Genomic DNA, 57,671 nt, shown 5'->3' with positions numbered 1-57,671 from the left:
TTTCTCCTTGGAACACATCAACACTAAACATGACCTTGTGCTTTTTTGCATCGTCTATAGATTTTTGAAGTCTCTTTGCTATGTTTTCGATAGCTTCATCATTAGGTAAGTGTTCAGGCAATGGCGTCAACTTAAGGAAAAATATCAGCGATAGTATATAAAATTTCTCTCTAAATTTTTTATCATTAAATTATCCAAAGAGTGCAAGGGACAGCACTTTTGTTTCTATTTTATTGCAACAAAAAAGTTTAAAATGTGTCTTTTTTAGGTGAGGCATGCAAAAAGGAAAAGATCTTATCTTACAAATTAAAAATGCAATATACTCGAAAACTTTTCAGAAAATCCATTGTGTTGAGTTTTACACGAACAAGAAAACTTCCTTTTTCGACAGTATTTTCTATGATTTTAAAGTTAGTTAAAAAAAGTTTGGGAATAGAATGTGAACTTATGGAGCCATTGACATGTACCCTCAAAGCAAGCTTTTTCTAAAGCAAGGTATAAGATTTGCCATACAGGCTTTCAAGAATCTAAGCATCCAAACAGCCTATCAGGATGAACCTGAGTTGGAGAGGCTATAGACTTATTGCAGCAGATGGTTCTGGTATGAGATTACCCAGCTCTGGGGAAATTGTATCCGAGTTTGAACCAAATGGAACAACAGGCACCATTGGCAATTTGTTTGTTGATTTGTGTACTTCATTGATTTGCAGTGCTCGTCTTGCAGCTTGGAATATAGGTGAACAAACGTTGGCGGCAGAGCAATTACCCGAAGTTATCACTCAAATGCGTTTATTAAATCAAGAGAAATTATTATTTATCTATGATCGTCTTCAGTAAAATTCATTCAGCAGCATTATAATTTGGAAGTAGATTTTATTTTTCGCTTGCAAAAAAGAAATTATAGTAAGCTATGGGAACGCTGGCGAATTAGATTTTGATTTTATATTAGAAAATGAAAAGCTAAAAAATAAAATGAAAGGACAGAAAGTAAGAGTTATAGTGCTGACATTAGCCAACTGAGAAACAGAGTTTTTGACCGAGACTTTGGAGCAAAGCTTATGTGTTAAGGTGGCACATAGAGGAGTGCTATAAACGACTCAAAGTAGGAGCAGAGTTAGAGAATTTTTCTGGAGAGGCTGTATTACAAGAATTTTGGGCAAACTTGGTCATGTGCAATATATTATCGCTTCATATGTGTGATGCACAAGGGCCTTGGAACCCAGATCAAATTACTGAGAGGTTGTCCGGAAACTAGTAAATTCAAGCATATTCCCTCTTTAACATAACCCTACTCATAGCTAGGTATATGAAATTCTCAGTGGATGTTGTGAGTAAATCATACTCCTTCGATAGCCTTCTATTCCTATTAACCCAAGCAAAAGTCCTTTCTACAACCCATCTTCTTGGCTGTACTTTAAACCCTTGTTCTCTTGTTGGTAGTAGCTCAGGTGGCGTATCTTTGTGCACCCAAAATCTACATGGAGGCCTTTTAACAATTTCAATATCTATGTCATATTCTTCCTTTATGTGATTCTTTAAATTTCTTCCTTGGTATCCCATGTCAGCCCACATTTTTTTAACTTTAGTATATTTTGTTCTCATATTGTTTAATGCTATTTTAATACCATCTCTATCATTTTCGTTAGCAGCGCCTACGTAACAACCTAGTATAAAACCCTGAGTGTCTGTAATTATATGCCTTTTTCTACCCTTTACTTTTTTACTTCCATCATAGCCTTTGATCCCCCCTTTTCTGTAGTCTTTACAGATTGACTATCTACTATACAGGCACTCGGCTGCTCATTCCTTCCTATTTTTCTTCTACTATATTTTGTAATTTCATAATTCATTTTCTCAAAAATTCCCTGCTTCTTCCATTGCCTGAACTGCTCATACACAGTCTTCCATAGCGGAAAATCATTTGGTAAATACCGCCATTGACACCCTGTACGCAATACATAGAAAATTGCTTCTAATATTTCTCTTTTGCTATACTTTGGCGGCCTTCCTCCTTTCTTGTATGATACTCTGAAGTGTTTTTCTATTCTTGCCCATTCCCTTTCGCTTAGATCTGTTGGATACTTTTTTCTCATCTTTACCCCGTACTAAAATTTCAGATATTATAGCCTTTTACTTGTTTCCGGACAACCTCTGATACCAATTCCCACTGCACAATAAACGGATAGATAACAATGGAAAAAAAGCCATACTATTGCCTTTCTTTCTCACTCCACAATTAAATAACTCTACAATATCGCTTATTTGATTCACTAATAATGAGAATTGGTATGAGTATCGTTTAAATTTTTCAGTTTTATTTGGTGTAATGAGGCAGAAACTCTATCAGGTACTTATTGCGCCAAAAAACTTTCAAGCCCTTTTTAAGTATACGCGCTAAAGTTAAAATCCGACCGGGACAGCCGCAATAAAGTAGATAAGCCTAAACGCCATCATGTCTTTAGGAGAGTTTGCTAATGAAAGTTCTTAAGTTGACGCCATTGGCTGAACGGATACGGAATGACACCATCCTTTTTTCTGGATTCCAGACTGGAATGACACCTCTGGACACTTCCGTCGTAAAGGAACCAGTGTCAGCTACTCGGATGACACCTTTTTTCTACTTAGTTTGGGTTATGCAAGAAGTCTAATGAAGTGAAAATAAATTTATTTACCAAAATAGAGTTGCCTTGGTCTACAGATCTTAGTTTCTTTATCATTTATCATTTCATACCACTGAGTAACCCAACCAGTGGTTCTTGCAAGTGCAAAAATAGGCGTGAACATATTTGAGGGGATATCAATAGCATTCATTATTATACCTGAGTAAAAATCAACATTTGGATATAACTTACGCACGATAAAATATTCATCCTTTAAAGCTATTTCTTCAAGTTTTTTTGCAATTTTAAGCAGTTCATTATTTTGTTCTAGTTTACTTAGAACCTCATGGCAAGCGCCTTCCAATATACGCGCGCGCGGATCATAATTTTTATAAACACGATGTCCAAATCCCATCAATTTAAATGGATCTTTATCATCTTTAGCTTTTTCGATGAATTTATCTATATCTCCACTTTGCTCTATCTCTTTTAGCATATTTATAACTGCCTCATTAGCTCCACCATGTGCTGGTCCCCAAAGTGTAGCAACTCCTGCAGAGAGGCTTGCAAACAGATTAGAACCAGCCGATCCCACCAATCTGACAGCCGCCGTAGAAGCATTCTGTTCATGATCAGCATGGAGAGTAAATATTTTATCCAGAGCTTTTGCAAAAAGGGCGCTTTTATCATTATCAACAGCATCGCCAAATATCATCTTTAAGAAATTTTCACTGTAACTTAATTCATTGTTAGCATTTATGAATTCCTGATTGTTGATATGCCTATAAATCATTGCAATAATTGTGGAAACTTGCGCTATTGCAGAAATTCCAAAATCTAGGTCTTCACCATTGACATTGTTGCCATGCTTTTCATGATAAGATGCTGACAAACTTGCAAAACATGCAACTAAGATTGACATAGGGTGAGCAGTTTTTGGAAATGCTTTAATTACATTTGTAACTTGCTCTGATACTTTGGATGATTCTTGTATTTTGAGAAGAAATTTTTTGTGTTGCTCTGAACTGGGTAATTCACCATAGAGCAATAAATAAATCACAGCAGTAAAATTATTATTCTCTGCCAAATCAGCTATATTATGTCCCCTATATTTAAGAACTCCTTCATCTCCATCAATGAATGTAATTGTAGAAGAGCATGAAGCTGTAGAAACAAACCCTGGATCGTAAGTGAATAATCCTGTCATCTTATATAAATCCTTGATATTTAACACATCAGGACCTGTTGTTCCGCTTAATACAGGTAGCTCGATTTTTAATCCATTACTTAGTTCTAATAGCACTTTTTTATCCATCACTTAAGCTACTTAAATTTTATACAGAATATACAAACTGAGGAGTATATATTAATACAGTTAACTTTACATTAACCGTATTAAGCGGTCATCAATGCTTTTACTTTTGCATTTAAGCGACTTATTTTACGCGCAGCGGTATTCCTATGAATAACACCTTTATTCACACACTTGTGTAAATTAGATTCAGCATTCCGAAATGCCAGAACAACATTTTCTTTGTCGCCAGACTTGATTATATCAACCAAATTTCTAATAGCAGTGCGAGTTTTACTTTTCCGCATCTTATTTATTAAAGTGCGCTTTGCTATTACCTTTATCATTTTTTTAGCACTCTTATGATTTGCCATATATTAATACCTAAAATACTGTACTTTTCTTTTAATTATAAAGTTTTTTTGTTAATTTGCAATATCAGTTTTTCCTATGGTTAATCTACTGCTTCTCTCTTCAATAATTTTTTCTAAACTTTGCAAGAATTCATTTTTGTTTAACCCAGGATATATTGGGGGCAATATTTCTATTACTGCCTTTCCGGGATTCTTTCTCAGAGAAAGTATGCTTTTTGGCCAAAACAAACCAGTGTTTAAAGCAACCGGTAACACAGGAACAGATAATACGCTATATAAAGCAGCAATACCTGGTTGATATTTTATATTTTGGTTTATAGTTGTTCTTGTACCTTCAGGAAATATTATTATGCTTCTATTTTCTTTTATACGCATTTTTGCTAGTTTGATTATATGGCGTATAGAACTGATACCATCTGAACGGTTAATAAAAATCATTTTCAGCGCTATAAGATGCAAACCAATGAATGGAATCCATTTCAATTCACGTTTTAAAATAAAAACCGCTTTTCTAAATAGTAGTATAAAAATAAATGTTTCAAATGGAGATTGGTGTTTAGATGCAATGATAAAAGGTTGCTTAGGGATGTTTTCCATTCCCCTCACTTCATATTTAATGCCACATAATAAACGCAGCATGAATAATACAACTCTCACCGAACAGACGAGGAAAATGGTTATTACACACTCAGAAAAGAAAATTACAGGGAGAGTAATGAAAGTATAGAATACCTCCCATAATATAAGAAAGAAATTAAACAATAAACTTGAAATCACAAACTCACATAAATTTATTTAAATTTAACTTTATTACAAATTAAAAACAATAAATTTAATTATTGATCATCTGAGTAATAGGATGCGAATCAGCTAATTTGTCCTTTAACTTTTCGTTAGCAATATGAGTATATATTTGTGTTGTAGAAAGGTTAGTATGGCCAAGAACTTTCTGTATCAACACAATATTTGCTCCGCTATTTAGTAGATGGGTAGCAAAAGAATGCCTAACCACGTGTGGAGAGATCTTATTTTCATCAATATTGCATTTTCTTGCCAACTCCTTCATTAATTGACCGACCCTCTGCCTTGTAATTGGTTTATTAGGTTTATCACCTGGGAATAGCCAATCGGATTCCTTTTCTTTAGAGATCAGATTATCACGAACTGATAAATAATTTCTAAGGCTCTGCAATGCTTGTTCATTAAAAAGAATTTGCCTCTCTCTACCACTTTTTCCTTTTATTATTATATAGCATTCTTTGTTATTACTGTTTATTAAATGTGACACTTCACATAATTTCATACTAATTAGTTCAGAAACACGCATTCCAGAAGAGTAAAGGATATCTAAAATCGCACATAGCCTTTTACTGCTTATCTCTTTATTCGATTCGCTTGCTGATTTTCTCACTGTGTCCATTAGCAAAAATATTTCTTCGACACTTAAATACTTAGGCAAAGGACGAGAAACTTTTGGATTCTTTAATTCAGCATCATTAGCCGGCGCTGGATTAAAATCTATTATTCCGTCATTAAATAGACACTTGTAAAAATTTTTCATAGCGGATATTTTTCTTGATATAGAGCTACTTTTATATTTTTTTTGTGTACATAAAGATTTCACATAATCTTTAATATTGGTTTTGTTTACACCAACCAAGGTAGTGCCGCTTTCCAATAAAAATTCTTCAAACTGGTGTAAATCCGAACGATAACTTTCCAGAGTATTTTGTGCAGCGGACCTCTCTGAAGCTAAAGCATCTATGTAATATGTTATGTAAAGATTTTCTTTTTTATTTTGCGACTGTTTATTTTTCATTATCAGTTCCTATATTTATTTCTTTGGCTATAATTTGATTAGAAGTGTTCCCTGTGTTTCTTATGAGAAAATATGAGACAAATAAAGCATTTATCAATAGAGTGAACATCACAAACTTTTGCTTTAACCTTTTTCTTAAATTTAATCTTACTCTTATCATAGTTAAATTATAACGTTAAATCTATAAAAAACACCTTATAAAGTGAGCTCTACTATAAATATAGAATACTTCTTAGCTGTATCTATCTATATTTATTATAACATAACATTGATTATAATTCTAACATGGACAGGTAGAGATTCCAATTACGTTAGTGTTATGGGTGTTAATAAATTTTTAATATACACCTTTACAAAAGAAGAAATCAAATGGCATCTTTTTTTAATAAAGTGCTAATAAAAGGAACGGTCACATTTGACCCTATAGATTCATTATCTATCTTTTCTATAATTTTATCAATGCTATAGAAAGAACGTTCTATTCTTGCTAAAATATAATTAATCACTTTTAAATCAATTTTTAACTGTTTATCTGAAAATCGTTTTATTAGCATAATTCTTAATAATTCCTCGCTTGCAGGCAAAATTTTTACGCTGATAGTTGATAATATTCGAGAACTTAAATCTCTTAGTTTGAAGTTAAGCTTTTTTGGTGAAATTGAAGAAGTGATTAGCAGCCTCTTGTCGTTTTCTTTCATGTAATTGTAACAATGTAATAACATGGCTTCATCTTTAATGTTTTGTACGTCTTCTAAAATAAAAGCATCGCTATACCTAATCTCGCTTACGAAGTTATTCACATTGATAAAGATTGCATCGTTTATTGATTGCCAAATATGAGCAAGATGAGTTTTACCGGAGCTTTTAGGTCCAAAAAGAATCAGACATTTCCAAGATAAATCATTAACTACCGAATTATATACGTGCTTATTTTCATCTAAGATGATGTAATTTTGCCGGCTATAATCAGCTTGATTGTTGTTAAATAAATTTAATTGCACGTTGAACCTCTTACGTAACCTCTTTCTGGTAGTAATTTTTGCGCAGAAATTTACTTACGCTCCTCAAATGTGTCAGGTATTCTGGGCTCATTTCTCCTCTTACCATAAATTGATTATGCAAAAGGTCTGTTAGCCGTTTTTATAAAGCTCACTTTTAAAATATTTATTGATTGCATATTCTACTGATACATTGAACATTGCTATTATTGGAATAAAAAGTAATATACCTGTAAATCCAAAATATGAAGCGCATATAGTAATTCCCAGAATAATTACAGTTGGATGTATATGAACTTTTTTTCCTATTAATAAAGGAACTAATATATTTGAATCTATTAATTGTCCAACACCAAATAATAGCAAAACAGCAGCACTTTCAAACCATCCACTAAATTGAGTGATAGCGCTCAAAAACCCAATAATGGTATATAATAATGGCCCTACGTAAGGTATGAACGTTAACATTCCTGATAAAATTCCAATAACAATAGAGTGTTCCAATCCAATTATGCTCAGACTCACAGAGTAAAAGACCATCATGACAATACATACATTTACCTGCCCCTTTAGATAATTAGATATAATGAAATCCACTTTGGAAAAATAATCTGCAATTTTTCCTCTGTAAGGAATAGGGATTAATTTACTAGCTTTTTCTATAATTAAAGGCCAATCACGTAATATATAGAAAAACACTACAGGAGTAATCACCATTAATGATACCGTGTTAAAGCTTGAACTTAACACTTGGATTATAAAGTTACTAGCAATATCAAGAGCATTCATGAAATAAGATACATAGTTGCTGTAATTTTCTGCTAGATTTTTAGATAAATGATCAAATAAGCTATCCTCGATTTTCATATTAAGAAATTCTAATACAGAGGGGATTACTTTAAACTTTAATGAAGGCACTTTACTCACTAAGAAATTTAATATTGAAGTAATTTGAACATATATAATAGGTAAAACAAATGTTATGACTAGTATAAAAGCTATTAATAAAATAAGTATTATAAAAATTACAGAACATGAACGTGGTATTCTATACTTTTCAAACTTGACTACTAGCGGATTAAACAAATATGCAATAATAATAGATATTAAACATGGAAAAATCATAGGACGCATCAGGAATAACATCCCTATTATAAAAAGCAGTATGAAACAAATAGTTATATGACGTTTTTGCATGTGTTTAGCATAGCTAATTTACTGAAAAATATGCAATTTATTTTTCCTATGTTGAAAGTATTTTACGATTTGTAATACTATCATTTTTTACTAAAATTTAGTTGTTTAATCCGCAGGCAAAGATAGATTTTGAGCTCTCTAAATATCTCTTTTGCTATTATAATTATGCTAGTTAATAGGGGAAGTAACTTTTATATGATGTCAGAAATTTTATTTTTCGGAAAGAATCTTGGATAGAGAGGAAAGCTTCTACAAAAAGAAATATGTGCGCTAAGAAATACAAAATAGCAGCATTAATAGTTGCAGCGGGAGTAGGCAGTAGATGCAATTCTACGATTCCTAAGCAATATATAAAACTGGCAGGTAAATCTGTTTTATTTCATACAATTAAAAGATTTCTGGCTAACCAATATATAGATTACATAAGAATAGCAATTAATAGAGACCATGAAAGTTTCTATGAGAAAGCTATATCACTAATTACAGACACTAAATTACTAAGCCCTGTATACGGAGGAGAAAACAGGCAAAGTTCAGTTAAACTAGGGCTTGAAAGCTTACAAAAAATTAACCCAGATTTTGTAGTTATACACGATGCTTGTAGGCCTTTTGTGTCAGATGTTCTGATAGATAACTTGGTTGAATCTATGATTAATGATCAATATACAGGAGTAGTTCCAGCAATAGAAGTTGAAGACACTATGTCATTGGTGAGTAATAGTTTTATTGAATCTACGATTTCAAGAGGAAAGCTCAGAGCCATACAAACCCCTCAAATTTTTAATTTCAAAGAATTATTATCATGCCATCAATCAGTCAAAGAATTTACTGACGATTCATCACTAATGGTAGAGCACAAAAAACATGTTGCGATTATTAAAGGTGAGAAAAGCAATTTTAAGTTAACCACAAAAGAGGATATCAATATGGCAAAGCTTCTTTTTGAAGAGCCAAAATTTCGTGTCGGAGCCGGTTATGATATACATAAGTTCATTAAAGTTCAAAATGGTGCTGAAAGCTTTATAAAAATTTGCGGTGTGAAAATTGAACACAACATGGCAATAGAAGCGCACTCTGATGGTGATGTTGCAATACATGCAATCGTTGATGCAATACTCGGAGCACTGGGATGTGGCGACATAGGAGAGCACTTTCCTCCTAGTTCCTCTGAATGGAAAGATTGCAATTCATCTCACTTTCTTGACTTTGCTGCTAAAAAAGCAAAAGAAAAAGGGTACAGCGTGTCTAATTTAGATATTACTATAGTTTGTGAAGAGCCTAAAATATCGCCTTACAAAGTAGAAATGAAGAAATTCATATCAAAAGCATTAGAAATTGATGATGAATTTGTAAATATCAAAGCAACCACTGCAGAGAAATTAGGTTATATTGGAAGAAATGAAGGAATAGCAGTGCATGCTTCTGTGTTATTGCATACAAACTTTTATTGGAAATAGAAACGAAAAAACTTACTTGACACCCTTCGCCAGCCCCCTTATCATGAAACTGAAGCTATTTATTTATCTTCTCTGTACAGATTAAATGACAAAAAAACTCAACGTATTTGGCGTCTCATGTTTAATTTTTTGCACTATGTGCACCTTATGTCTTTATCAAATTTCTAGCTATACAAGCTAAAATGCGCTTATAAAGCATTTAAAACATCAAAAAACGCCAACTTAAAAAATGGATAGTGAGTAATTAGCTACCCTAGGTTTTCTTTGCCTTTTTTTCTGTTTAGTAAATTTCTTAATGTTTATAATTTAGATTAGTTGCGGCTTAAAAGCAGATGAATCGCGGTTATTAAACGTTTAGAATAAAAAAACGCCATACTTGAAAGTATAATGTAAGTAACTAGCCAACCACGGGGCTTCTTTTGCCTTTTTTTTCGTTTGGTAAATTTCTTAAACATTTATGGCTAAACGACAATCGTCATCCCGCTACTTGTTAGCGGGATCTAGAGATACCGCGGCGGCATGACGTAGGACTGCTGTCATTCAAGTAGCTGACGCTGGAATCCAGCCTTGCTGTAATCTCATCAAGAACGTTGTGTTTTAACATAAGATCAGCCACTTTTATGCTTACCAACTTAATAAAATTCCTGGATCCAAGTAGTCAGGCTACTCGAATGACACCTTCATAAAGTGAAATGAGATCCCGCTAACAAGCAGCGGGATGACGAGAAAGGGGCTACTCGGATGATACCCTCATAAAGTAAAATGAGATCCCGCTAACAAGCAGCGGAATGACGGGAAAAGAGGTGCTGGGATGACACCTTCACAAAGTGAAATGAGATCCCGCTAACAAGCAGCGGGATGACGGGAAAAGAGGTGCTAGAATGACACCGTTTACTATGTAACATCTCATCATATCACAATGTTCGTACAGTTGTGGCGGTATGACGTAGAAAAACTGTTAACTTAAATCTATATTGACATGTCCCATTTTACGCTTATCCCTAACCTCTTTTTTCCCATATATGGTTAAACTAGCTTTTTCGTTGCTCAAATACTTATGAGAATCATATATATCATTACCTATTATATTTTTCGTCATACAAGGAAAGCGTAATACTACTTCCTGCATAGGTAGCCCGCATATTATCCTAACTAGCTGTTCAAATTGACTAACGTTACATGCATCCAAGCTCCAGTGGCAAGAATTGTGAGGTCTTGGAGCTAGTTCATTAACTAACAATTCGTTATCCTTAGTAACAAAAAATTCAATAGCCAGAATTCCTATTACATCAAGCGCATTTGCTATTTTCTTTGCAGCTCGTTGTACCTCTTGAGTTAATTTACTATCTATTTTAGCTGGCACTGTTGAAGTATCAAGTATTCCATCAACGTGGTAATTTTCTGCTATAGGAAAAAAAGCTACTTTACCGTTTTTATCTCTTGCAACGACTACTGAAACCTCTTTCAGTAAATCAACACTTGCTTCAAGAATGTACTCTGTATTCCAATCAAAGGAAGCAAATTGCTTCACTTCAGAATCATTCTCAAGCACATATTGCCCTTTTCCATCATAACCCATTTCTGTTGTTTTCAGCCTTGTTGGATAGCCAAAAGCTCTACTGCTTTTCAGTAGCTCATTATAATTTTGTATACTTTTGTATTCAGCAGTTTTTATACTCAAGCTTCTAATGAAATCTTTCTCTCTAAGCCTATTTTGCGCAATGTGTAACGCTTTTTTACCCGGATAAAAATTTACATCGATATCAATTGCACTACATGGAATATTTTCAGACTCAATAGTGACCAAATCCACACTCTGTGCAAAAGATTCAAGCGCTTTCTTATCAGAGAAATCTGCTATTGTGAAATCATCAGCAATAGAACAAGCTGGATCGTCTTTAGCACTGGCAAAAACATGTATTTTTTGTCCAAGTTTTGTTGCAGCGATAGCAGTCATTTTACCTAATTGTCCACCACCTATTATTCCTATTACTTTTTTGCTCAGCGCATCTGGTTCATTCATACTATAAATTGATATTTCCTAATTAAAGTATACTTGAAAAATCTATGAAAAAAGTATATAATTAAAATACTATTTTCTTATCATGAATATTTTATAATGATAGAATACACACTAACTACCAACTTTGTTGAAGTTACAGTTTTACCAATTTATATTGAAGAGCAATCCATTCCTTATGAAAATTGCTATGTATGGATGTATAACGTTAAGATAAAAAACAAAAGCCAATCAACTATTCAATTGTTAAGTCGTCATTGGCAAATAATAGATTATAAGGGAAAAGTAAATGAAATTGCCGGAGTTGGTGTTATCGGAGAACAACCTGTGATAAAATCTGGAGAGGTATTTAAATACACAAGTGGAACATACTTAAATGTACCGTCAGGAATAATGCAGGGTAAGTATGAATTTCTGAATGAAGAAAGCATAAAAGTTTTTGAAGTTATGATACCACCCTTTTCTTTGGATAGTCCATACATCAAAACTAGACCCCATTAACTGTCAAAATAGTTTATTTGTAACCAGACTGCATTCTGTGATTTTTAGCAAAGCACGATACACAATCGTCATCCCGCTACTTGTTAGCGGGATCTATGCTAAGATACCGCGGCGGTATGACGGTTCGTGGCGGTTATGACGTGTTAGCTATAGCTATCTTCAAAAATATGGTTGAATAATTGTTAATAATAGTGTATAATTATTAATATTTTTAAGCACTTTGGCTATGGCTTTATCTAAGTTTCTCGACCCTAAGCTGGATTTAACCTTCAAAAAAATATTTGGCACTGAAAAAAACAAGAATATTCTCATACATTTTTTGAATGATATTTTAGGGTTTACCGAGATAAATACTATACAAGAAGTGGAATTCCTCAGTACTATAATGGATCCTGAAATTGCCTCTGATAAGCAAAGTATAGTTGATGTTCTTTGCAGGGACTCTAGTGGGGCTAGGTATGTGATTGAAATGGTGCGACCTGAAAGCCTTCGGTCATATTGTTTAAAAGGAGAGGAATTCATTCAGAAAGAAACTGAAAGGATTCTAAAGCTTATTGAACCAGATGTTTTGCCATCTGAGTCTACGCATCAGTGCGAATTGGGTAACCAGTTGGTGCCGAGCGACGCGGACAATGAACCTCCTCTTGATAAAGAAGATGCTCAATCGTGAGAGAAAGCATAAACTACAAGCATCATGTGGTTGGAGGGCTAGGCTTAGTGGTATGGTGAACGTAAGTGAAGCTTCATAAGTATCGTAACGATTAAAGAGCTAAAGATGCTGATAAGCTCCGACCAAAAGGTAATGTGGATGAGTTACATTTTTCATTTCTGGATGTACGCAAATAATAATTCCCCGGTATAGAGAAGCCACCTAACCCACTATTGTATGACAAAAGGAACAGGATAAGCCTGTATTTTCGCCTATATGGCAGGCAACCCGCAAGGAATGCTGATGGATGTGCAGGTAAAGGATAATGGAGAAAGCGAATGCCATTTTGTAACGAAATGGATAGAATTTGTAACATTAATTCGCGTGAAAACGAGCAGACTTCCATTTGGTCCCTCATGACAAGAAACTTTGTTAACCACTTAAGGTAGGAAAGCAGATGATTACAAGTACAACTGTAAGTGCACCTACCAATAACTCCGAAGCATGGAACCAGTTACCCTGGAAGAAATGCCAAAAAGTTGTTATGAGGCTACAGAGGCGTATTGTTAAGGCTGTCCAACAAGGCAGATGGGGTAAGGTGAAAACTTTACAACACCTTCTCACACGCTCTTTTAGCGGCAAAGCTTTGGCGGTTAAGAGAGTAACTGAAAACCAAGGAAAAAACACAGCAGGTGTAGATCGTCAAATATGGTCAACTTGCAACACAAAATTTCAAGGAATAAAGCTATTAAAACAAAGAGGATACAAACCTTCTCCGCTAAAACGGATATACATCAGTAAGTCTAATGGCAAAAGAAGACCTCTTGGAATCCCTACGATAAAAGATAGAGCCATGCAAGCATTATACTTGTTTGCTTTGGAACCGATAGCTGAAACGATCAGTGATCGTCACTCTTATGGTTTTAGACCAAAAAGATCCTGCGCAGACGCTACTGTGGCTTGTCACTTGTTACTGGCAAGCCGTAACCAACTACAATGGATACTCGAAGGTGATATTAAAGGGTGTTTTGATAACATTAACCATGAATGGCTCATGAAGCATATTCCTATGGAGAAGAAAATTCTTCATAGCTGGTTAAAAGCTGGCTTCCTAGAATCAAAAACTCTGTATTCCACAACTGCAGGTACCCCACAAGGTAGTATCATCTCTCCAATACTAGCAAATCTAGCCCTAAATGGACTTGAAAAATCATTGGAAAGTCAATTTGGTAAACTTGGCAGTAAAAGAAGAAGCAAAATCAGAAGTGGAGTAAATGTAATCAGGTACGCAGATGACTTTATCATTTCAGGAATCACACGCGAAGTACTGGAAAATGAAGTAAAACCTCTAGTATCGTCCTTTCTTCAGGAGAGAGGTCTTATCCTTTCCGAAGAGAAAACAAAAATTACATCTATTACAACAGGGTTTGACTTTCTTGGTTGTAATGTACGCAGGTATAATAAGAAGTTAATTATAAAACCTTCAAAAGAAAGTATTAAGAAACTTCTTAATAAAGCACGTACATTGATAAAGGCAAACATAGCGAACACTCAGGCCGTACTAATCAAGTTGCTCAATTCCCTATTAAGGGGATGGGGAAATTACTACAGCCATGTGTGTGCGAAAAGAGCTTTTAACAAAATAGACCATGAAATTATGTGTGCTCTATGGAAATGGGCAAAGAAAAGACATCCTCGTAAAGGATTACGTTGGATAAAGAATCGTTACTTCAAGGTAATGAAACAACGCCAATGGGTCTTTGCTGCACCCATATGCAAGAACAAACCGAAAGAGATAAGGTATTTAAGACTGCTTAGGTTGATTGATATACCTATCAGACGACATGTTAAAATCAGGGCGGATGCAAATCCACTTGACTTAAAATGGAAAAAGTATTTTGATGAAAGAGTGAAACAAACAAAAATTTTAGCAAGCTCTTTCTCAAGAGAAGGTTCTCTACTGTTGGTGTCACCATTAAGAATGATGTTTTCTGAGGAATCATGAAGGACAAGCCGGTTCGAGAAAAGAAGGACTTAGATAAGGGGCTCAAGCGTAGTGTGGGGAAACCTGCATGCTGCGTTTCTAAGGGAGGGAGTAGTAGCAATACTACTTCCTTACCTAACCAGCTCGCTAGAGACAAGGGCTTCGAAAAACGCGCTCAATTATATGCCGCTAAAGCCTACTCAAGACAATTAGATAAATCTGGCAACTACATTGATTTAAAGAAAGTCTTCTTTATTGCTATATCAAATTGTAACTTACTTCCTGAAGAAGTTGATTATATTTCTACTCACAATATACGTGATATAAAAACTAACGGCCATTACTTAAAAGATTTTCAGTTTGTCTTTATTGAGTTGCCTAAATTCGCAAAAAATAAAGTAGAGCAGTTAGAAAGTACAGTAGAAAGGTGGTGTTTCTTTTTTAAATACGCAGAAGAAACAACAGAAGAGGACTTAAAAGAGATAGCAGAAAAAGCGCCAATAATAAAGCTAGCATATGATGAATTAGACAAGTTTCGTTGGAACGAAAAAGATTTAGTAGCCTATGAAGAAAGGATAATGGATCTACGCAAAGAAGAAGCTATTCTTGAATACAGACTTGATCTTGCTGAAGAGAAAGGTATACAAAAAGGTATAGAGAAAGGGAAAATTGAAGGGAAAATTGAAGTCGCAAAAGCAATGCTGGCTAATAATGTTGATGTCAACACTATTGTTAAGTTTACTGGCCTTTCTATTAGTGAGATTGAAGAATTAAGTGTGAACGGTTACGTTTATTTTTTATCCTTATCATCAAGTGTAAATAAGGTTATTGTAGAGATTAAGCCTATTATAACTATTATTAACGAAAATGGGGCAGCTTCTCTATAGCGCTCATCGCTTACAAGTTCATATATTCTAGTTGATATAGTTTCAAAATTAAATGGTCTTATAATGAGTGTTGCTGTGAGCTCTTTGATAGTATCCATAAATACGAGCAAAAATCCCGATAATATACTCTTCTTGATGAGAGGGATATGAACATTCAAACATGTGGAAATAGGTCCATGACCCATAGTATATGCAGTCCACTCAATTTCATTTGGTGTTTTTTTGAGCCCTGACTCTACCGCCTTGAAAGATATAGCAAAAAAACGAAATAAATATGAGTAAACTAATGCGCCAATAGTTCCTACCAAGCTAATTTCCACAACATATTGAGTAATGAAAGAGGATATTCTGCTTAAAAATATTATTATACTAATTGCGATAATTGCATTTGGAATTGCGTAGCCTAAAGAAATGAGACGCGCTATATTGTTGATTACCTTATTTTTACGCGCCGTATATCCAATCATTATTGCAATGCTAATTGAGATTAATGCGGTGATAAATGATAAACTAATGCTATTTGCTATTATGTTATAGAATCTTGCTTCGTATATGAAAAACCCCTTCTCTATGCTCCAATATATGAGCGGAATCATTGGCAAAATAAAACCTATTAAGATCGGCAATACACACATAAGATAAGCAAAGATCAACGGCATAGCGCCACTTATACTCCGTTTGTTGTGATAGTCCGAATTGGTATTGATTGAAGAGTAAGATATTCCTTTTTTTTGTAGTTTTTTTTCGATAGCTATTAGTATCACAACGAAAATTAATTCTGCAACTGCTAAAACAGTAGTTGAATATTTGTCATGCAGTAAAAACCAGGTGCGATATATTCCTGTCGTAAAAGTATCGATAGCAAGAAACTGTGGTGTGCCGAAATCTGTAATTACTTCCATTAGTACCAAAGACAACCCAGCTATAATTGATGGGCGTATGGAGGGTATGATAACAGAAAACAGGCTCTTCAATGAGGAGAACCCAAGCGTTGACGCAATAGTGACTGAGTTACTAACATTCTTTAGACTTGAGCGAACTAACATATAAACGTATGGATATAGGCTGAATCCCATTACTAATATTCCACCACCTAGGGATTTTATTTCAGGAAACCAATAGTCACCTTTGCTCCAATCTAAAATGTCTCTTAATAAGCTCTGCACCGGACCTGAAAACTCTAGCGTATTTACATAGACGAACGCTACTATATATCCAGGAATCGATATCGGAAAGAACAAAGCAATCTCAAAAATTTTACTTCCAGGAAATGAAAAAAATGTGGTGAGCCAAGCTGGAATTACTCCAAATATGAAAGATATTCCCCCTACTCCTACCATCAAAATTAACGTACTCAGTATATATTCAGGAAAAAGTGTACTGATTACCCATTCGGAATTCGCTGAATCTGTAAATAAGATTGATATTAATGATAATATTGGGCAGACGAATAATATGCTTACTAAAAATAAGAATATATTTTTAAATACTCTTAAAAACATTAATTTGAATCTATATTTTATATTAAAATGTTATATGTAAAAACTGAAGATATCCAGTAATTAACAGCCGTACTATTGAATATCTTTATAATTTTGTATATCATGTTTTTAGTTGATAAGTGAATAATCATGAGCTTCGTCATTGCAACTTTCTATCACTTTGTAGAACTCTCTAATTATTATGACATGAAAGACGAAATAAAAGCTGCATGCAACAACGTTGAGTTAAAGGGCACTATACTCCTTGCAGAAGAGGGTGTTAATGCAACAATATCTGGTGAAAGAAACGCAATTGATAAAATATTCGATTTTCTACGTTCTGATTATAGGCTAAGGGACCTTACATGGAAAGAGAGTGCAGCAGAATATCAACCATTTAGCAAGATGAAGGTAAAATTAAAAAGAGAGATTGTGAATCTTGGTGTAAGCAATCTTGATATTTCCCTTAGGGGTAAATATGTTGATCCAGAGCATTGGGATGATTTTACTTCTCAACCTGACGTTTTAGTAATAGATACACGAAACGAGTATGAAGTGAAATTAGGCAAGTTTAAGAATGCAATTAATCCACACACACAATGTTTCCGTGAGTTTCCTCAGTGGACAGAGTCATTTTCTGAGAGTAAAGACCTGAAAGTGGCTATGTACTGCACTGGTGGGATTAGATGCGAAAAATCTACAGCATATATGAAAAGCCTTGGATTTAGTGATGTTTACCATCTTAAAGGCGGCATTCTTTCTTACCTTGAAAAAACTTATAATAAAAATGGTAATTGGAAAGGAGAATGTTTTGTTTTTGATGATAGAATTGCTGTTGATAACTCACTTACTCCAAGCAACACAATAAAATGCATATTCTGCTCAAATCAAGTTTCAACTGATAAACTGAAATCAGTTCCACGTGGCCAAGTGGTTTGTTCTGATTGTAAACTTCAGTGTTATAGCTATAATAAATAAAACATCATACTGCTGCAGTTGTATGCACGTTGTGATTTGAGAGCAACCTCTACCAGAAAGGGTGTCATGCCAGTGCCCAGACACTGGCATCCAGGTTCTTTTTTTCTAGATTCCAGCGTCACGCGCTGGAATGACAATAAAGAGCATATGGTTATGCAAGAAGTCTATTTCTTACCCTTAATCAACTCTAAAGCCTTCTCCAGATCTATACTCTCAATATCTGCACTCTTGCCCAAAGCAACGTTTGTTTTACCGCATTTTATATAGAATCCGTACCTACCGTTGCAGATAAAAACTTCTTTTCCCTTTTCATTAACCCCGAGAGATTTTAACTCTTTGCGTGGACTGTTTGCAATAATTTGTACAGCTTCGCTCAATTCTGTATTCAGCACCTCTTTGGAGCTTTTCTTAAGAGAAAAGTATCTACCATCATAGAAAATATAGTACCCAAATCGCCCAAGGCCTATTTTTACTTCCTTTCCGGTTTCAGGGTGTTCTCCGATTACTTTTGGCAAGGAAAGTAACTGAGTAGCGGTGCTCAGATCAATCTCATTAACATTTATATCTTTTGGTATGGAAACCGTTTTTTTCTTTTTTAACTCGTTATTAAACTCCAGATAAAGTCCAAAAGGACCCTTTTTGATCATCACTTCTTGGTTTGTTATATCATCTATACCTAAACTTTTTGGATATTCTGAATTGTCGTTACTACCTGTAATTTCTTTTGTATGGTTGCATTCAGGATAGTTAGAACATCCAAGGAACACCCCGGCTTTTCCAAAGTTCAATTTCAATATGCCACCTAAGCAAGCAGGGCATTTCGTATTCACCTCTTTTCTTCCTTCTTCTGAACAAAACCAATCGATTACCAAATCGTGAATGCCGCTGAAAACTTCATCATGCGTCATTTGCTTGACAGAGTTTACATGACCAAAAAATGGCACCCAAAAGTGGCCTAATTCTTTTTTCCAATCTGCATGTCCATTTGAAATTAAATCAAGCTTCTCTTCCATTTGTGCTGTGAAATCATACTCTACACAACGCTGAAAAAAAGTTTCTAAAAATATAGTAACGATTTTACCGCGGCTGCTTGGAATAAACCTTTTGCTATCCAATGAAACGTACTCACGATCTTGTAATACCGAAATAATTGTTGCATAAGTTGATGGTCGACCTATACCGATTTCTTCCATTTTTTTTACGATACTTGCTTCACTATAACGAGGTGGCGGTTGAGTGAAATGTTGTTTTGGCTCAACTGAAATCAGCTTACACGCTTCCCCTTCCTTCATGGCAGGTAGCAGGCCTTCATTTTCGGCTTCTATGTTATCTTGGTAGACTCTATAAAAACCATCAAAGAATATACTTGATCCACTTGCTCGCAGAATTACTTTCTGGTCAGTAGAACTAATTTCGACTACCACTTGATCAAGAATCGCCGACTCCATTTGACTTGCAATGGTCCTTTTCCAGATTAAATCATACAATTTAAATTGCTCTGGCGTTAAGTAATCCTTAATACTACCCGGCGTTCTATTGATATCAGTTGGACGAATTGCTTCATGTGCTTCTTGAGCATTTTTGACCTTTTTTACATATTTACGAGGAGACTGCGGTAAATATTTATCACCATATAATGACTTAATTGACCCTCTAATTGAGTTTATAGCCTCATCTGCAATATGAAACCCATCTGTACGCATGTAAGTTATCAACCCTACAGTTTCACCACCAATATCGATACCTTCATATAAATTTTGCGCTATGCGCATAACACTTTTCACATTAAAATACAGTTTATTCACTGCATCTTGCTGAAGACTTGAAGTAATAAACGGAGGAAGCGGGTTTCTCTTAACTTGCTTGCGTTCTACTGTGCTTACAGCATATTGCCTTGATTCAATCTCCCTGACTAAGTTCTTTGCTTCTTCTTCATTCTTAATATCAAATTTTTCTAGCTTTTTATTGTCATAGTGGCTTAGCATAGCAAAAAAAGCCTCATCTTTGCTATTTTGCATTTCTGCTTTTATGCTCCAATACTCCTGTGTTATAAATTTACTAATTTCATCTTCTCGTTCGCATATAATCTTTAATGCAACAGACTGCACTCGCCCTGCAGACTTGCTTCCCGACAATTTTGTCCACAGCAGTGGTGACAAACTAAATCCAACTAGATAATCCAAAGCTCTACGTGCTTGTTGTGCACGCACTAAATCCATATTAATTTCACGTGGATTTTTTATTGCTTCTTGTACTGCTCTTTTTGTTATCTCATTAAAGACTACTCTATAAATGTTGTTTTCATTACTGATTGCTTTCTTTTCTTTTAATGTCTCTATCACATGCCAAGCCATTGCTTCCCCTTCTCTGTCTGGGTCTGTTGCAAGATATATATCTGATGTTTTGCTTGCGGCTTTTACTAGCTCTTTTATATACTTTTCTGCTTTTTCAATGGTTTCATACTTTATAGTAAAATCATTATCCGGATCGACAGAACCGTTTTTTGCTGGAAGATCCCTCACATGTCCAAAGGATGCAGCTACTTTGAACTCTTTACTCAAATATTTACCTATTGTCTTTGCTTTCGCAGGTGATTCAACTATTAATAATGCCATATTGTTAATTATTTTAGTACTTAAAGATAATATGTTGAGAAATATACAATGAAAAGTAAAAAAATATTTTAATGGTTCTTGTGAATTTTACGAACCGGGTTGTGGGACCTTTTCAGAAAACCCTTGGACGTTGCTATTTTTAAGTGACTTTGAAGGCTCATTACAATAGTATATGATCGCAGCAGCAACGAGAAGCTAGATTCCAGTGTCAGCTACTTGCATGACAAAAAAAGGAGCGCTGGGATGACATCCTCCCTTGTGGAAATTGCTCTCAAATCACAATGCCCGTACAGCCGTAACCCTAGAGGTACTGTTTCTCACCCACTGCAAATATTGCACGGTACTGTCCACTTGGTCGTCGTGGCGCGTTTCAGGAAACATTAAAATCTCATACTCAAAATCGTTCAGCCATACTGCTTGATGTGGCAGAAAAACCTTGCCAGACTCTATAATCGGAACAATTTGATGAAATCGAGTGAGCTTGTCATCATGTGGCACTATTTCAATAATCGGTAAATCACTGTTTGTCTTTAGCTCTTGCACCAATTGTTGACCACTTGTTTTTGCTTCGATTAAAATTGCGTGTGGCGTCCATCTTGCAGCTAGTGACAAAACCTGTTCTTTAAGCTTTGGATACTCAAGCTTTGCGCGATATACGTCGAGTAAATAGAATTTATTATCTATTTTTGCCCAGGTGGTGCAGACACTAAAGTTGCTCATGTTACTTGTTGAAACCGCAGTATCCCAACTTTGTGTTATATGCGAGAGATTATCAGGAAATTTTTTATAGCGTTTCAACCACTCTGATTTAATTATACCACTTGAAAGCGGCAGAGGGTTTTGTTGATATTGAGCAGCAAAAGCGTAACTCCCAAGTTCAGCTTTTATTATCTCAACTTCTTCTTTTCCTCCATCGAGGGGATATAACAACTGACCTTCTTCTCTTGAATATAATATCCTTACAGGTGACGCTGGTTTATTATATAATCGCCTGGTCGCACAGTGCTGAGCTACTCGGATGACAGGAACGGGAGGCATTGGCTTTTTGATTGAATAAATAACCTGCTTATTTTCAGAAATCATTGGCAAACAAATATGATGCCATATGTTTTTTGGCTTGGAGAGAAGGTGTCCAGTTAAGTCCTCCTGGTGTAGCCTGTGCATTACAAGAACGATGACTCCTTTTTTTCTATCGTTCAGCCTGGTTACTAAAGTCTGATCAAACCAGTTTGTGGCACGCTTTCTAAGCGTTTCACTCAAAGCTTGAGCAGAACTGAGCGGATCGTCCACAATGATAAAATCACCACCTTCACCAGTTAGTGTTCCACCAACTGATGTTGCGATTCTGTATCCTCTCTGCACTGTTTGAAATTTATATTTGGTATTCTGGTCTTTGGATAGTTCTATCTCTGGAAATAGCGCTCTATACCAACTAGACTGCATCACGCACCTGGTGTCGAGCGAGTGCTTTTCGCTGAGCCGCTGAGAATAACTTGCAACTATTATTCTCGCAGTTGGTTGGTTTCCCAGTATCCATGCGGGCCACGCAACGCTTATGCACATGGACTTCATCGAGCGCGGAGGCATATTGAATATTATTCGTTTCACTTCACCAGCGCTCGCTGCTTCCAGCCTGTCTGCTATGACTTTTATATACTGATAATCGTTATACTCACACCCCGGCACTACCGTTTGAAAGCACAGTTCAATGAATTTTAGAAAGTTCATGATATAATGTTGAAACCAACGCGTGACGCTGGGATGACAAAAAAAGGAGCACTGGAATGACACCTTACTTAACCGTCATACCGCGATTCATTCGCGGTATCTCAAAGCATAGATCCCGCTAACAAGCAGCGGGATACTTAACCATCATCTACACCGTCATACCGCGATTCATTCGCGGTATCTCTTAGCCGCTAACAAGCAGCGGGATACTTAACCATCATCTACACCGTCATACCGCGATTCATTCGCGGTATCTCAGCCGCTAACAAGAGATCCCGCTAACAAGCAGCGGGATGACGATTGTCGTTTAGCCATAAATATTAAGAAATTTACCAAATGAAAAAAAGGCAAAAGAAGCCCCGTGGTTATTATCTGCTTTAAAATATTGGCGTTTTTTATGTTTTAAACGCTTGACAAGCGAAATTCAGCTGCTTTTAATTGCAACTAACCTACGCTGCAAATGTTTAAGAAATTTACCAAGCAGAAAAAAAGACAAAGAATCCCCGAGTTAGCTAGTCTTTTACTATCTCTGTCGAGTATTGGCATTTTTTGATGTCTTGTAACGCTTTATAAGCGCGTTCAGCTTATTTAGATAAAAATCTAGATGTAGATGAAGTTTTGTAAAGACATACAGTATCTATATACTGCAAAAAATTGAACATAAGACACCGATACATTAAGTAATCCTTACCTTTTAATCTGCAGATTGGCGAAAGCAAATACAATAGCTTCACTATCATGATAAGGGCGCTGGCGAAGGGTGTCAAGTAAGTTTCTATATAATATTTTCTAAAATAAATAGACTTCTCGCATCCAATTTTGGCAGCGCGCGACACACAACTGCAATGACAAGGTGTCGCAAGATAAACATCATATTCACACGAAGTACTTGACTTCACTTGTACTAAGAAGCATTTTATATATGTTGTGTGCCCGTAGCTCAGCTGGATAGAGCAACAGCCTTCTAAGCTGTGGGTCGTAGGTTCGAATCCCACCGGGCACACTCTTTTATCAATACTTTCTATAAATCTTCAAGTACTCTGGCACCACATTTTCAATTGCTAATGGTCGAACCTTCATTGTTTCAAGGTCAACTGACTTTTCGATTGAACTATTCATCATAACTTTCACCTGATCTTGAGTAAGCATAGGGTTCGTATCTCCGGTTATTGGTTTTAGCAGCATAGAAATAATTTTATTTTCTAAAAAGAAAGCTATTAACTTTGCCATTGGAAAAGATACATTGATCAACAAACACTTTCTGTTAGTAACATTCAGAATAAACTTCAATAAGCTTTTGAAAGAGTAAACCTTTGGTCCACCCATGTTATAAATTTTCTTGTCTTGCTTATTAAAACTGATAATACGATATACCACTTCAGCTAAGTCTGTTACACATATTGGCTGAAATTTAGTTGTTCCATTGCCAATTAGTGGTAAGAAAGGAAGAATAGTTGCTAATCTTGCAAATTTATTAAAGAAGTTGTCTTCTTTACCAAATACAAGGCTTGGCCTAATTATTATTGCTTTTTGAAATGCTGAAGTTACAGCTTTTTCACCTTCCAATTTACTTTTGGCATATTTTGACAACTTGCTATTTTCTATTCCCATAGCAGAAAAATGTATCATCATAGGTACATTTTTCATTTTTGCAGCTTTTGCTATCCTTTCAGCTATTTTAACGTGAACAGCGTAAAAATCGTGCTTTTTTGCTTCATATAATATTCCCACTAAGTTTATAGCTACATCACATTCTTCCATACCATCCAGAACTGATTTTTCATCAAAAAAATCGCCTTTAAATATTGATATTTGTCCTAAATTGCCACACAATTTTAAACAAGCAGCTTTTTCCTGATTACGAGTGAATATCTTTATTAAATATCCTTCTGCTGCCAAGCGTCTTACGATGTGTTTCCCTATAAACCCCGTTCCACCAAAAATAATTACACGTTTTGTCACAATTAAAGTTCCTAATAATTTGTTACTGTAAATTAATACAATGATTTCGCTTAATATTTTATTACGAATTCCCGTACAATAAGATCCATTTTCATTCCTCGTGAGCCTTTAACTAGAATTGCGTCATTATTCTGAATAATGTTAGCTAAATCACTTTTCAATTGATTAGAATCATTAAAATGCGTGCCTCTTATATTATCTGGCAAAAGCTCATGCAATTCTAACATAAATTTACCAACTGTATAAACTTTATCTATATTATTTTCTGTGATAATCTTAACCAAATCTGTATGAAACTCTATGCTTTCATCACCAAGTTCCAACATATCACCAAGCAAAGCTACTTTTCTCTGATTAGAATATGTACTCAAAGTTTTTATTGCAGTTTTCATCGAAGCAGGGCTGGCGTTATAGGAGTCATCAATTAAATGTATATATTTTTTATTGCATTTGACCTTATGAATATTGCCTCTACCTTTCGCTACACTAAAATTCTTAAGTGCAAGTGGTAATTTTGATAAATCAAGTCCGAGGCTTTGCACAACTGCTGCAACAGCAAGTAGCGAATAAGCAAAATGCTCACCTTGTACACGTAAATTACAGTTTATAATTTGATTATCACTCAGCCTGATTTTTAAACTTAATCTATTAGCAACTCGGTTTGATGTCATTCCAGCGCGTGACGCTGGAATCCAGTCTTTATTATACAACCGTCTGATATGCTCATTTGCAATTGAACTTCCTGGATCCAAGTAGTCAAGCACTGGGATGACAGAAGATAGTGCTGAAATGACAGAAGATTCATCGTTTCTTATTAAGTTTAGTAAACAAACTTCAGCATTTTTATCTTTACCGAAGCTTATTACATTTCTATTGGCGTGTGATGAGAGATAATCATAATATTTATTATCTCTGCTTAAAACCAAAGTACCGTTATTTTTCATACCATACAGAATTTCTAACTTCGCTTGTGCAACGTCAAATAGTGATGAAAAATTTTCAGTATGTGCAGGTTCGATGTTGGTAATAACTGCAATATTCGGATTACTAATTTTTGATAATTCTTTTATTTCACCAGCTTTATTCATTCCCATTTCAAGAATTAAGTACTGGCAGTTTTTTGGAGCTTTCAGAATTGTCAAAGGCAATCCTATATTATTATTTAAGTTACCTTCGTTTGCATGGGACACTCCATATTGCGATAAAACAGTGTGTAGCATATCCTTTGTAGTGGTTTTTCCGACACTGCCTGTAACTGCAATAACTTTAGCATCAATAAGAACATTTCTAATGTAATATGATGCCATATCGTGCAAAGCTTTCAGGGTATCTTGTACAATAATGAGAGGGAAACTTTTATATTTACCCTCACTCACTATTGCAGCGATAGCCCCTTTTAAAAACGCTTCATGCAAAAAATTATGGCCATCAAAATTCTTTCCCTTGAGGGCAATAAATAAATCACCTTTTTTTATGCTTCTTGTGTCCGTTGAAATATTTGAGCTATGTATCCAATTACAACCATTTACGTCTCTTCCGCCAGTTGCATCAATGATATTATTTGTGTTCCATTTAAACATAATTTAGAGTATTCTTTATAATAAATTGAACAATAAAAGTAGCGAAAATACTACATGTTTTAGACAATGTGCAAATAATGGTTGCAATCCCTATAATTCTATCTTATAATGGATATAGAAGTTTAAATTTTTTCGTCTATAATTAAAATGTATTTAGTTGTAGAAAGTACCTTGGAGGTATGTATGTTCACAGGAAAAAATGAAAAATCTACTTCTATACTAGCTAAAGTTGGTAATGCAGCTTCGGGAGTAGGAAGTTTTCTGGGTAGAGGTGTAAAAGTTCTAGTCAAGGGTGCAGTGTACCCTATATGGCCAAAGAATTGGTTTAAGTCCTGGGATGAAATGCGGCACGACATAAAAAATGGCGGACGTTCTATTATTGGCAACCCACTTGAAGAATATGATCCACCTATAGAAACCACACAAGCTAGTGAGGATCTTGGTGTCCAAATAATGGAGCAAAAGAAAGGAACAGGAAAGGTAACTTTTTTAGCATCAAGGACTCTGACAGGGGATATACCCTATTTGACGCCAGAACGATTAGGTGAAATAAAGCAAAACCTGCCAAATGTAACTATCTTTAAAGAAGAAAATAAAATTGTAATTGAAGTTGATGTTAAAAAAATAATTGAAGACATTAAATATAAAGGAAAGAGTCCAGAGGAGATAAAAAAGCTTGCTATTGAAGAAATTAAACAAAAAGTTGACGGTAACCTTAAAGATCTAGCAAAAATTACTGGTGGAGAATTTAAAGTTCACACAGACTTAAAATTGCTGTATGGTATTGCAGAAAAATTGTATAAGGAATATGATAATCAAAAGCAGTCATCAGACAAAGTTGTGAAGTCTGATGTTGGTCAGCCTTCAGAAACTATAGCTTCAGGTGAGAAAAAATGGGCGCAAGAAGCTATAAAAGCAGGTAAGTCGCAAAGTTGTGGAATGCAAAAATAAGTTATAGGGGAGTATTATGAGTGAAGCTAAAAAAATAGAGGAAAGACATCATAGTCTAACTGTTCCTGGGGATATGTATCACTTACAACCAGGAGTTATTACTGGAAAAAGGGTAAGTGGAATAGAACCCTTTTTGAAAGAACAGCAGGACATGGTAAAAGTAAGGGAACTTGTAAGCTCTTTAAATCTTGAAGATGCTTCTGGTGATGCGATAAAACCACTATCTACACCTAATGTAGAGAAAAACGAAGAAAGAGGGAAAGGTCGCTCTTAAAATATGAGCAATGAAGTTTATGATAGCGATAACATCTTTGCTCAAATATTAAGAGGTGAGTTACCTTGTGAGAAGGTACATGAAAATGAAAATGTACTAGCTTTTCATGATAAGTACCCTGACGCACCAGTTCATATTTTAGTTATATCAAAAAATCAATATATTTCATATGATGATTTCATTCTAAAAGCTCCTGAAGAGGAAATAGCGGATTTCTTCAAAACTGTAAGAGAGATAGCACACAAATATAATCTAGAAAAAACAGGATATAGATTAGTCACTAACTACGGTGAAAATGGAGAGCAGGTTGTACCACACTTTCACGTGCATATTTTAGGTGGTAAAAAGTTAGGAAAGCATGTAAACTCATAGTGTTATATGTTTTGTTAAATGAGCGAATATTTAACCATAGTAATCTTTATCTGCGTATCAATTGTAGTATCTTTTGCTTTAGGTATATTGCCTATGTTTCTTGCAGTGAGTAAGCCAGATGGTGAAAAGCTTTCCACATATGAGTGTGGCTTCAATCCACTATCCAGTGCAAGGAAAAATTTTGACATTAAATTTTACCTAGTTTCAATATTATTTATAATATTTGACTTAGAAATTGCTTTTCTTTTTCCTTGGGCTGTTTCTTTATCTAAGATAAGCTATGGTGGATTTTGGTCTATGATGGTATTTCTTGCAATACTCACTATAGGTTTTATCTATGAATGGTGTAAAGGTGCATTAGAGTGGGAGTAGTTTATGACAAATCAAATTCTATCTAATGATGACTGGGGTCGTTATAAAAAAGAAGGGTTTCTTGTCACTAAATTTGGTGATTTAACAGATTATGTAATGAATTGGGCAAGGTCTGGTTCATTGTGGCCAATGACATTTGGTCTTGCATGTTGCGCAGTTGAGATGATGCATACTGCATCCAGCCGTTATGATCTTGATAGATATGGTATAATGTTTCGTGCAAGCCCACGTCAATCAGATGTGATGATTGTTGCTGGCACACTAACTAATAAAATGGCAGCAGCATTGCGCAAGGTTTATGATCAAATGGCAGACCCGAAGTATGTTATTTCCATGGGAAGTTGTGCAAATGGTGGTGGTTATTACCATTACTCTTATTCAGTAGTCCGAGGCTGTGATAGAATTGTGCCAGTTGACGTGTATGTCCCTGGATGCCCACCAACCGCTGAGGCGTTGCTATATGGAATGCTATGCCTACAAAACAAAATAAAACGGACTCGGAATGGATAAAACTGCAAAGTATATACAAAAAAAGACCAAATGCGAGTGCATTCAAAAAGATGATGGCATTATTGTAATATATTCAACTTTAGATGAAATTGAAAAGTACCTATTCTTTCTACGTGATGATGAAAAGTGTAGGTTTGAACTATTAGTTGATATTTTTGGGGTTGACTATCCAAATAGAGAGAAGCGTTTCGAGCTAATATACAATCTACTCAGCATTGTGCATAATATTAGAGTACACATAAAGCTTCAGTTATGTGAAAGCGACATGCCTCCAAGTGTAGCGAAGATATTTAGTACGGCTTTGTGGTTTGAGCGTGAAGTGTTTGATATGTATGGAATAGAGTTTTCTGATCACCCTGATTTGCGTAGGATTCTAACAGACTATGGATTCAAAGGTCATCCAATGTTAAAAGATTTCCCTCTCACTGGTTATGAGGAAGTAAGATATGATATAGAGACAAAAAAGGTTGTGTATAATCCTATAGATTTACCGCAAGATTTTCGTATGTTTGATAGCTTATCGCCTTGGGAAGGTAAAACCATAAAAGTAAATACAAAGGAGTAGAAAATGACAGTACAAAGAAAAAAAATATCTTTAATCGGTGCAGGAAATATCGGTGGAACTCTCACCCATATGATTGCACTAAGGGAACTCGGTGATGTTGTTTTACTTGATATTAGTGATGGAATACCACAAGGTAAAGCACTCGACATAGCAGAATCATCCCCTATTGATGGATTTAATGTCAATATTACTGGCACAAATAGGTATGAAGATATAAAAAACTCCGATGCAATTATAATAACCGCTGGCATCGCTAGAAAACCTGGAATGAGCAGGGATGACCTCCTGCAAATCAATGCTAAAGTAATGAAGGAGGTTGGCGAAAATATTAAAAAATATTCTCCAAACGCGTTTGTAATAGTGGTTACCAACCCTTTGGATGCCATGGTTTCAGTGGTGCATAAATTTTCAAACCTTCCAACTAATATGATTGTTGGCATGGCAGGAGTGCTTGATTCTTCCCGTTTTCGTTACTTTCTTGCAAGTGAGTTAAATATCTCAGTTGAAGATATATCTGCTTTTGTGCTTGGAGGACATGGCGACACTATGGTACCACTAATCAATTGTGCTTCAGTTGCTGGAGTTCCACTTACTCAAATTATCGATATGGGTCTTATCACACAGAAAAAAGTCGATGAAATAGTTGAACGCACTCGCAATGGCGGTAAAGAAATAGTTGATCTGCTTAAGTCTGGATCTGCATACTACGCTCCTGCATCTTCAGCTATATGCATGTTAGAATCATATTTAAAAGATAAGAGGCGCATATTACCATGTGCTGCTTACCTTAATGGTGAATATGGTGTAGAAGAGTTGTTTATTGGTGTTCCTGTAATTATTGGAAAAAACGGAATTGAAAAGATCCTAGAAGTTAAAATGAATGATAGTGAACAAGAAATGTTTAATAAGTCTGTAAACTCGGTGAGAGAGCTGGTGAAATCTTTAGGTTCATAAGCAAATTAATGGTTTTATAGAGCTTCTTTATAGCTCAAACAGCCTAAAAAAGTTGCTTGTGGTTACCTTCGCTACTTGTTCTGGTGACTCATTCCACAACTCTGCCAAACAATCAACAACGTATTTCACCATTGCTGGTTCATTCTTTTTTCCCCTATAAGGCTCAGGTGATAGATATGGTGCATCAGTTTCGACTAAAACACGCTCGCGTGGTACATTTTGTGCAATTTCTCTGAGTAAGCTCGCATTTTTAAAAGTAATAATTCCAGAAAATGAAATATATAACCCCAAATCTATAGATTGATAAGCAAGTTCTTTAGAGGAAGCAAAGCAGTGCATTACTCCACTAAAAGCACCGGCTTTCATTTCTGACCTTAACATATCGATCATCTCATTATCAGCGCTTCTTGTGTGAATAACTAAAGGTAGTCCAGTTATTCTTGACGCTTCTATATGTAATGCAAAACTTTTTTTCTGATTGTCTTTGTTGTCAGATTTATAAAAATCTAACCCGGTTTCACCGATACTAATTACCTTTTGGTTCTTGGTAAATTCAACTAATTCATCAACATGTATACACTCACCGTTTTCTATAGCAGCATCAAGCGGATGTATACCAACAGAGGAGTAGACCTGATCATAGGATGAAGAAATTTTTAATAACTTAGGAACATCGTCAATACTTACGCATATGTTATGCAAAACCTTTACACCATTTTGCTCTGCCCTTGAAATTACTTTTGGTATTTCATCGTCAGAAAAATAAATCAAGTGGCAATGAGAATCTACTATCATGAGCTTATTGTTGAGGCTTTTATTATAGAAGAAAACTCTTCTATCACTGTTTTATAAACTTCTTTTTTAAATGATATAGCACTGGCTACTAAACTATCTATACCTTGCCAACGCCACTCTTTGAACTCTGGATGACCAGTATAATTAATATCAATGTCCTCATCCTCTCCGCAAAACTTCATTAAGAACCACCTTTGCTTTTGACCAGAATATTTTCCATTCCAGCATATTGGTATAACTTCTTCAGGCAAGTTGTAGTATATCCAATCCTTGCTTTTAGTTATAACCTTTACTTTATTAGTACCAACCTCCTCTAGCAACTCACGTAACGCTGCTTGTTCCAGTTCCTCACCATCATCAACACCTCCTTGTGGCATCTGCCAGTAAGAATCGCTATCAAAGCGTTTTCCAATAAAGGCATGTCCTTGTCTGTTAAATAGCATTATGCCAACACAAGGACGGTACTTATCTTTCTGCTCAACCACGAGTACGCTCTGTTTTTAAATGATTTGTTACAGAAGTTTTAATTAATTTTCCATTTTTTTCTTTCTTCATCTCTTCAACAATTTTCTTTGCAACTTCCTTTGCACTCAAGTTCGAGTTATCAATTTCAAGCGAACCCTCAGGTATAAATAGCCTTTTCCCTTCAATTTTCTTTATAGCAAAATCCGGATCAGTAATTTTATTTTCCTGATATCTCTCTTCTGATTGGACACGTCTTACTAGTTTTTCATTATTACAATGTAATACTACAGAAAAAATTTCCATGTCCATTTTTTTACTTAAATTTACCACTGAGTTATATAATCTTTGGTCATAGGGATCACCCTCTATCAATTCATTTGTAAATATATAATGTTTTGATTTTACGTAGTGTTTTTCAAGTATTGCTAATACATTTTCCCTAACTGCAAAAATTTTTTCCCATAGGTCATCTGGAACTTCAGCGTTTTGTAATTTAACAATATCAAATATAATATTATTGAATAGATTATTGCTTACTATTACTGCACCAATGATTTTACACAGTTCCTTTGCAGTAGTAAACTTACCACTGCCTGGAAAGCCGATTAAGTAGATGAGAGTCTTGCCCATAATGAATACTAGTAAAAAGCTATTTTCAATTATATAAAAAGTATATACATTGTACATGCTAAAAACATGATGATAAAATAGATGCAGGTAATACCTTTAACAAGTAGTTGCGTTGAAAATAGTTCATATTTAGAAATTTTGAGTATATAATTATAAATGAATCATATAACCTGTAAACAATGCTTAGCGATATGGAATCGATAAGAAGTACAATTGAAGAGATAATAGATCAAAATAAAGGTCATGATATAGTAACTTTTGATGTGCAGAATAAAACCGTTATTGCAAAATATATGATTATTGCATCTGGTGATTCAAGCCGTCACGTTAAAGCTTTAGCTGAGCACGTAATAAAAAGCCTCAAGCCACATGATAAAATAGATGTAGAAGGTATGGATGAAGGCAATTGGGTAGTTTTGAATTTTCAAGGCATAATGGTTCACATATTCAGGCCGGAAGTAAGGGAGTATTATAAAATAGAAGAGTTATGGAACTGATTGCCTGGATAGCTGGTGCACAACTGCACAAACGTTGTAATTTTGAAGGCAACTCCTGCACAGGTAGTGGTGTCATGAAAGTAGCTGACACTGGAATCCAGTTTTTCATGCAATTTCATCGGAAACGTTGTATAGTGTGCTTGTTTATAATTAAGTTCCAGTGTCTGGGCACTGGCTTCTCTATTAGGGTTACCTTCGGCATTAATGACAGGATAGACTGGGGTTTATAAAATGAAACACGCATCTGAATTTTTAAATTTCATCCAAGAAAGAGGGTACCTATACCAATGCACAAACATTGAAGGACTAGATCAATTATTATTGCAGAGCAATTATATAGTTGCATACATTGGGTTTGATTGCACAGCACCAAGTCTTCATGCTGGTCACCTAATTCAGATTATGATGCTCTGTCACCTACAAAAATTTGGTTATAAGCCGATAGTCTTACTTGGAGGTGGCACAACAAAAATTGGTGACCCATCCTTCAAAGATAAAGCAAGAAGCATCTTGCCTGTAGAGAACATCAATCAAAATACATCCAGTATAAGGAGAATATTAGAGAAAATGGTGTCTTTTAATGACAGCAAGACTGGTGCAATGATAGTAAATAACGCAGATTGGTTGGATAACATAAAATACATAGATTTTTTGCGTGATATAGGAGCTTATTTTTCTGTAAATCGTATGCTAAGTTTTGATAGTGTGAAAACCAGGCTGGATAGAGAGCAAACCTTAAGCTTTCTAGAATTTAATTACATGCTATTGCAAGCTTACGACTTTATTGAATTAAACAAAAAATATGATTGTCGTCTGCAGATTGGAGGGTCAGACCAGTGGGGAAATATAGTAAACGGAATTGAACTTGGAAAAAAGTTGAATTTACCTGAGCTATTTGGCCTTACCATGCCTCTTTTATTAAATGCACAAGGAAAAAAAATGGGCAAAACTGAAAGTGGAGCAGTGTGGCTTGATGATAATATGCTAAAGCCTTACGACTACTGGCAATATTTTCGCAACGTTGATGATCAAGATGTTGGACGTTTTTTAAGATTGCTCACTGATGTGCCAATTGATGAGATTAGAAAATTAGAGTCTTTAAAGGATCAAGAAATAAATGAAGCAAAAAAGGTCTTGGCAACAGAAGTGACAAAAATATGTCATGGTGACAAAGAAGCGGAACTTGCACAATTTGCTGCAATTTCTGCTTTTGAGAATGAAGATAGCTCACTACTTCCTGATTACATCATAAAAAAAGAACAAGTTGCAAGCGGCATATCCTTAGTAGACCTACTACATGACACCGGTTTTGAACCTTCAAAAGGCGCTGCAAAGCGTTTAATACAGGGCAACGGATGCAAGATTAATGATAATGTTGTAAACAATATTGATCATGTAATAAATTTCGAAAGCTTTAAAGATCAGCCATTTATAAAATTATCTGCAGGAAAGAAACGCCATATAAAAGTTGTGGTAGATTAGGTCTCGAAGTAAGAAAACAAATTTTATACAAGTGAGAAATTAGATATGGAGCAAATTTTCAAAATTCGAGAATTATGTATAAAACAACTGGAAAGATAGTAGAAAGCGAAATTCTATTATATATAGCTAAATTGGCTTAGGTTTACCTACAATTTGAAAAACAACAAATTCGTCATTCCGCTACTCATTAGCGGAATCTATACCGCGAATGAATCCATAACTGTACGGACATTGCAATTTGGGCCTACCAGGAGGGCAATGCCTCTTATCCAAGTACCCTCTTCTTGTCATCCAAGTAGCCGACACTGGGATGGCTTTGTTGCATAGCAACTGAAAAAATCTGGTGGCTACTGACAAAATTCATTATAAAATAGCCATTTAACCTTGAAAGAAAAAATATGCCACAAAAAATGAGGGTCAGTAACCATAGCGAATATAACAAATTTCTAGAAAAAAGAGGAAATATTTTTCATTATATCAACGAAGCCATAGAAAAGTGGTACGAGAATGGTCCAAAAATACCAGGTGGCAACAATATTTATAGCGATAAAGTTGTAATTTTGGTGCACATAATAACTTGTTTATTTAGAATAGGCCTGAGGCAAACAGTTGGGTTTATAGCAGGATACCTTGAGCAAATTGGGAAAAATTTGCAAGTTATCAGCTATTCACAATCATCAAGAAGGTTTAAGAAACTCAATATTAAGATCAATGATTGCAGAAAATAATATGGAAGATATCGAAATTGCTATAGACAGTACAGGAATTAGTATATACAACAACACTCCTGGTCATAGCAAAGAAAATAGCGAAGATAGAAAGTATCGCAGCTATGAACAGACAAGAAAATTGCATGTAATGTTGAATACAAACAGCAAAAAAGCCATAGCTGTAAAATACAGTAACGGCTGATCACTATGGAGCTTGTGATTTGCTAAAAGAAGTCGATTTTCAGTATGTCATAAAAGTACTATATGCAGATAGGGCATATGACAGAGAAAAGCTCTATAAGCTGTGTAATCAATATGGTATAAAAACGAAAATTCCTCCGAAAAACAACGCAGCAGAGCATCCAAAGTTAGACTATATGGCTGAGAGAAATTCTGCAGTCAAGCTCATAAAGTCATATGATGAAGATGGTATAAAGAAGTGGAAAAAAGAGATGAGTTATGGAAAAAGATCTTATATAGAAAGTTTTTTCTCGCGACTGAAACAAACATTCGGGTTTAGTTTTAGGAATAAATCTGAGACAAATAGAGAGAAGGAACTACTTGTTAAATGCTATTTGCTCAATAAGTTCACTGATATTGGTATGGCTAAATTTGAGATAGCTTCATAAATTTATTGTGCGTTACCTACTATCCGAAGAGCGATGCAACAAAGCCCACGCACTGGGATGACAGCAGTCCTACGTCATACCGCGATTCATTCGCGGTATCTCGGCCGCTAACAAGAGATCCCGCTAACACGTAGCGGGATGACGAGCTTATCGTCACGCTGCCACGAACCGTCATACCGCCGCGGCGCTAACAAGAGATCCCGCTAACACGTAGCGGGATGACGAATTACTATCTACACCGTCATACCGCGATTCATTCGCGGTATCTCTTAACATAGATCCCTTACTTAACCGTCATACCTTAACATAGATCCCGCTAACAAGCAGCGGGATGACGGTTGTCGTTTAGCTACAAACATTAAGAAATTTACCAAATAAAAAAAAGGCAAAAGAAGCCCCGTGGTTGGCTAATTACTTACATTATACTTTCAAGTATGGCGTTTTTTTATTCTAAACGCTTAATAACCACGACTCAGCTGCTTTTAAGCTGCAACTAATCTAAATTATAAACATTAAGAAATTTACTAAACAGAAAAAAAGGCAAAAGAAACCCTAGGGTAGCTAATTATTCACTATCCATTTTTTAAGTTGGCGTTTTTTAATGTTTTAAATGCTTTATAAGCGTATTTCAGCTTGTGTAGGTAAAAACCCAGAAATTTGATAAAGACATAGAGTGCACATAGTGCAAAAAATTAAACATGAGACGCCAGATACGTGAGTTTTTTGTCATTTAATCTGTACAGAGAAGATAAATAAATAGCTTCAGTGTTTATGATAAGGGGGCTGGCGGAGTTTGTCAAGTGGTTTTTTAGCCACGTTTCCCTGTTATAATGTTCGTTTGCTTGACCTAAGATCCAGGAGTATTTAAACTGAACTCTATATAGTGTTAAAAATGATAGGAAATCTAAGCGGAATAGTTGATGAAGTGCGCAGTGATCACATAATCCTGAATGTGAATGATGTTGGCTATATGGTGTATCTTTCAGCCAAAACTTTAAATGCATGTTCCATCGGAAGTAGAGTTAAATTACTTATCGAAACCTATGCAAATAACAGAGAAAATGTCGCTCAGCTATATGGTTTTATAAGCAAAGAAGAACAGCAGTGCTTGAGGTTGCTTGTCAAAGTAAGCGGCGTTAGCTATAAAACTGCAATGTCAATTTTGGGCAAATTAACTCCAGAACAGCTATTTTTGGCAATTATGAATGAAGATAAAGTAGCACTCAAGATGAGCGGACTTGGCCTGAAACTCATAAATCGAATCATCACTGAATTGAGTGGCAAAGTGAGTAAACTAGAAATAAATAACAATAATTTTCATCCAATTAATGAAGATGCCCTTTCAGCATTGATCAATCTTGGGTATGAAAAAATGAAAGCTTATGATACGATAAAAAAATACAGGCCAAATCTGGACACTAAGGATATTATTCGCATGGCGCTTAAGGAGCTTTCAATACTATGAAATCAATATCGTGCGGTAAAGAATATACTGAAGATGTGCGCAATATCAACATCAGGCCTGAACAACTTGATGATTTTGTCGGGCAAAAAGACTTAATACAAAATTTAAAAGTGTTTATAAACGCTGCACAGACGAGAACTGAAGCTTTAGATCACGTTTTATTATATGGTCCTCCAGGGCTTGGCAAAACAACTTTAGCACAAATTGTTTCTAAAGAATTAAGAGTTAGCTTTCGCGCAACTTCTGGTCCTTTACTTAGTAAAGCTGGAGATTTGGCCGCAGTGCTTACCACTTTAAATGCAAAAGATGTTCTATTTATCGACGAAATTCATAGATTAAATCGCAGCATCGAAGAAGTTTTATATACTGCTATGGAAGATTTTTGCCTGGACATATTAGTAGGTGAAGGTCCATCTACTCGCACTTTAAGGATAGATCTACCACCATTTACGCTAATTGGAGCAACAACACGGCTTGGATTACTTTCTGCGCCACTCAGAGATCGTTTTGGCATTCCTTTGCATCTTGAGTTTTATTCCTTTGAGGAGCTGGTTAATATTATAAAAAGAGGCGCAAGAGTTCTTTCTGCTGAAATTGAAGAGGATGCAGCACGGGAAATTGCCTCCCGTGCGCGCGGCACTCCAAGAATTGCTTTGAGGTTACTCAGAAGAATAAGGGATTTTGTTGAAGTGAAAGATGATAAAAAAATTACTTATGAAGTCGCTGATTCTGTATTACTAAAATTGGGTGTAGATAAAATGGGACTCAATAAACTTGATATGAATTATCTAAGATTTTTATTCAACACTTCAGGCCCTGTTGGAATTGACACCATATCTATTGCGCTATCCGAAGATGTTGGCAATATTGAAGAAACAGTAGAACCTTATTTAATCAAAATTAGTTTTGTAAAGCGCACACCAAGAGGGCGCGTTCTAACCGATCAAGCAAAGGAGTATTTGAGCTTTCAACATTAAACATCATAATTTATATTGACTAATTGGCGTGGTATCTATATGCTAACATTTATATATTAAAAATAATGGAGGCATATATGTTAACTAATAGCACTGAAACTGTATCTTTAATTGAAACTTCTTCTAATCTAAATATCAGTCCTTCTGATAATAATTCGATTTCGGATACTAAAAATGTACCTAAATCAACACTAGATGAGAACGTACCTAAATACGTCACTCTTAATAATGCAGAAGAATGGAATGAGTTCTTTATAATGCAGAACAACACTTCTACTAATACCACTAATAAAAAGAAACCAAAACCTTATATTCATAAGGATAGTAATGGTATATGTACATATACTGCTCGGGATGAGAATAAATATGGTGGTAAGAACATTATAGGCAAAATTGCTGAACAAATTAAAGAAGAGATATCTAAAAATATAGAAAATAATGATATAGAATTTATAAAACTTAAAGAAAGCAAAAATGAAGATAATATTATTGAGCCTGCCGTAAGAATTGCGATAGGTAGTAATACAAAAGAAATAAGCATGAGTGACATTCTAAATAACGATTTGTGTAAACAATATGGCGTGAAAGCAATTACACTATTGCTACCTCAAAGTAAAGCAAGGGGGCTACGTTGCCGGGTTGATGAACATTGAACAAGAATTTATGAAGTAGCTAATGGGTCATATCAAATGACTTTAAAATGGAATGCTCAAGGAAAAGAATGTAATATTAAAATTAATATTCATGATAATGGCTCCGTAGAACTTATTGAGAGTAATGGTGTTACTATGGAGCAATTAGCTGCACATAAAGAAGTAAAAGTAGGAAGGCAATATGAAGCAAAGCCTTTACATGAAGTGTTAGCATCACAATTGCCACAAACACAATTACAACAAAGCTCTGAAGAAGTAAAATTTTTGGAGCAGCATTCAACAAATGTAGAAGACTTGAGCGGCGCATCACAAAAGCATCAAGCTCCTGCTGCTTCAAAATAGGTAAAGTAGTGAAAATTCAGTATAAGTTGCTTGCATCTGCAAGTAACTTATACTTTTATGATGAGCAACACAATACTACCAAGAAATTTCTACGAGCGGCCAACTTTGGTTGTAGCCGGGGAGTTACTAGGAAAGATGCTGAAATTTTCTAACTTTAGTGGAATAATAACCGAAGTTGAAGCCTATATAGGAATGAGTGACCCAGCTTGTCATGCAGCTAAGGGTTATACTAACCGAACCTCAGTAATGTTTGGTATGCCGGGGTTTTCATATGTGTACTTTATATATGGAATGTATTACTGTTTAAATATTGTAACAGAAGCAGAAGGGTTCCCAGCAGCAGTGTTAATACGGGGATTAAAGCTCATTGAACCGCTTGAGGCAAATTTAGGTGGGCCAGGAATATTGTGTAAAAGATTAAATATTACAAAAGAACATAACAAACAGGACCTTACTATAAGCCACGAATTTTGTGTTTATGAATCTCACCTCAAACCAGATTATGTGTGCACTCCGAGAATCGGAATTAGTAAAGGCCAAGAGAAATTTTGGCGGTTTAAAAACTTAAGATCTTGCGTAGACTATTTGCCAATTGGATAATCACCAGTGAAACAAGCATCACAATATTGTGGTGTAGCATTGTTACGCACTTCTCCTTTAACAGCCTGATATAATCCATCAATACTCAAGAAGGCTAGGCTATCTACTCCTATAACTTCCTTAATTTCCTCTACAGATTTATTTGCAGCAATTAAATCTTTGCACTCTGGCGTATCTATTCCATAAAAACAAGAATGCTTAATTGGTGGGCTTGAAATTTTGAGGTGAATCTCTTTTACTCCTGCATCCTTTAGCATAACTATTATATTTGTTAACGTACTACCACGCACTATACTATCATCTATTAAAATTATGTTTTTACCTTTCAAAGTGTGCTTATTAGCATTGAATTTTAATTTTATTCTAACTTTACGTACTTCAGCGGTTGGTTGTATAAAAGTTCTTCCTATGTAATGATTACGAATTATTCCCAGTTCCATAGGTAATCCTGAATGCTTTGCATATCCAATAGCTGCAGGTATTCCAGAATCAGGTATTGGTACAACCATATCTACATTGTTTTTTGGTGGGCTCTCTTCTGCAAGTATTCTTCCTATTTCTTTTCTTGTATCGTATATAGACCTATTCTCCATTATGCTGTCTGGTCTTGAAAAATAAACGTATTCAAAAATACAAAAACTTGATTTTTGCTGTGGGAAAGGAAACATTGAGGCTAGCTTACTACCCGAACTGATGGTAACTAATTCGCCTGGTTCTATTTCTCTAACAAACTCTGCATTTATTATATCAAGAGCACAAGTTTCAGATGCAAGAACGTAAGAACCGTTTAACTTTCCTAAAACAAGAGGCCTGATTCCAGATGAATCACGTACTCCAATAACTACTTCTTGATTGATTGCAACAAAAGAATAAGCACCTTGTATTTGCTTTAATGCATATATAAAACTCTCTAAAAAGCTATCTTTTTCACCGCTTGCTGTCAGATGCACTACTACTTCTGTATCAATATCTGACTGAAAAACGCACTCTTGTTTAATCAATTGTTCGCGTATCGGAGAAATATTAATTAAATTACCATTATGTGCTATGGCGAAATCCCCAAATTTGCCACTTTTGCTAAACATGGGCTGCACTCCAAACTTATTACCACTTGTTGAGTATCGAACATGACCTATTGCACAATCTCCAGGTAAGGATTTCTTTATTTCATCTATATCATCAAATACGCTGCTCACTTGACCTTGAAAGTGATAAGAGTGCAGCTTATCGTTGTTACTGGTTACTACGCCAAAAGACTCTTGACCTCTATGCTGCAAAGCGTGGAGAGCAAGTATAGAGTTAAAAGCAGCACTTTGGTTGCAACTTATGCCAAATACCCCACATTCCTCACGCATTTCATCTAGCATAAAAACTATTAAGTAAAATTTAATTTTACTTTAGCATAGGTAAAATACAAGCATTTTGTTGTTCATCTGCTTTTATTGCCAGCAATAATCCTATGCATATTAAGCTTGCAGCAGTTGTACTTCCTCCATAGGACAGAAATGGCAATGGGTCGCCTATCACAGGTAAGAGGCCCATTGTCATTCCGATGTTTATAAAGAAATGAGCACTAAAAAAGGCGAAAATGCCGATAGATATCGACTTAGAAAAATAATTTTTCGACCTATAAGCGATAGAGAAAATTATGCCAAGTAATGAGGTATAAAGCAAAATTAAAGCCATGCTACCTAAAAATCCCCATTCCTCACTCAGCACTGCAAAAGCAAAATCTGTACGTTTCTCCGGCAAAAATCCAAGTTGAGTTTGACTTCCGTTAACAAAGCCCTTACCAAGCAAACCTCCTGAACCAATAGCTATCTGAGATTGCTGCGCATTATAACCTATTCCAAGTGGATCCACTGATGAATCCAAAAACGACAATATCCTTTGCTTGTGATAAGGACGTAAAAAAGGCCAAATAGCCGGTACTGCAAAAATGCCAAGCGTTCCACATATTACCGAATGAGATCTTTTTATTATTGCTGTGAATATAATTGATATCCCTATAAATAACATTATCACAGCTGTGCCTAAATTAGGTTGCTTTAACACCAAGAACACGGGTAAGAAAATAATTATAAGTGCCTTAAGCAATCTTTTAAATTCCATCATTTTATATACACTCTGCTTATCAAAATAGCGAGCAAGCGCAAGTATTAAGCCTACTTTTGCAAATTCTGATGGTTGCAAACTAATTGATCCAATTCTTATCCACCTTGTTGCACCCATTATGTGTGAGCCAAAAAAATTCACTACTAATAGCGAAATCACTGCTGCTACATAAAAAAAGTAGGCGTGCTTCAAATAAAAATCTAGCTCTATGAATGACATAGCTATAGCAAGTAGGAAAAAGAAGGAGAATATGACCAGTTGGTGAATCGCAAATGGCACCCACTTTCCTCCAGCAGAAGAGTATTGAACAACAATGCCAACGCAAAACAGCGCTATCACGTTAATGACTAACAACCAATGAATCTTCTTCAGTCTATCCACAATAAAGACCTTATAACCTTAAAGTATAGTAAAATATGAAACAAAGATAAAAATCAAAAAACCAACTTCTCAACTACTAACCGAATTGGAGTGCTATATATTCCAGTTACTACTGTTAAAACTGCCATAAACAATAGACAGAAAAGCATAGGAAATGGCACATCATTAATTTTGTCCGGTGTCATTCCAGTGCGTGACGTTGCATCATTTTCAAAATACATTTTCTCTACCATCTTCCACATATATATCAATGCAAGGAAAGAGCCAGCAGCAAATGTTACAAGGGAAATCCACGCATGAGATTCGATAATTGCTTTCATTATATACCACTTGCTTACAAAGCCATTTGTTAAAGGCACACCGATTAATGCTAAACTGAGTAGAGTGAACGCAAGTGCTGTATAAGGCATTGATTTCTTGAGTCCCGATAAATTCTCTATTTTTGTTGTATCAAATTTGTAAGAAATACATCCTGCAGCCATAAATAAAGATGTTTTTATTATGCTGTGGTTTACTATGTGAAGAATTGCTGCAAATACACCTGTTTTTGAGTTAAAACTCAGTGCTAAAATTATATAACCAATTTGGCTAATACTAGAGTGAGCAAGCAGTCTTTTTATGTCTTTTGCGGTTATTGCAAATATCGACCCAAATATAACAGCGCAAAGTGCGAGGATAATTATCACGTTGCTTAGTGATGGTTTAAATAAGAAGAAATTTTGATGAAAAACAGTATAAAAGATTCTGATGAAAACATATATCATCACTTTTGTCACTGTGCCTGAAAAGAATATGCTAATGAAACTTGGCGCCTCACTATATGCATTAACCAGCCACCTGCTTAATGGAAACAGTGCCATTTTGATTGAGAGACCAATAAAAATGAACAACGTGCCAAGTTTTATGATGTTGTTATCGTGTAATGGAACTATTCTTTCAGCCATGTCAGACATATTGAGCGTTCCAGTCATTGAATACAAGAGCCCGATGCCAAATAAATAAAATGTTGCGCCTATTGTTCCACTAATTAGATATTCAAATGCTGCAACCAAGGCTTTTTTATCCCTTCCCATTGAAACTAATACATAAGAAGAAAGAGATGAAATTTCCAAGAAAACGTAAAGGTTAAATATGTCGTTTGTTACTAGAATCCCGAGCAGTCCGCTTAAGCACAGTAGAAATAGAGAGTAAAAACCAGTGATTTTGTTTTTGCTAATTTCTTTTTCGTTAATATAAAAGCTATAAAGCACGCTAATCAGCGCTATAAAATTCACCAAAGTTAGAATCAAGGAGTTTAACACGTCGATTCTTAACTCTATTCCATACGGAGGAGCCCAATTTCCAAGGTGATAAGTTATAATTTCACCTTTATATGTTTTAATGAGTAGTATTGATGAAATGATAAGAGTGATTGTTGTTGCAATAAAAGAAATAAACCAAGATACCTTGTGTTTCTTGGCAAGAAAGCAAAACATTGATGCAATTATTGGTATAATAACTTGTAAGATTGGTAATTGCATTAAATTGTTGTTAATATATCGTTAAAGTATTAGTATATATAATACTTTTTGTTTTAATACCCTTATGTTATCTAAAATTTGTAACGCAATAAAACGCCTATTACGAAGAGAAGATAAATTTGTAGGAAGAGATGAAAATGGAAATTCTTACTATGAATCAAGTAAAGGAAAAAGGTGGGTTATGTATAGCAGTGTCTCTGAGCCTACAACAGTGCCTCCGGAATGGCATATATGGCTTCACTATACTGATAATGTAGTACCAGTTAATAATAAAAAAAGAAAAGTAAAACATACTCCTAATTTAACGGGTACAAAAAATGCATACTATCCAAACCAAAAAGTGAAAAATTACTATAAAAGCTGGAGTCCTGATAACTAAAGATGCGAAGGTCAAATATACTTGAAATAACCGCTGGATTATTTGTATTAATTTTCACTATTTTTCTGATTTTCTTTGCTATTGATAAGCTATCTTACATAAAGAAAAACTATAAGGATTGCAATAAAATATATGGTCTTTTTGCTAACGCTAACGGTATAGGAGTTGGTGATAGTGTCAAGATCTCTGGTGTAGATGTTGGAAGCATAACTGGTGTATCACTTGACAAAGCTACCTACGTAGCACGAATCGATATGTGTATAAGCAAAGACATAAAATTGCCAATTGATAGTTCAGCTCTGATCACTAGCAGTGGAGTTGTTGGCAGTAAATTTGTTAATATATCACCTGGATCAGATATTAAACTAATCTTGCATGGTGGTAAAATAGAGTATACTCAAGCTGAAGCAAATATGGGTGGAATAATGGACAGAATTCTTGGTATGTTTACAAAGTGAAAATGGCAGGATTCCAAGTATATCCGTTCAGGTAAAGCCTCCTGTAGTTCTAAAGTATTTAAGGAGTTTGCCTTATTTCTTGCCTTTTCTACCGCTTGCTTTGGGGTTTATAGTATAGAAAGTGCCTTAATAGTTGCAGTGCATGTCTATCAATGATAAAATGAAAATTAATTTATTTTGATATTATGATTGGTTTACTGTTTGCCGTACTGTTGTTCCTCTGTGGTAGTGATGCACTTGCAAAACAGGAGCCACGTTCAATAGCTGGAGATAATCACATAAAGGTGATAAATTATAACCCACAAGCTATACATAAGTATACGGGTTTTTATGGTTATCAGTCCAGTATATTGTTTGAACCAGGGGAGGTAATACAAAACCTTTCAATGGGTGATTCAACTGGTTGGCAACTCCTTCCTCAAGGTAATAGATTGTTTATTAAGCCTATAGATGATATTGCCGATACTAATGCAACTATAATTACCAATAAAAGAGTTTATTACTTTGAACTTCATGCTGAAGAAGCAACTGGACTAGATGATCCAAGATTAGCATATGAAGTAAGGTTTCTTTATCCACTATTTAGCAGTGATGAGATTTACACAACAAATAACGGTGATATCTTCGAACAAGCTAGTCATACCATTATTCCTGATATCAATGATATTGAAGTTGTAAAGAAGGGATTAAATTTTAATTATTCCATCTCGCACGTCAAAGGTAGTCAGTCAATAATACCAATTAAGGTTTTTGATGACGGAAAATTTACATATCTACAATTCAATAAAATAAACTCTGATTTTCCGGCAGTTTTTATGGTTGATTCTGCAGGATATGAGTCTTTAGTAAATTTCCGTACAGTTGATAACTACCTGATAATCGAAAGGGTAAGTTCAGTGTTTACCTTAAGGAATGGATCGAGTACAGTTTGCCTATTTAATGAAACCATACCTTTCAAAAAAGGGTAAAGGCTATAATGCCCGAGATATGGGTGCAAAATTTTTTCTATGATGTTCTGTAATTCCATAAAGGCCAATAGCGTTAAGGTGCTCTTTTGTCCCATATCCTTTATTTTTATACCAATTATATTCAGGATGCTTATTATGCAATTCTTGCATAAGCCGATCTCTCGTAACTTTTGCAACGATTGAAGCTGCTGCAATTGATGTACTCAAATTATCACCATTTACTATGGATTTCACTTGCCATTTCACTTCAGGTGGTTGATTACCATCAACTAGTACATAATCTAATTCTAGGTCCAAGTCTATCAACGCACGTTTCATTGAAAGCTTTGTTGCTTGCAAGATATTGTATGAATTTATTTCTTCTACGCTTGCCATTCCTATACCAAATTTTGCAACGGATGTTATTTTTTCATATAGGACTTGCCTACATTGAGGAGTCAACTTTTTCGAGTCGTTGATTCCATCAATAATTGTATTTCTATCAATAAACACTACGGCTGCGGATATTACTGGACCAGCTAGCGGACCTCTTCCAACTTCATCCACTCCTGCTATCACTCCTGATAATTTATTTTCTAATGTAAAGTCTGGGTATTTCATAGGTTTTTATAATAAGAAAGTTATAGTAAAAACTGAACAGATAATAGAAATTATCCAAAATTTCATAACGATTACATTTTCTGACCATCTCTTCTTCTCAAAGTGATGATGTATTGGTGCCATAAGAAAAACTCTTTTTCCTTCTCCATATTTAAACTTTGTATATTTAAAATATGATATCTGAATAATAACAGATAGAGTCTCTATTACAAAGATTATTCCAATAATGGCAAAAAGCATTTCTCTTTTAATTAGGACACTAGTTAACCCTAAAGCCGCACCTACCGACAAGCTACCAACATCACCCATAAATATTTTTGCTGGATGTGTGTTAAACCACAAGAAACTTAGAATAGCTCCTATAAATGCAATGCAGAATAAAGTAATATTCATATCTGCCTGAGTTATATATGCAATTAGCCCCAAAAAAGCAAAGGAAGTGATAACTTGAGTTGCAGCAAGGCCATCCAAACCATCTGTGAGATTCACAGCATTAGAAGAGCCGACAATTACAAACGCAGCAAACGGAACATATAGATAGCCAAAATCTATTATTACTCCTTTAAATAGGGACGTTTTTGTAAAACATTCAGCAGAGTATAGCTTAAGTATAAACACACCAACCAGAGCAACAATAAACTGAATAAGTATTTTGGTTTTTGCACTTAAACCTCGATAGTGATTTGTCTTCAATTTTAAATAATCATCAATAAATCCAAGTAGAGCAAAAAATAGAGTTATCAATATCAGCAGCAAAATTTCTGGTGTTAACTGAGCCCAGAGTAAAATTGGTAATAAAGAAGAAATCAGTATTATTATTCCGCCCATAGGTGGTACATTCTTTTTTGTTATTAAATGACTTTCTGGTCCACATGATCTAATTGGTTGCCCATCTTTGCTTATTTTTTTTAGAAGCTTTATAAAATAGGGAAAAAGAATAAACCCAAAAACAAATGAGGTAAAAAATACTTTTGTAGCTAAGATCATCTGCTTACTTAAATTGACTAAGTGTCATACCACCTATAGCTAATAAAGTCAACTTCTGTCATCCTATAGCCTGACCCACAACTGTACGAACATTGTGATTTGGGCCCATCAGTAGGGTGTCATCCCAGTCTGGAATCCACAACTGTACGAACGTTGTAGTTTGGACCACCAGTGGGGTGTCATCCCAGTGCCCAGACACTGGTTCTATGCAACTTAATTAAAAACGTTTGTTTTAGTGTAAGACAATTACCTTTAGCTTATCAGCTCAGTTATAAGCAAAATTTCTGGATTCCAGACTGGAATGACACCATTTGCTGTGCAATTTACCTTCAAAAATGAATGTTCGTACAGTTGTGAACCTGTGGCAGGTATTACATAAGAGCATTTCCCTCTTCTAAATTAAAACGCACTTTTGCCTCCTTTGCAGTCTATACTTTAGATGTATTTAATTTACAAATACTAATTATTTATTAATAATGGTGATATGTAAATATAGTTATAAAATAATTGTTACACTTGAATTCCTTCCTGGTTTCTGTTGTTATCAGAACATTTAAAACACTTTAAGAAAGCTGCTTAGTTAAATTAACTTAGACAAGTAAATAGCAGTTTTGCAGCCTGTTTTTATGAATGATGATAAAATGTTGTAGCCAAATGCGCTTTCAGCATTGTGCTGAATTGCAATATCTTTGTGCTCTAACTCCTCGTCGCGAAATTTACTTATAGTTTCTCTTAATTCCCCATCTTCTAAATGTGAAACTTGCTCTTTGTAGTGCTCCCCGATAACTTCTTCAACTGCAGCAGTGCAAGCCATAGCAGCTTTTTTGCCCATAATGGCAGTTGCAACGCCAAGCGACACTCCTAAAACACGCCAAACAGGCAACAAAACAGTAGGACGAACTTTTTGCTCTTTGATTTTCTCATTAAAATAGTGAAAATGCTTTTTTTCCTGCTCTTCCATTTCAATTATTTCATTGATTATAGAAGATTTCTTAAGAATAAATTTTTGACCAGAATAAATGCAAATAGCTCCATATTCTCCAGCGTGATCTACTCTAATTGCCTGTTGCAAGAACTGATTGTTGCTGTACCTTAAATTATTTAGATTTCTTTCTTTCTCCACAATACACCTTACCTGATACGAACAGAGCTACTATGAGATAAATTAGATTCCATGTTGCTAAGGAAACACCTAGAACGTAATGAGGTCTGTCACAAGATGGAGAGTAATTAGGATTTAGTAGATTATTTCTGAGCTCTTCTATACTAACGTTACTACTTGCTTGCTCTGTACAACCTAAAACATCATGAAATAAGTGGAGTTCAAGACCTATATGATAAAAAGATATTACTGCACCTATGAGGTAGCTGCAAAACATTGCATAGATTAGAATTTTGTTGTCTTTAAGCATGCACGCTACTGCAAGTAATCCAGCGATATAGTAAACTATTCGCTCGTATGTACATAACTTGCATGGCAGCATGTTGAAAAAATATTCTAGCACATATGCAAAAATTAGAGCAGCGGCACTCGACAGCAGAAAGATTGCAGGAATTCTGGAATTATTACACATAACTTTAAGTAAATTATCCCTGAAAGTATAAAGCAGAGTATTCATTTTACATAGGGATTTTTATTTTTTTTCAAAAGCAATCTAACTGGCACACCGTCTGCAAAGAAATTTTTTCTGAGATCGTTAATTAAATAGCGTTTGTAACTTTCATCAACACTTTCAGGTATGTTACATATCAAAGAAAAAGCTGGAGGTTTAGTACCAATTTGAGCGATATACTTCATTTTAACTGCTTTGCCTTTTACAAGAGGGTGAGAATGTTTTCCTACAGCATCTATGAGCCACTTATTCAGTTTTGCAGTGCTGATCTTCTTGTTCAAGGATTCACTCACTTCAAGACACTTATCTATCACATCACCGCAGCGCATGCCTTTTAACGCAGAAATTGTTATAGTTGGCACTTCCAAGAATAACCTGGTTACTTCCTGTTGTTTGACAAATTTTATTAACCTGCTTCTGTCATCCTTACCTATTAAATCCCACTTATTTAAAACAACAATAATCCCTTTCCCTCCCTTAATTGCAGCTTCACCAATTGATAAATCCTGCTGCTCAATACCAACTAGGGAGTCTAGCATTAAAACTACCACATGAGAGCGCTTGATTGATTCCATGCTTTTCTCAACAAATCTTGATTCTAAGCCATCTACAACATTCGCCTTTCTGCGGATTCCGGCAGTGTCAATTAGAGTAATTAACTCTCCATCATGATCATATGTAATATCCACAGAATCACGTGTGGTACCTGGCTCTGAACTTGTTATTAGTCTGTTTTCTGCAAGTAAACCATTTAAAAAAGTTGATTTTCCAACATTCGGACGGCCGATGATCGCGATCCTCAGCCTACTCAGTTCATTGTTAGGTAACTCAGTGTTCTCGTTAAAATTTTCAATAACACCAGCTAATGCATCATAAAGATCAACCATGCCAAGATTATGCTCGGCAGAGATATACACCGGGCCAAGAAAATCAAAAAACTGCAAATAATCAACATTTTCGGATTTATGACTCTCGCATTTATTTGCTACTAGTATTACAGGTTTATTTATTTTTCTCTTCAGCCACTTTGCAAACTCTTCATTTCGCTCATTTTGCACTTTTGCATCAACAAGAAAGAAAATTATGTTTGAATTGGATAAAGAAAATTCGATTTGTTCAATAACTTGTAGTGAAAAATTAGTTTGGTCGTTCCATCCTCCTGTATCTATAACTTTAAACTCCAAATCGCTAATTCTCCCCATTCCCTCTCGCCTATCCCTTGTCACTCCTGGAATGTTACTCACTACTGCTGCTTTTCTTCCTACTAATCTGTTGAATAGGGTCGATTTTCCAGCATTTGGTAGGCCTACTATGGCGATTTTTAGCATAATTCAAGGGCATGTTCTATATGAAGTAAATTATAACCGAAACTTTTCAATTTAACTATTGACTTCGTAGATTATATAAGCATACTACAGTTAGAATTTTTTTATTTCGTTATGTAAAATATGGGGTAGTTATGCTAGTGTCAGAGCAAATAGAGAGTGTAGATAGAGAAGAATTAAAGCAACAAAATCATATACATAAAGATACAGAGTATTCGGAAGAGACGACAATATATGGGCATATTAATCAACATATGGAAAAAAACATCTCAAATACATTGCATGAAATATATGATGCTCTTATGTCATATAACGAATCGGAACAGCCAATGGCGTCAACTTAAGAACTTTCATTAGCAAACTCTCCTAAAGACATGATGGCGTTTAGGCTTATCTACTTTATTGCGGCTGTCCCGGTCGGATTTTAACTTTAGCGCGTATACTTAAAAAGGGCTTGAAAGTTTTTTGGCGCAATAAGTACCTGATAGAGTTTCTGTCTCATTACACTAAATAAAACTGAAAAATTTAAACGATACTCAGTAATTTGATCTGGGTTCCAAGGCCCTTGTGCATCACATATATGAAGCGATAATATATTGCACATGACCAAGTTTGCCCAAAATTCTTGTAATACAGCCTCTCCAGAAAAATTCTCTAACTCTGCTCCTACTTTGAGTCGTTTATAGCACTTCTCTATGTGCCACCTTAACACATAAGCTTTGCTCCAAAGTCTCGGTCAAAAACTCTGTTTCTCAGTTGGCTAATGTCAGCACTATAACTCTTACTTTCTGTCCTTTCATTTTATTTTTTAGCTTTTCATTTTCTAATATAAAATCAAAATCTAATTCGCCAGCGTTCCCATAGCTTACTATAATTTCTTTTTTGCAAGAGAAAAATAAAATCTACTTCCAAATTATAATGCTGCTGAATGAATTTTACTGAAGACGATCATAGATAAATAATAATTTCTCTTGATTTAATAAACGCATTTGAGTGATAACTTCGGGTAATTGCTCTGCCGCCAACGTTTGTTCACCTATATTCCAAGCTGCAAGACGAGCACTGCAAATCAGCGAAGTACACAAATCAACAAACAAATTGCCAATGGTGCCTGTTGTTCCATTTGGTTCAAACTCGGATACAATTTCCCCAGAGCTGGGTAATCTCATACCAGAACCATCTGCTGCAATAAGTCTATAGCCTCTCCAACTCAGGTTCATCCTGATAGGCTGTTTGGATGCTTAAATTCTTGAAAGCCTGTATGGCAAATCTTATATCTTGCTTTAGAAAAAGCTTGCTTTGAGGGTACATGTCAATGGCTCCATAAGTTCACATTCTATTCCCAAACTTTTTTTAACTAACTTTAAAATCATAGAAAATACTGTCGAAAAAGGAAGTTTTCTTGTTCGTGTAAAACTCAACACAATGGATTTTCTGAAAAGTTTTCGAGTATATTATATTTTTAATTTGTAGAATAAGGTTTTTTCCTTTTTGCATATTTCACCTAAAAAGGACACATTTTAGACTTCTTTGTTGAAATAAAACAGAAACAAAAGTGCTGTCCCTTGCACTCTTTGGATAATTTAATGATAAAAAATTTGGAGAGAAATTTTATACACTATCGCTGATATTTTTCCTTAAGTTGACGCCATTGCCTGAACGGATACAACTTAATTTTTAATCTGCAGGAGTCAAGTTGAGAATGTCCAATTTTCCACTTTCTTTATAGCATAACATACTTCAGCGCCTCTTGCTCCTCTTGAAGTCCAATGGGCTCACCACTTATGTGTAAATTAATCGTTAATGTTGTACACGTTCTTTTCTTTTTCTACTCTCTCTTGCTCTTCAATACAATATATAGCAAGCGGATTAGCTTTAAGTCTTTCGACTCCTATTTCTTCTCCTGTTCCATCGCAGTAACCATAAGTGCCTAATTTTATTTTTTCTAACGCCTCCTTAATTTTTTCTTTTCTATCTTTTCGACGCTTGATTAATTCCTCGTTTCCACTATCTTCATCAGAATAGTATGTATCAATACTATTATCTTCTAGTTCTTGTTTCTCTAACTCAGCGAGTATTGATTGTAACTTTAAGCTGAAGTATTCCAGTTGTTTTACGCTCATATATTCTTCATCTTCTGAAGGAGTGTAATCTTCTGGTGACTTTATTTTTGGTAACTTTTCCATAATTGCATTATCAAAAAAATAATAAAACCTATATAATTTATGAACAAAAAATTATACTACCTCAAAGTAAACACTATAATTTATAATAAACATTTAAAAGCCTAGTATGATCGACTCAGTAAAAAAATTAGTAATAGATGATAAGAACTTTACCTATATAGTATGTATTTTTATCATAATGTTAAGTTTATCTTCATTTACACTTAAAAACAACAATAAACAAGAAGTTATGTTAACATTAACATGGATATGTGCTACATTTGTTTTGCAGATTTCTACAAATAATTTGTTTACATCTGATTATCATGATGGAATATTAGAGCAAATCTTTGTACAGCCACTCTCTTCTAGGCTTATAGTTGCTTATAAAATTTTCGCTCACTGGTTATTATTTGGGTTACCGATTTCAGTAATTTCTTCCATATTCAGCTTTGCAATTCTAGGCAATAGTATTGAACACTCAATAGCAGTTGGAGTGTCTTTATTATTTAATACGCTGATAATCACTAATATTTCAGCTACTGGAAATGCATTGATGATTGGTCAAAACAACTTAGCATCAGGAGTATCGCAAATTCTTGTTTTGCCAATGATAATGCCAACCTTTGTGTATTTTAAAATGCTAACTCAATTTGAAAATTTATCCTTGAATATTTATACACTACTAATCACCATCTTAGTTTTTGTTATTTTGATTGTTAACAGCACCATAACTACTCACATGGCACTAAAATTTGCTGTGGAACAGGATTGAAAAATCTTACTGTTATTCAGTAGACTTCTTGCATAACCTAGAAAAAAGGCAAATAGTTATTATAGATTTAGGTTTATCGACAATTTGAAAAACCTTCATTCCAGCATCCTTCCCTGTCATCCAAGTAGCCCTTCGTTGTCATCCCAGTGTCAAAAACTGGGATAACAGCTAACCTGACAACCGTCATCCCGCTACTTGTTAGCGGCTAAGAGATACCGTGACGGTATGACGGTTCGCGGTGGCATGACGATAAGCCTCATCATCCCGCTACGTGTTAGCGCCGCGGCGGTATGACGATTCGCAGCGGCATGACGAGAAAGGGGCTACTTGGATGATACCTTTTTTCTACTTAGTTTGGGTTATGCAAGAAGTCTATTCCTTCATAAGGAGAAGTAGTTAAAGGAATTTACTCTATTTCTCCCTCTTTTTTTATTATTTTTAATCTATAGTTAACGTAAAAGAGATATGCAAAAACTCTATTGATCCATAGTCTGCAAATTATTAATAACACTTACTTTAAAGAACCTCACTTTACGCTGATCTTTGAGCGCTCTTCTGTGGTATTTTGTAAGAGTATAACTTGTGAAATCGTCTTCCCTATAGATTAAAGAGTTACACTGCTTTATATGTGATGCTATCCACTCTGCATAGTCCTGATGATCGGTTGCAATGAATATTTCCCCTGTTATAAGTATTTTTTTTGCTAATAAATTTAAAAATTCCGTATTAATTAATCGTCTTTTATTGTGACTTCTTTTTGGCCATGGATCTGGAAAGAGAATAAAGAATCTTTCAACACTGTTATCAGGAAAATTTGCAATCAATTCTCTTGCATCTTCTGTCCACATTAAAATATTTTTTATGTTCTGTATTTCTATGTTTGTTAGCAAGCGAGAAACCCCCTTTAAGTAGGGCTCACATCCTATAAATAATAGATCAGGTTCATTGAGCACCTGGTAAAGCATATTTTCACCGTTGCCAAAGCCTATTTCTACCCATATTCTTTTTTGTGAATTTACAATTTTCTCTATAGATTCCTTGCTGTTTTGAATAGAATATTTTTCCAATATTTCATCAACATCAGGTTTTAGCCTGGACCTTCTGGAGAACGATCTAATCCACTTGCTATTCTTAAATAGCATATTCTTGATACATATATAATTTTCTCACTATATTTTATATAGCTTAAACAATTCTCGAAATGAGTTAATGAAAAATTACTTGTCAATAATTGTTAATATTATATAATATATGAGTTCTAATAAAGTTTAAGTTAAAGGTATGAATAATAATAATCCAGTCGTAAATCTACCGGTTACTATCAGAAAGCTATCATCAAATAAATTTATAGAAGAGATATGTCAAGGCCAATTTGAGGATCAAGATAATACCTTGTTTGAAGATTCTTTTGTTAACAAAATTAAAGAAGGAGATGTGGTAGAAGGTGTAATTACAAGAATAAACCCTAACGACGTTGTGGTTGATATTGGTTTAAAATCTGACGGGAGAATTCTGATCAAGGAACTCGGTTGTAATGATGAGGTCATTATTGGCTCGAAAATCAGAGTTTATGTGGAAAGAATTGAAGATTATCATGGTAATGTTGTTCTTAGTCGTGAAAAAGCAATTAGGGACGAAAAATGGAATAAGTTGGAAGAAGATACAGTTACAAGGGCTGAAGTAAGCGGAGTTATTAAACGCTCAATTAAATGTGGCTTTATTGTTGATCTTGGTGACGGAATAAGCGCTTTTTTACCGCTGAGTCATGTGGATTTGAAGCAAGTAAAAGATGCGAAGCACCTTATTGAAACTGAACAAAAGTTCATCGTGCTTAAAATGGATAAGAAGCAGGGCAATATTGTAGTATCAAGAAAGCTGGTGTTAGAAAAATTGCACGCTGGTGAAAAAATTAAATTTTTAGAATCTTTAAATGAAGGCGATATAATAGAAGGGAAAATAAAAAGTATCACTCATTACGGTGTATTTGTCGGTATTCATGAATCAGATGTAGTGGGAGTTATAGATGGATTGTTACATATTACAGATATCTCTTGGAGTAGGGTAAGTCATCCGTCTGCAGTTTTTACTTGTGGTCAGACTATAAAAGTTAAAATTATAAAAATAGATAAGGAAAATGCTAAAATTTCCTTGGGTGTGAAGCAGCTAGAAGATAGCCCTTGGCAAGATGCAGAGTCAAAATATCCAGTTGATAGTGTGCATAAGGGTTATGTAACAAGCATAGAAGATTATGGATTATTTGTTGAGCTTAGACCTGGAATTGAAGGTTTAGTGCACTCGTCAGAAATAACTTGGGTTAAGAGTAATTTACCAGTTAGTAGTCTCGTAACAAGGGGACAAGAAGTATATGTAAAAATTCTCAGTATTGACATTGCTAAGAGTAGGATGAGTTTAAGCATGAAAAGGTGTGTAGACAACCCTTGGCAAGTATTTATCAATAAATATCCTCCTGGTTCTATTGTTTCTGGTGAAGTGAAGAATAATACCGGCTCATATGTATCTGTTGCTTTCGGTGATTCTGAAATAGATGAGAACGTAGAAGGGACAATATATGTGAAAGATTTTAGTTGGTCTAAAAATGGTTCAGATGAGATAAAGAAGTATAATGTAGGTGATAAAATAGAAGCAAAAGTAATAAGGGCTAACGTGAATCGGGCAAGAATTTATCTTGGAATAAAACAAATAGAGTATGATCCTCTTGAAGAACTGATAAAGAAAGTTAAGGTAGGTGATAAAATACAGGTTATTGTAGATAAGAGAGAAGATAATGGACTAGTCGTTGAAGTTGAGAACGATGTAACCCTTCTAATAGATCAAGAGCATTTACCAGAGAATAAAAAATTCTCTATATCAGAAAAAATAGAAGTTGAAGTATTGGGTGTTGAAGAATATAACATAGCATTATCTGCTAAGTGATAAGGTTTACTTATTTTGGCTTCATATAAATGGCAACAAAGTCTGATATAATAGCGAGGGTAGAAAAAAGACATCCTTTTTTAGATAAGATTGTTATAGCAGCTATAGTTGATAGATTTTTTGGGATACTTTCAAGCACATTGAAACATCATAATAGAGTTGAAATTAGGGGGTTTGGTTCTTTTTCAGTTAGAAGTTATAACTTGAAAGAAACAAGCCATTTAATGTTACAGAAGTTTACAAAGAATCAATACTTTAAAACATATTTTCGTAGCAGTAAAAAATTATCTGATTTGATAAATGAATAAAAATTTATACCATAAATAAGATGAAAGTAGGGGTTTGAGTTTATACTGTACGATAGAAATTTTTAGCACCATATGCAAGTAGTAGAAATAGTTATACGTAATAACACATATAAAATATCTTGCGAAAGTGGGAAGGGGAATCATTTATTACGCCTTGCTAATAGTTTTGACAAGTTAGTTAGTTCTGTATCTCAAAAAACTGGAGGTAAGGGTTCGGATGCATTAAATTTCTTACTTGCAGCACTAATTCTTGAGGATAAAATTTTAGAATTAACAAAGCGATTAGATGAAGTAAATCAAGAGCGCGAAAAGTATAGAAACGAGAAAAGAATAGAATATACTGAGGTACTAGATAAGGTAAATAAGATTATCACTAATCTTGAGTGCATAAAGGATTAGCTTCAATAAAGCAAGCAATTAAATTGACTATCTGACTATTCAAGCCAGGAGGGAGGTTTGTCTTACGAGTTATGTAACAATATAATTCGTAATCATCAAGATCAACTATTTTTTCGTATTCGATTAGTTCGCTTAAGGAAAATTTATCAAGATATTTCAATGCGAAATGCCCTAAAAGTATATCGGTTTCTTTGCAACCCCTATGCCAGCTTCTATATATTAATTTTCTTCTGAGTAGTGAGGTATCTGTCATTACAATTAAACTTTTTTTAATTTAAAAGTTAAACTAAATACTTGTCAAGCGAGGCGCATTTTAATATACTTAACATTTTGTTAAGATCTAAATATACAGGTGGAATTAATTTCTAATCTTATCCATCAATTTAGCGATGGAATATATTATTTTTTATCATTTTCTTTAATAATTTCTGTCATAGTATTCGTGCATGAATATGGGCATTATGTTGTTGCCAAAGCATGCAAAGTTAAAGTTGAATCTTTTTCCATAGGTTTTGGTCCTGAAATTTTTGGTTTTAACGATAAGTCTGGAACTAGATGGAAATTAAGCGTTGTTCCATTGGGTGGTTATGTTAAAATGCTAGGAGATACTAATGCAGCGAGTGTCCCAGCTGATCAACAAGAATTAACGGAAGAAGAAAAATTGTATTCATTTCATACAAAACCGCGTCATAAAAAAGCAGCAGTAGTTTTTGCAGGGCCTTTTGCAAACATGGTATTTGCTGTTATAGCTTTTACAATATTTTTTAGCATAGCAGGTTATTATCGCACTCCACCGGTGATTGAAAATGTAATCGAAGGTAGTGCAGCTAAGCAAGCTGGTTTGTTGCCAGGTGACACTATTACACAAATCAATGAGCATAAAATAAAATACTTTGAAGATATTTCACGTGTGATAATGTCGAATCCTAAAACAAGAATGGAGATTGAGTATAGCAGAAATAATGAGAAGCACAGGACCAGTTTAACTCCATTAATAATCAAGGACAAAGACGTTTTTGGCAACACAATAGAAAGAGAAACTATAGGGATTATTTCAGTCAATACATTAAAGCAGTCGTCTTTTCTTGGGGCTGTGAGCTTATCAGTAAGTGAAACTTACCACACTATGTGCTTAACGATTAAAGCTATCTTTCAAATTATTGTTGGTAAGAGAAGTGCAAGTGAAATAGGTGGACCAATAAAAATCGCAAAATATTCAGGACAATCAGCTAAAAAGGGATTTATTATGGTTCTATATTTTATGGCAATCATTTCAGCTAATTTAGCTGCAATTAACTTGCTGCCAATACCACTGCTAGATGGTGGGCATTTATTTCATTATATCATAGAAGCGGTTATACGTAGGGATTTAAGCTTGAA

Annotated in this window: 56 protein-coding genes, 1 tRNA gene and 7 pseudogenes (1 of these 64 only partly in view); 35 read left to right on the top strand and 29 right to left on the bottom strand. The window is 34.9% G+C overall.

The features are described from left to right. Positions 1 to 275: 275 nt before the first annotated feature. Positions 276 to 1,237: pseudogene (locus tag ACQH2O_RS00585) on the top strand (transposase); the annotation flags it as partial. Positions 1,238 to 1,260: 23 nt separating this feature from the next. Here ACQH2O_RS00585 and ACQH2O_RS00580 read toward each other — a convergent pair. Continuing rightward, positions 1,261 to 2,093 (bottom strand): annotated as a pseudogene (locus ACQH2O_RS00580) (IS5 family transposase). 194 nt (positions 2,094 to 2,287) lie between these two features. On the opposite strand from ACQH2O_RS00580, the pseudogene ACQH2O_RS00575 reads away from it, so the two are divergent. Then, a pseudogene (locus ACQH2O_RS00575) lies at positions 2,288 to 2,475 on the top strand (IS4-like element ISWosp8 family transposase); the annotation flags it as partial. Positions 2,476 to 2,664: 189 nt separating this feature from the next. On the opposite strand, the gene ACQH2O_RS00570 reads toward ACQH2O_RS00575, so the two are convergent. The 6 genes from ACQH2O_RS00570 to ACQH2O_RS00545 form a co-directional block, all read right to left on the bottom strand. Next, positions 2,665 to 3,915 (bottom strand): citrate synthase, encoded by a 1,251-nt coding sequence (locus tag ACQH2O_RS00570; RefSeq protein WP_010081982.1) that lies wholly within the window; start codon positions 3,913 to 3,915, stop codon positions 2,665 to 2,667. An 80-nt stretch (positions 3,916 to 3,995) separates the two neighbouring features. Next, on the bottom strand, positions 3,996 to 4,265 hold the full coding sequence (gene rpsT / locus ACQH2O_RS00565; protein ID WP_010081981.1) for a 30S ribosomal protein S20: 270 nt from the start codon (positions 4,263 to 4,265) through the stop codon (positions 3,996 to 3,998). A gap of 51 nt (positions 4,266 to 4,316) precedes the next feature. Then, positions 4,317 to 5,042, bottom strand: coding sequence for a lysophospholipid acyltransferase family protein (locus tag ACQH2O_RS00560; protein ID WP_010963063.1), 726 nt, complete (start codon positions 5,040 to 5,042; stop codon positions 4,317 to 4,319). A 55-nt stretch (positions 5,043 to 5,097) separates the two neighbouring features. Further along, on the bottom strand, positions 5,098 to 6,084 hold the full coding sequence (locus ACQH2O_RS00555) for a site-specific tyrosine recombinase (RefSeq protein WP_095742816.1): 987 nt from the start codon (positions 6,082 to 6,084) through the stop codon (positions 5,098 to 5,100). Between the two features lie 365 nt (positions 6,085 to 6,449). Next, entirely contained in the window at positions 6,450 to 7,085 is a 636-nt protein-coding gene (locus ACQH2O_RS00550) for a DnaA ATPase domain-containing protein (protein WP_006280257.1), read from the bottom strand. 129 nt (positions 7,086 to 7,214) lie between these two features. Continuing rightward, the gene (locus ACQH2O_RS00545; RefSeq protein WP_010963061.1) at positions 7,215 to 8,279 is read right to left on the bottom strand and encodes an AI-2E family transporter; all 1,065 of its coding nucleotides are present in this window, start codon (positions 8,277 to 8,279) and stop codon (positions 7,215 to 7,217) included. Between the two features lie 263 nt (positions 8,280 to 8,542). Here ACQH2O_RS00545 and ACQH2O_RS00540 point away from each other — a divergent pair, with 263 nt between their 5' ends. Further along, positions 8,543 to 9,736 carry a bifunctional 2-C-methyl-D-erythritol 4-phosphate cytidylyltransferase/2-C-methyl-D-erythritol 2,4-cyclodiphosphate synthase gene (locus ACQH2O_RS00540; protein WP_010963060.1) on the top strand — a complete coding sequence of 398 codons (1,194 nt, stop codon included), beginning with the start codon at positions 8,543 to 8,545 and terminating at the stop codon, positions 9,734 to 9,736. A gap of 958 nt (positions 9,737 to 10,694) precedes the next feature. Here the strand turns inward: ACQH2O_RS00540 and ACQH2O_RS00535 are convergent. Continuing rightward, the gene (locus ACQH2O_RS00535) at positions 10,695 to 11,759 is read right to left on the bottom strand and encodes a 5-(carboxyamino)imidazole ribonucleotide synthase (protein WP_425385199.1); all 1,065 of its coding nucleotides are present in this window, start codon (positions 11,757 to 11,759) and stop codon (positions 10,695 to 10,697) included. 96 nt (positions 11,760 to 11,855) lie between these two features. On the opposite strand from ACQH2O_RS00535, the gene apaG reads away from it, so the two are divergent. The 5 genes and pseudogenes from apaG to ACQH2O_RS00510 form a co-directional block, all read left to right on the top strand. Beyond that, positions 11,856 to 12,257, top strand: a complete 402-nt coding sequence (apaG, locus tag ACQH2O_RS00530; RefSeq protein WP_007549064.1) for a Co2+/Mg2+ efflux protein ApaG — start codon at positions 11,856 to 11,858, stop codon at positions 12,255 to 12,257. 226 nt (positions 12,258 to 12,483) lie between these two features. Next, positions 12,484 to 12,729, top strand: a pseudogene (locus tag ACQH2O_RS00525) (PD-(D/E)XK nuclease family transposase); the annotation flags it as partial. A 453-nt stretch (positions 12,730 to 13,182) separates the two neighbouring features. Further along, positions 13,183 to 13,326 carry a hypothetical protein gene (locus ACQH2O_RS00520; RefSeq protein WP_173862902.1) on the top strand — a complete coding sequence of 48 codons (144 nt, stop codon included), beginning with the start codon at positions 13,183 to 13,185 and terminating at the stop codon, positions 13,324 to 13,326. Between the two features lie 37 nt (positions 13,327 to 13,363). Then, on the top strand, positions 13,364 to 14,911 hold the full coding sequence (ltrA, locus tag ACQH2O_RS00515; protein WP_425385084.1) for a group II intron reverse transcriptase/maturase: 1,548 nt from the start codon (positions 13,364 to 13,366) through the stop codon (positions 14,909 to 14,911). Then, a pseudogene (locus ACQH2O_RS00510) lies at positions 14,908 to 15,672 on the top strand (Rpn family recombination-promoting nuclease/putative transposase); the annotation flags it as partial. The gene ltrA and the pseudogene ACQH2O_RS00510, both read left to right, overlap by 4 nt. An 8-nt stretch (positions 15,673 to 15,680) precedes the next feature. Here the strand turns inward: ACQH2O_RS00510 and ACQH2O_RS00505 are convergent. Then, positions 15,681 to 17,279 carry an ABC transporter permease gene (locus tag ACQH2O_RS00505; RefSeq protein ID WP_095742778.1) on the bottom strand — a complete coding sequence of 533 codons (1,599 nt, stop codon included), beginning with the start codon at positions 17,277 to 17,279 and terminating at the stop codon, positions 15,681 to 15,683. A 129-nt stretch (positions 17,280 to 17,408) separates the two neighbouring features. On the opposite strand from ACQH2O_RS00505, the gene ACQH2O_RS00500 reads away from it, so the two are divergent. Further along, on the top strand, positions 17,409 to 18,236 hold the full coding sequence (locus tag ACQH2O_RS00500; protein ID WP_010963056.1) for a rhodanese-related sulfurtransferase: 828 nt from the start codon (positions 17,409 to 17,411) through the stop codon (positions 18,234 to 18,236). A 164-nt stretch (positions 18,237 to 18,400) separates the two neighbouring features. Here ACQH2O_RS00500 and topA read toward each other — a convergent pair whose 3' ends face one another. The 3 genes from topA to terL form a co-directional block, all read right to left on the bottom strand. Continuing rightward, entirely contained in the window at positions 18,401 to 20,851 is a 2,451-nt protein-coding gene (gene topA, locus ACQH2O_RS00495) for a type I DNA topoisomerase (RefSeq protein ID WP_010963054.1), read from the bottom strand. Positions 20,852 to 20,938: 87 nt separating this feature from the next. Further along, positions 20,939 to 21,025, bottom strand: coding sequence for a hypothetical protein (locus ACQH2O_RS00490; protein ID WP_419236910.1), 87 nt, complete (start codon positions 21,023 to 21,025; stop codon positions 20,939 to 20,941). A 102-nt stretch (positions 21,026 to 21,127) separates the two neighbouring features. After that, the gene (gene terL / locus ACQH2O_RS00485; protein ID WP_425385198.1) at positions 21,128 to 22,579 is read right to left on the bottom strand and encodes a phage terminase large subunit; all 1,452 of its coding nucleotides are present in this window, start codon (positions 22,577 to 22,579) and stop codon (positions 21,128 to 21,130) included. Between the two features lie 929 nt (positions 22,580 to 23,508). On the opposite strand from terL, the gene ACQH2O_RS00480 reads away from it, so the two are divergent. Then, positions 23,509 to 23,582: transfer RNA gene (locus tag ACQH2O_RS00480), tRNA-Arg, on the top strand. An 8-nt stretch (positions 23,583 to 23,590) separates the two neighbouring features. On the opposite strand, the gene ACQH2O_RS00475 is transcribed toward ACQH2O_RS00480, so the two are convergent. After that, positions 23,591 to 24,541: a complex I NDUFA9 subunit family protein gene (locus tag ACQH2O_RS00475; RefSeq protein ID WP_010082395.1), complete on the bottom strand. Its 951-nt coding sequence runs from the start codon at positions 24,539 to 24,541 to the stop codon at positions 23,591 to 23,593. Positions 24,542 to 24,591: 50 nt separating this feature from the next. Beyond that, positions 24,592 to 26,121, bottom strand: coding sequence for a UDP-N-acetylmuramoyl-tripeptide--D-alanyl-D-alanine ligase (locus ACQH2O_RS00470; protein ID WP_022626416.1), 1,530 nt, complete (start codon positions 26,119 to 26,121; stop codon positions 24,592 to 24,594). A gap of 183 nt (positions 26,122 to 26,304) precedes the next feature. On the opposite strand from ACQH2O_RS00470, the gene ACQH2O_RS00465 reads away from it, so the two are divergent. The 7 genes from ACQH2O_RS00465 to mdh are packed head-to-tail and all read left to right on the top strand — an operon-like array spanning position 26,305 to position 30,119. Continuing rightward, positions 26,305 to 27,072: a hypothetical protein gene (locus tag ACQH2O_RS00465; RefSeq protein WP_070356981.1), complete on the top strand. Its 768-nt coding sequence runs from the start codon at positions 26,305 to 26,307 to the stop codon at positions 27,070 to 27,072. Between the two features lie 16 nt (positions 27,073 to 27,088). Then, positions 27,089 to 27,346: a hypothetical protein gene (locus ACQH2O_RS00460; protein ID WP_010082357.1), complete on the top strand. Its 258-nt coding sequence runs from the start codon at positions 27,089 to 27,091 to the stop codon at positions 27,344 to 27,346. Between the two features lie 3 nt (positions 27,347 to 27,349). Next, a complete protein-coding gene (locus tag ACQH2O_RS00455) occupies positions 27,350 to 27,718 on the top strand; it encodes an HIT domain-containing protein (RefSeq protein WP_010082356.1) in 369 nt (122 codons plus the stop codon). An 18-nt stretch (positions 27,719 to 27,736) separates the two neighbouring features. Continuing rightward, entirely contained in the window at positions 27,737 to 28,090 is a 354-nt protein-coding gene (locus tag ACQH2O_RS00450) for an NADH-quinone oxidoreductase subunit A (protein ID WP_006279576.1), read from the top strand. 3 nt (positions 28,091 to 28,093) lie between these two features. Beyond that, positions 28,094 to 28,600: a NuoB/complex I 20 kDa subunit family protein gene (locus tag ACQH2O_RS00445; protein ID WP_006279574.1), complete on the top strand. Its 507-nt coding sequence runs from the start codon at positions 28,094 to 28,096 to the stop codon at positions 28,598 to 28,600. Then, complete coding sequence (locus ACQH2O_RS00440; protein ID WP_006279573.1) at positions 28,593 to 29,165, top strand: NADH-quinone oxidoreductase subunit C; 573 nt, start codon at positions 28,593 to 28,595, stop codon at positions 29,163 to 29,165. Before ACQH2O_RS00445 ends, ACQH2O_RS00440 begins: the two co-directional genes overlap by 8 nt. 3 nt (positions 29,166 to 29,168) lie before the next feature. Continuing rightward, entirely contained in the window at positions 29,169 to 30,119 is a 951-nt protein-coding gene (gene mdh, locus ACQH2O_RS00435; RefSeq protein WP_425385197.1) for a malate dehydrogenase, read from the top strand. Positions 30,120 to 30,146: 27 nt separating this feature from the next. Here the strand turns inward: mdh and ACQH2O_RS00430 are convergent, their stop codons facing one another. Genes ACQH2O_RS00430 through ACQH2O_RS00420 form a run of 3 tightly spaced genes read right to left on the bottom strand, consistent with a single transcriptional unit; the run spans position 30,147 to position 32,009 of the window. Next, positions 30,147 to 30,914 carry a TatD family hydrolase gene (locus tag ACQH2O_RS00430; protein ID WP_010082353.1) on the bottom strand — a complete coding sequence of 256 codons (768 nt, stop codon included), beginning with the start codon at positions 30,912 to 30,914 and terminating at the stop codon, positions 30,147 to 30,149. Next, positions 30,911 to 31,357: an RNA pyrophosphohydrolase gene (locus ACQH2O_RS00425; RefSeq protein WP_007548581.1), complete on the bottom strand. Its 447-nt coding sequence runs from the start codon at positions 31,355 to 31,357 to the stop codon at positions 30,911 to 30,913. Before ACQH2O_RS00425 ends, ACQH2O_RS00430 begins: the two co-directional genes overlap by 4 nt. Positions 31,358 to 31,391: 34 nt before the next feature. Next, the gene (locus ACQH2O_RS00420) at positions 31,392 to 32,009 is read right to left on the bottom strand and encodes an AAA family ATPase (RefSeq protein WP_022626414.1); all 618 of its coding nucleotides are present in this window, start codon (positions 32,007 to 32,009) and stop codon (positions 31,392 to 31,394) included. Between the two features lie 179 nt (positions 32,010 to 32,188). Here ACQH2O_RS00420 and rsfS point away from each other — a divergent pair, with 179 nt between their 5' ends. The 9 genes and pseudogenes from rsfS (at position 32,189) to ACQH2O_RS00375 (ending at position 39,364) form a co-directional block, all read left to right on the top strand. Next, complete coding sequence (gene rsfS / locus ACQH2O_RS00415; RefSeq protein WP_006279567.1) at positions 32,189 to 32,506, top strand: ribosome silencing factor; 318 nt, start codon at positions 32,189 to 32,191, stop codon at positions 32,504 to 32,506. Further along, the gene (locus tag ACQH2O_RS00410) at positions 32,497 to 32,736 is read left to right on the top strand and encodes a hypothetical protein (protein ID WP_010963049.1); all 240 of its coding nucleotides are present in this window, start codon (positions 32,497 to 32,499) and stop codon (positions 32,734 to 32,736) included. Before rsfS ends, ACQH2O_RS00410 begins: the two co-directional genes overlap by 10 nt. A gap of 1 nt (position 32,737) precedes the next feature. Then, on the top strand, positions 32,738 to 33,988 hold the full coding sequence (tyrS, locus tag ACQH2O_RS00405) for a tyrosine--tRNA ligase (protein ID WP_007548582.1): 1,251 nt from the start codon (positions 32,738 to 32,740) through the stop codon (positions 33,986 to 33,988). A gap of 398 nt (positions 33,989 to 34,386) precedes the next feature. After that, positions 34,387 to 35,327 (top strand): annotated as a pseudogene (locus ACQH2O_RS00400) (IS5 family transposase). An 892-nt stretch (positions 35,328 to 36,219) separates the two neighbouring features. After that, positions 36,220 to 36,792, top strand: a complete 573-nt coding sequence (gene ruvA, locus ACQH2O_RS00395; RefSeq protein WP_010082382.1) for a Holliday junction branch migration protein RuvA — start codon at positions 36,220 to 36,222, stop codon at positions 36,790 to 36,792. Next, positions 36,789 to 37,769 carry a Holliday junction branch migration DNA helicase RuvB gene (gene ruvB, locus ACQH2O_RS00390; protein ID WP_425385196.1) on the top strand — a complete coding sequence of 327 codons (981 nt, stop codon included), beginning with the start codon at positions 36,789 to 36,791 and terminating at the stop codon, positions 37,767 to 37,769. The genes ruvA and ruvB overlap by 4 nt, the downstream gene beginning before the upstream one ends. A 77-nt stretch (positions 37,770 to 37,846) precedes the next feature. Then, positions 37,847 to 38,422, top strand: coding sequence for a hypothetical protein (locus ACQH2O_RS00385; protein ID WP_425385195.1), 576 nt, complete (start codon positions 37,847 to 37,849; stop codon positions 38,420 to 38,422). Positions 38,423 to 38,458: 36 nt separating this feature from the next. Further along, entirely contained in the window at positions 38,459 to 38,764 is a 306-nt protein-coding gene (locus ACQH2O_RS00380) for a hypothetical protein (protein WP_425385194.1), read from the top strand. 60 nt (positions 38,765 to 38,824) lie between these two features. Beyond that, a complete protein-coding gene (locus ACQH2O_RS00375) occupies positions 38,825 to 39,364 on the top strand; it encodes a DNA-3-methyladenine glycosylase (RefSeq protein WP_038199418.1) in 540 nt (179 codons plus the stop codon). Here the strand turns inward: ACQH2O_RS00375 and purF are convergent. The 3 genes from purF to ACQH2O_RS00360 are packed head-to-tail and all read right to left on the bottom strand — an operon-like array spanning position 39,346 to position 43,380. Beyond that, a complete protein-coding gene (purF, locus tag ACQH2O_RS00370; RefSeq protein WP_010082377.1) occupies positions 39,346 to 40,731 on the bottom strand; it encodes an amidophosphoribosyltransferase in 1,386 nt (461 codons plus the stop codon). The genes ACQH2O_RS00375 and purF overlap by 19 nt on opposite strands. 25 nt (positions 40,732 to 40,756) lie before the next feature. Further along, positions 40,757 to 41,860 (bottom strand): rod shape-determining protein RodA, encoded by a 1,104-nt coding sequence (gene rodA, locus ACQH2O_RS00365; protein WP_010963045.1) that lies wholly within the window; start codon positions 41,858 to 41,860, stop codon positions 40,757 to 40,759. 53 nt (positions 41,861 to 41,913) lie between these two features. Then, positions 41,914 to 43,380, bottom strand: coding sequence for a proton-conducting transporter membrane subunit (locus tag ACQH2O_RS00360; protein WP_038199409.1), 1,467 nt, complete (start codon positions 43,378 to 43,380; stop codon positions 41,914 to 41,916). Positions 43,381 to 43,444: 64 nt separating this feature from the next. On the opposite strand from ACQH2O_RS00360, the gene ACQH2O_RS00355 reads away from it, so the two are divergent. The 3 genes from ACQH2O_RS00355 to virB9 all read left to right on the top strand — a co-directional run bounded on the left by ACQH2O_RS00355 (position 43,445) and on the right by virB9 (position 45,185). Next, positions 43,445 to 43,759 carry an NADH-ubiquinone oxidoreductase subunit NDUFA12 family protein gene (locus tag ACQH2O_RS00355; RefSeq protein ID WP_006280055.1) on the top strand — a complete coding sequence of 105 codons (315 nt, stop codon included), beginning with the start codon at positions 43,445 to 43,447 and terminating at the stop codon, positions 43,757 to 43,759. 2 nt (positions 43,760 to 43,761) lie between these two features. Continuing rightward, positions 43,762 to 44,217, top strand: a complete 456-nt coding sequence (locus ACQH2O_RS00350) for an outer membrane lipid asymmetry maintenance protein MlaD (RefSeq protein WP_010082331.1) — start codon at positions 43,762 to 43,764, stop codon at positions 44,215 to 44,217. A 185-nt stretch (positions 44,218 to 44,402) separates the two neighbouring features. Beyond that, positions 44,403 to 45,185 (top strand): P-type conjugative transfer protein VirB9, encoded by a 783-nt coding sequence (gene virB9, locus ACQH2O_RS00345; RefSeq protein ID WP_010082330.1) that lies wholly within the window; start codon positions 44,403 to 44,405, stop codon positions 45,183 to 45,185. A gap of 3 nt (positions 45,186 to 45,188) precedes the next feature. Here virB9 and ACQH2O_RS00340 read toward each other — a convergent pair whose 3' ends face one another. The 5 genes from ACQH2O_RS00340 to der all read right to left on the bottom strand — a co-directional run bounded on the left by ACQH2O_RS00340 (position 45,189) and on the right by der (position 49,713). Then, positions 45,189 to 45,785, bottom strand: a complete 597-nt coding sequence (locus ACQH2O_RS00340) for a ribonuclease HII (protein ID WP_010082329.1) — start codon at positions 45,783 to 45,785, stop codon at positions 45,189 to 45,191. Positions 45,786 to 45,791: 6 nt separating this feature from the next. Then, a complete protein-coding gene (gene mraY, locus ACQH2O_RS00335; RefSeq protein ID WP_010963043.1) occupies positions 45,792 to 46,772 on the bottom strand; it encodes a phospho-N-acetylmuramoyl-pentapeptide-transferase in 981 nt (326 codons plus the stop codon). Between the two features lie 580 nt (positions 46,773 to 47,352). Beyond that, positions 47,353 to 47,895, bottom strand: a complete 543-nt coding sequence (locus ACQH2O_RS00330; RefSeq protein WP_006279362.1) for a demethoxyubiquinone hydroxylase family protein — start codon at positions 47,893 to 47,895, stop codon at positions 47,353 to 47,355. Beyond that, complete coding sequence (locus ACQH2O_RS00325; RefSeq protein ID WP_010963042.1) at positions 47,870 to 48,391, bottom strand: disulfide bond formation protein B; 522 nt, start codon at positions 48,389 to 48,391, stop codon at positions 47,870 to 47,872. The genes ACQH2O_RS00330 and ACQH2O_RS00325 overlap by 26 nt, the downstream gene beginning before the upstream one ends. Further along, positions 48,388 to 49,713 (bottom strand): ribosome biogenesis GTPase Der, encoded by a 1,326-nt coding sequence (der, locus tag ACQH2O_RS00320; RefSeq protein WP_010963041.1) that lies wholly within the window; start codon positions 49,711 to 49,713, stop codon positions 48,388 to 48,390. The genes ACQH2O_RS00325 and der overlap by 4 nt, the downstream gene beginning before the upstream one ends. Positions 49,714 to 49,844: 131 nt before the next feature. Between der and ACQH2O_RS00315 the strand changes: the two genes are divergently transcribed. After that, positions 49,845 to 50,054, top strand: coding sequence for a hypothetical protein (locus ACQH2O_RS00315; RefSeq protein WP_010081834.1), 210 nt, complete (start codon positions 49,845 to 49,847; stop codon positions 50,052 to 50,054). A gap of 9 nt (positions 50,055 to 50,063) precedes the next feature. On the opposite strand, the pseudogene ACQH2O_RS00310 reads toward ACQH2O_RS00315, so the two are convergent. Both ACQH2O_RS00310 and ACQH2O_RS00305 read right to left on the bottom strand, forming a co-directional pair. Beyond that, positions 50,064 to 51,207 (bottom strand): annotated as a pseudogene (locus ACQH2O_RS00310) (transposase). A gap of 296 nt (positions 51,208 to 51,503) precedes the next feature. After that, the gene (locus tag ACQH2O_RS00305) at positions 51,504 to 51,896 is read right to left on the bottom strand and encodes a TraR/DksA family transcriptional regulator (RefSeq protein ID WP_010963040.1); all 393 of its coding nucleotides are present in this window, start codon (positions 51,894 to 51,896) and stop codon (positions 51,504 to 51,506) included. A 106-nt stretch (positions 51,897 to 52,002) separates the two neighbouring features. Between ACQH2O_RS00305 and ACQH2O_RS00300 the strand changes: the two genes are divergently transcribed. Further along, positions 52,003 to 52,650, top strand: coding sequence for a heme exporter protein CcmB (locus ACQH2O_RS00300; RefSeq protein WP_010963039.1), 648 nt, complete (start codon positions 52,003 to 52,005; stop codon positions 52,648 to 52,650). Positions 52,651 to 53,126: 476 nt separating this feature from the next. Here the strand turns inward: ACQH2O_RS00300 and trmB are convergent, their stop codons facing one another. Further along, positions 53,127 to 53,792: a tRNA (guanosine(46)-N7)-methyltransferase TrmB gene (gene trmB, locus ACQH2O_RS00295; protein ID WP_012673367.1), complete on the bottom strand. Its 666-nt coding sequence runs from the start codon at positions 53,790 to 53,792 to the stop codon at positions 53,127 to 53,129. Between the two features lie 139 nt (positions 53,793 to 53,931). Here trmB and ACQH2O_RS00290 point away from each other — a divergent pair, with 139 nt between their 5' ends. From ACQH2O_RS00290 to ACQH2O_RS00280, 3 genes are all read left to right on the top strand, one after another. Beyond that, positions 53,932 to 55,584: a 30S ribosomal protein S1 gene (locus tag ACQH2O_RS00290; protein WP_038199371.1), complete on the top strand. Its 1,653-nt coding sequence runs from the start codon at positions 53,932 to 53,934 to the stop codon at positions 55,582 to 55,584. 29 nt (positions 55,585 to 55,613) lie between these two features. After that, positions 55,614 to 55,892: an HU family DNA-binding protein gene (locus tag ACQH2O_RS00285; RefSeq protein ID WP_425385193.1), complete on the top strand. Its 279-nt coding sequence runs from the start codon at positions 55,614 to 55,616 to the stop codon at positions 55,890 to 55,892. A 72-nt stretch (positions 55,893 to 55,964) separates the two neighbouring features. Further along, positions 55,965 to 56,291 carry a cell division protein ZapA gene (locus ACQH2O_RS00280; protein ID WP_010082086.1) on the top strand — a complete coding sequence of 109 codons (327 nt, stop codon included), beginning with the start codon at positions 55,965 to 55,967 and terminating at the stop codon, positions 56,289 to 56,291. Here ACQH2O_RS00280 and ACQH2O_RS00275 read toward each other — a convergent pair. Then, on the bottom strand, positions 56,266 to 56,544 hold the full coding sequence (locus tag ACQH2O_RS00275; RefSeq protein ID WP_006279484.1) for a succinate dehydrogenase assembly factor 2: 279 nt from the start codon (positions 56,542 to 56,544) through the stop codon (positions 56,266 to 56,268). The genes ACQH2O_RS00280 and ACQH2O_RS00275 overlap by 26 nt on opposite strands. 99 nt (positions 56,545 to 56,643) lie before the next feature. Between ACQH2O_RS00275 and rseP the strand changes: the two genes are divergently transcribed. After that, positions 56,644 to 57,671, top strand: partial view of an RIP metalloprotease RseP gene (gene rseP, locus ACQH2O_RS00270; RefSeq protein ID WP_010082085.1) — the 5' portion only. 91 nt of this gene lie beyond the right edge of the window; only the first 1,028 of its 1,119 coding nucleotides appear in the window; it begins with the start codon at positions 56,644 to 56,646; its stop codon lies beyond the right edge, outside the window.

Source organism: Wolbachia endosymbiont (group B) of Schoenobius gigantella (genome assembly GCF_964031005.1).
Lineage (GTDB): Bacteria > Pseudomonadota > Alphaproteobacteria > Rickettsiales > Anaplasmataceae > Wolbachia > Wolbachia pipientis.
Note: the sequence above shows the minus strand (reverse complement) of the source record. Positions and strands in the feature narration are given on the sequence as shown.

Bases quoted from the DNA above. Each gene is read 5' to 3' on its own strand.
- rsfS (WP_006279567.1), top strand. From the start codon at position 32,189: ATGCTTAGCGATATGGAATCGATAAGAAGTACAATTGAAGAGATAATA.
- ACQH2O_RS00540 (WP_010963060.1), top strand. From the start codon at position 8,543: ATGTGCGCTAAGAAATACAAAATAGCAGCATTAATAGTTGCAGCGGGA.
- rpsT (WP_010081981.1), bottom strand. From the start codon at position 4,265: ATGGCAAATCATAAGAGTGCTAAAAAAATGATAAAGGTAATAGCAAAG.
- ACQH2O_RS00430 (WP_010082353.1), bottom strand. From the start codon at position 30,914: ATGATAGTAGATTCTCATTGCCACTTGATTTATTTTTCTGACGATGAA.
- ACQH2O_RS00280 (WP_010082086.1), top strand. From the start codon at position 55,965: ATGCAAGTAGTAGAAATAGTTATACGTAATAACACATATAAAATATCT.
- ACQH2O_RS00325 (WP_010963042.1), bottom strand. From the start codon at position 48,391: ATGAATACTCTGCTTTATACTTTCAGGGATAATTTACTTAAAGTTATG.
- ACQH2O_RS00290 (WP_038199371.1), top strand. From the start codon at position 53,932: ATGAATAATAATAATCCAGTCGTAAATCTACCGGTTACTATCAGAAAG.
- ACQH2O_RS00350 (WP_010082331.1), top strand. From the start codon at position 43,762: ATGCGAAGGTCAAATATACTTGAAATAACCGCTGGATTATTTGTATTA.
- ACQH2O_RS00380 (WP_425385194.1), top strand. From the start codon at position 38,459: ATGACTTTAAAATGGAATGCTCAAGGAAAAGAATGTAATATTAAAATT.
- ACQH2O_RS00355 (WP_006280055.1), top strand. From the start codon at position 43,445: ATGTTATCTAAAATTTGTAACGCAATAAAACGCCTATTACGAAGAGAA.
- ACQH2O_RS00315 (WP_010081834.1), top strand. From the start codon at position 49,845: ATGCTAGTGTCAGAGCAAATAGAGAGTGTAGATAGAGAAGAATTAAAG.
- ACQH2O_RS00440 (WP_006279573.1), top strand. From the start codon at position 28,593: ATGGATAAAACTGCAAAGTATATACAAAAAAAGACCAAATGCGAGTGC.
- terL (WP_425385198.1), bottom strand. From the start codon at position 22,579: ATGAACTTTCTAAAATTCATTGAACTGTGCTTTCAAACGGTAGTGCCG.
- virB9 (WP_010082330.1), top strand. From the start codon at position 44,403: ATGATTGGTTTACTGTTTGCCGTACTGTTGTTCCTCTGTGGTAGTGAT.
- ACQH2O_RS00300 (WP_010963039.1), top strand. From the start codon at position 52,003: ATGATCGACTCAGTAAAAAAATTAGTAATAGATGATAAGAACTTTACC.
- ACQH2O_RS00305 (WP_010963040.1), bottom strand. From the start codon at position 51,896: ATGGAAAAGTTACCAAAAATAAAGTCACCAGAAGATTACACTCCTTCA.
- apaG (WP_007549064.1), top strand. From the start codon at position 11,856: ATGATAGAATACACACTAACTACCAACTTTGTTGAAGTTACAGTTTTA.
- trmB (WP_012673367.1), bottom strand. From the start codon at position 53,792: ATGCTATTTAAGAATAGCAAGTGGATTAGATCGTTCTCCAGAAGGTCC.
- mdh (WP_425385197.1), top strand. From the start codon at position 29,169: ATGACAGTACAAAGAAAAAAAATATCTTTAATCGGTGCAGGAAATATC.
- topA (WP_010963054.1), bottom strand. From the start codon at position 20,851: ATGGCATTATTAATAGTTGAATCACCTGCGAAAGCAAAGACAATAGGT.
- tyrS (WP_007548582.1), top strand. From the start codon at position 32,738: ATGAAACACGCATCTGAATTTTTAAATTTCATCCAAGAAAGAGGGTAC.
- ACQH2O_RS00445 (WP_006279574.1), top strand. From the start codon at position 28,094: ATGACAAATCAAATTCTATCTAATGATGACTGGGGTCGTTATAAAAAA.
- ACQH2O_RS00545 (WP_010963061.1), bottom strand. From the start codon at position 8,279: ATGCAAAAACGTCATATAACTATTTGTTTCATACTGCTTTTTATAATA.
- ACQH2O_RS00285 (WP_425385193.1), top strand. From the start codon at position 55,614: ATGGCAACAAAGTCTGATATAATAGCGAGGGTAGAAAAAAGACATCCT.
- ACQH2O_RS00375 (WP_038199418.1), top strand. From the start codon at position 38,825: ATGAGCAACACAATACTACCAAGAAATTTCTACGAGCGGCCAACTTTG.
- ACQH2O_RS00465 (WP_070356981.1), top strand. From the start codon at position 26,305: ATGTTCACAGGAAAAAATGAAAAATCTACTTCTATACTAGCTAAAGTT.
- ACQH2O_RS00425 (WP_007548581.1), bottom strand. From the start codon at position 31,357: ATGCTATTTAACAGACAAGGACATGCCTTTATTGGAAAACGCTTTGAT.
- ACQH2O_RS00450 (WP_006279576.1), top strand. From the start codon at position 27,737: ATGAGCGAATATTTAACCATAGTAATCTTTATCTGCGTATCAATTGTA.
- ruvB (WP_425385196.1), top strand. From the start codon at position 36,789: ATGAAATCAATATCGTGCGGTAAAGAATATACTGAAGATGTGCGCAAT.
- ACQH2O_RS00555 (WP_095742816.1), bottom strand. From the start codon at position 6,084: ATGAAAAATAAACAGTCGCAAAATAAAAAAGAAAATCTTTACATAACA.
- ACQH2O_RS00570 (WP_010081982.1), bottom strand. From the start codon at position 3,915: ATGGATAAAAAAGTGCTATTAGAACTAAGTAATGGATTAAAAATCGAG.
- purF (WP_010082377.1), bottom strand. From the start codon at position 40,731: ATGCTAGATGAAATGCGTGAGGAATGTGGGGTATTTGGCATAAGTTGC.
- ACQH2O_RS00520 (WP_173862902.1), top strand. From the start codon at position 13,183: ATGGCAGGCAACCCGCAAGGAATGCTGATGGATGTGCAGGTAAAGGAT.
- ACQH2O_RS00410 (WP_010963049.1), top strand. From the start codon at position 32,497: ATGGAACTGATTGCCTGGATAGCTGGTGCACAACTGCACAAACGTTGT.
- ltrA (WP_425385084.1), top strand. From the start codon at position 13,364: ATGATTACAAGTACAACTGTAAGTGCACCTACCAATAACTCCGAAGCA.
- ACQH2O_RS00275 (WP_006279484.1), bottom strand. From the start codon at position 56,544: ATGACAGATACCTCACTACTCAGAAGAAAATTAATATATAGAAGCTGG.
- ACQH2O_RS00460 (WP_010082357.1), top strand. From the start codon at position 27,089: ATGAGTGAAGCTAAAAAAATAGAGGAAAGACATCATAGTCTAACTGTT.
- ruvA (WP_010082382.1), top strand. From the start codon at position 36,220: ATGATAGGAAATCTAAGCGGAATAGTTGATGAAGTGCGCAGTGATCAC.
- der (WP_010963041.1), bottom strand. From the start codon at position 49,713: ATGCTAAAAATCGCCATAGTAGGCCTACCAAATGCTGGAAAATCGACC.
- mraY (WP_010963043.1), bottom strand. From the start codon at position 46,772: ATGATCTTAGCTACAAAAGTATTTTTTACCTCATTTGTTTTTGGGTTT.
- ACQH2O_RS00340 (WP_010082329.1), bottom strand. From the start codon at position 45,785: ATGAAATACCCAGACTTTACATTAGAAAATAAATTATCAGGAGTGATA.
- ACQH2O_RS00385 (WP_425385195.1), top strand. From the start codon at position 37,847: ATGTTAACTAATAGCACTGAAACTGTATCTTTAATTGAAACTTCTTCT.
- ACQH2O_RS00535 (WP_425385199.1), bottom strand. From the start codon at position 11,759: ATGAATGAACCAGATGCGCTGAGCAAAAAAGTAATAGGAATAATAGGT.
- ACQH2O_RS00500 (WP_010963056.1), top strand. From the start codon at position 17,409: ATGAGCTTCGTCATTGCAACTTTCTATCACTTTGTAGAACTCTCTAAT.
- ACQH2O_RS00360 (WP_038199409.1), bottom strand. From the start codon at position 43,380: ATGCAATTACCAATCTTACAAGTTATTATACCAATAATTGCATCAATG.
- ACQH2O_RS00420 (WP_022626414.1), bottom strand. From the start codon at position 32,009: ATGGGCAAGACTCTCATCTACTTAATCGGCTTTCCAGGCAGTGGTAAG.
- ACQH2O_RS00505 (WP_095742778.1), bottom strand. From the start codon at position 17,279: ATGTTTTTAAGAGTATTTAAAAATATATTCTTATTTTTAGTAAGCATA.
- ACQH2O_RS00470 (WP_022626416.1), bottom strand. From the start codon at position 26,121: ATGTTTAAATGGAACACAAATAATATCATTGATGCAACTGGCGGAAGA.
- ACQH2O_RS00455 (WP_010082356.1), top strand. From the start codon at position 27,350: ATGAGCAATGAAGTTTATGATAGCGATAACATCTTTGCTCAAATATTA.